Origin of the sequence: Duganella sp. BJB1802, from assembly GCF_013369445.1 — a bacterium.
Taxonomy (GTDB): Bacteria; Pseudomonadota; Gammaproteobacteria; order Burkholderiales; family Burkholderiaceae_D; genus Rugamonas; species Rugamonas vulcania_A.
The window spans coordinates 337,221-393,454 of record NZ_JABWEF010000001.1; the positions used below are offsets into that span (position 1 = coordinate 337,221).

At 66.4% G+C, this 56,234-nt stretch carries 53 protein-coding genes (2 of these 53 cut by a window edge); 32 read left to right on the forward strand and 21 right to left on the reverse strand.

The features are described 5' to 3' along the window. Window positions 1-70: the start of a DUF6445 family protein gene (locus HUX88_RS01570; RefSeq protein ID WP_117013859.1), read on the reverse strand. The gene continues 587 nt to the left of window position 1, outside the view; the window shows 70 of its 657 coding nt (coding positions 1-70); the start codon lies at window positions 68-70; the stop codon falls past the left edge of the window. A gap of 5 nt (window positions 71-75) precedes the next feature. After that, on the reverse strand, window positions 76-1,473 hold the full coding sequence (gene argH / locus HUX88_RS01575) for an argininosuccinate lyase (protein WP_117013858.1): 1,398 nt from the start codon (window positions 1,471-1,473) through the stop codon (window positions 76-78). A 97-nt stretch (window positions 1,474-1,570) separates the two neighbouring features. On the opposite strand from argH, the gene HUX88_RS01580 reads away from it, so the two are divergent. Beyond that, a complete protein-coding gene (locus HUX88_RS01580; RefSeq protein WP_176360592.1) occupies window positions 1,571-1,996 on the forward strand; it encodes a GNAT family N-acetyltransferase in 426 nt (141 codons plus the stop codon). Here the strand turns inward: HUX88_RS01580 and HUX88_RS01585 are convergent. The 4 genes from HUX88_RS01585 to HUX88_RS01600 all read right to left on the reverse strand — a co-directional run bounded on the left by HUX88_RS01585 (window position 1,993) and on the right by HUX88_RS01600 (window position 5,255). Beyond that, on the reverse strand, window positions 1,993-2,304 hold the full coding sequence (locus HUX88_RS01585; RefSeq protein WP_176360593.1) for a hypothetical protein: 312 nt from the start codon (window positions 2,302-2,304) through the stop codon (window positions 1,993-1,995). The genes HUX88_RS01580 and HUX88_RS01585 overlap by 4 nt on opposite strands. Further along, window positions 2,297-2,536 (reverse strand): colicin E3/pyocin S6 family cytotoxin, encoded by a 240-nt coding sequence (locus tag HUX88_RS33220; protein ID WP_176360594.1) that lies wholly within the window; start codon window positions 2,534-2,536, stop codon window positions 2,297-2,299. The genes HUX88_RS01585 and HUX88_RS33220 overlap by 8 nt, the downstream gene beginning before the upstream one ends. Before the next feature lie 183 nt (window positions 2,537-2,719). Continuing rightward, on the reverse strand, window positions 2,720-4,114 hold the full coding sequence (locus HUX88_RS01595) for a YfcC family protein (RefSeq protein ID WP_117013856.1): 1,395 nt from the start codon (window positions 4,112-4,114) through the stop codon (window positions 2,720-2,722). A 1-nt stretch (window position 4,115) separates the two neighbouring features. Then, window positions 4,116-5,255, reverse strand: coding sequence for a succinylglutamate desuccinylase/aspartoacylase family protein (locus HUX88_RS01600; RefSeq protein ID WP_117013855.1), 1,140 nt, complete (start codon window positions 5,253-5,255; stop codon window positions 4,116-4,118). Window positions 5,256-5,433: 178 nt separating this feature from the next. On the opposite strand from HUX88_RS01600, the gene HUX88_RS01605 reads away from it, so the two are divergent. The 6 genes from HUX88_RS01605 (at window position 5,434) to HUX88_RS01630 (ending at window position 16,192) form a co-directional block, all read left to right on the forward strand. Next, a complete protein-coding gene (locus tag HUX88_RS01605; protein ID WP_229219150.1) occupies window positions 5,434-8,172 on the forward strand; it encodes a TonB-dependent receptor in 2,739 nt (912 codons plus the stop codon). A 107-nt stretch (window positions 8,173-8,279) separates the two neighbouring features. Continuing rightward, a complete protein-coding gene (locus HUX88_RS01610; RefSeq protein ID WP_117013853.1) occupies window positions 8,280-9,593 on the forward strand; it encodes a cyanophycinase in 1,314 nt (437 codons plus the stop codon). A 77-nt stretch (window positions 9,594-9,670) separates the two neighbouring features. Continuing rightward, window positions 9,671-10,909 carry a cyanophycinase gene (locus HUX88_RS01615; RefSeq protein ID WP_176360596.1) on the forward strand — a complete coding sequence of 413 codons (1,239 nt, stop codon included), beginning with the start codon at window positions 9,671-9,673 and terminating at the stop codon, window positions 10,907-10,909. A 281-nt stretch (window positions 10,910-11,190) separates the two neighbouring features. Then, window positions 11,191-14,055, forward strand: a complete 2,865-nt coding sequence (locus HUX88_RS01620) for a TonB-dependent receptor (protein ID WP_176360597.1) — start codon at window positions 11,191-11,193, stop codon at window positions 14,053-14,055. 137 nt (window positions 14,056-14,192) lie between these two features. Next, a complete protein-coding gene (locus HUX88_RS01625; RefSeq protein ID WP_176360598.1) occupies window positions 14,193-15,626 on the forward strand; it encodes an IgA Peptidase M64 in 1,434 nt (477 codons plus the stop codon). Between the two features lie 95 nt (window positions 15,627-15,721). Next, the gene (locus HUX88_RS01630; RefSeq protein WP_117012113.1) at window positions 15,722-16,192 is read left to right on the forward strand and encodes a hypothetical protein; all 471 of its coding nucleotides are present in this window, start codon (window positions 15,722-15,724) and stop codon (window positions 16,190-16,192) included. A 72-nt stretch (window positions 16,193-16,264) separates the two neighbouring features. On the opposite strand, the gene parC is transcribed toward HUX88_RS01630, so the two are convergent. Together parC and HUX88_RS01640 are read right to left on the reverse strand one after the other, a co-directional pair. Next, on the reverse strand, window positions 16,265-18,805 hold the full coding sequence (gene parC, locus HUX88_RS01635) for a DNA topoisomerase IV subunit A (RefSeq protein ID WP_229219151.1): 2,541 nt from the start codon (window positions 18,803-18,805) through the stop codon (window positions 16,265-16,267). Between the two features lie 13 nt (window positions 18,806-18,818). Further along, window positions 18,819-20,816, reverse strand: a complete 1,998-nt coding sequence (locus tag HUX88_RS01640) for a DNA topoisomerase IV subunit B (protein WP_176360599.1) — start codon at window positions 20,814-20,816, stop codon at window positions 18,819-18,821. A gap of 214 nt (window positions 20,817-21,030) precedes the next feature. On the opposite strand from HUX88_RS01640, the gene HUX88_RS01645 reads away from it, so the two are divergent. From HUX88_RS01645 to HUX88_RS01655, 3 genes are read left to right on the forward strand one after another with little or no spacing between them, the layout of a single operon-like run. Next, the gene (locus HUX88_RS01645; protein ID WP_176360600.1) at window positions 21,031-21,342 is read left to right on the forward strand and encodes a hypothetical protein; all 312 of its coding nucleotides are present in this window, start codon (window positions 21,031-21,033) and stop codon (window positions 21,340-21,342) included. Further along, entirely contained in the window at window positions 21,339-21,719 is a 381-nt protein-coding gene (locus HUX88_RS01650) for a hypothetical protein (protein WP_176360601.1), read from the forward strand. Before HUX88_RS01645 ends, HUX88_RS01650 begins: the two co-directional genes overlap by 4 nt. A 32-nt stretch (window positions 21,720-21,751) precedes the next feature. Continuing rightward, a complete protein-coding gene (locus tag HUX88_RS01655; protein ID WP_176360602.1) occupies window positions 21,752-22,513 on the forward strand; it encodes a TorF family putative porin in 762 nt (253 codons plus the stop codon). A gap of 58 nt (window positions 22,514-22,571) precedes the next feature. Here the strand turns inward: HUX88_RS01655 and HUX88_RS01660 are convergent, their stop codons facing one another. The 3 genes from HUX88_RS01660 to HUX88_RS01670 all read right to left on the reverse strand — a co-directional run bounded on the left by HUX88_RS01660 (window position 22,572) and on the right by HUX88_RS01670 (window position 24,739). Beyond that, window positions 22,572-23,123: a hypothetical protein gene (locus tag HUX88_RS01660; RefSeq protein WP_176360603.1), complete on the reverse strand. Its 552-nt coding sequence runs from the start codon at window positions 23,121-23,123 to the stop codon at window positions 22,572-22,574. Further along, window positions 23,120-24,022: a 4-hydroxy-tetrahydrodipicolinate synthase gene (gene dapA / locus HUX88_RS01665; protein ID WP_176360604.1), complete on the reverse strand. Its 903-nt coding sequence runs from the start codon at window positions 24,020-24,022 to the stop codon at window positions 23,120-23,122. Before dapA ends, HUX88_RS01660 begins: the two co-directional genes overlap by 4 nt. 102 nt (window positions 24,023-24,124) lie before the next feature. Continuing rightward, entirely contained in the window at window positions 24,125-24,739 is a 615-nt protein-coding gene (locus HUX88_RS01670; protein ID WP_229219152.1) for a hypothetical protein, read from the reverse strand. A 339-nt stretch (window positions 24,740-25,078) separates the two neighbouring features. Between HUX88_RS01670 and kdpF the strand changes: the two genes are divergently transcribed. From kdpF to kdpE, 6 genes are read left to right on the forward strand one after another with little or no spacing between them, the layout of a single operon-like run. After that, window positions 25,079-25,168 (forward strand): K(+)-transporting ATPase subunit F, encoded by a 90-nt coding sequence (gene kdpF / locus HUX88_RS01675; protein ID WP_099418569.1) that lies wholly within the window; start codon window positions 25,079-25,081, stop codon window positions 25,166-25,168. Then, on the forward strand, window positions 25,168-26,985 hold the full coding sequence (gene kdpA, locus HUX88_RS01680; RefSeq protein ID WP_176360605.1) for a potassium-transporting ATPase subunit KdpA: 1,818 nt from the start codon (window positions 25,168-25,170) through the stop codon (window positions 26,983-26,985). The genes kdpF and kdpA overlap by 1 nt, the downstream gene beginning before the upstream one ends. A 9-nt stretch (window positions 26,986-26,994) precedes the next feature. Further along, the gene (gene kdpB / locus HUX88_RS01685) at window positions 26,995-29,127 is read left to right on the forward strand and encodes a potassium-transporting ATPase subunit KdpB (protein WP_373886738.1); all 2,133 of its coding nucleotides are present in this window, start codon (window positions 26,995-26,997) and stop codon (window positions 29,125-29,127) included. Between the two features lie 15 nt (window positions 29,128-29,142). Then, the gene (gene kdpC / locus HUX88_RS01690) at window positions 29,143-29,736 is read left to right on the forward strand and encodes a potassium-transporting ATPase subunit KdpC (protein ID WP_176360606.1); all 594 of its coding nucleotides are present in this window, start codon (window positions 29,143-29,145) and stop codon (window positions 29,734-29,736) included. A gap of 23 nt (window positions 29,737-29,759) precedes the next feature. Beyond that, window positions 29,760-32,519 carry a two-component system sensor histidine kinase KdpD gene (kdpD, locus tag HUX88_RS01695; protein ID WP_176360607.1) on the forward strand — a complete coding sequence of 920 codons (2,760 nt, stop codon included), beginning with the start codon at window positions 29,760-29,762 and terminating at the stop codon, window positions 32,517-32,519. After that, a complete protein-coding gene (gene kdpE, locus HUX88_RS01700; protein WP_117012103.1) occupies window positions 32,516-33,220 on the forward strand; it encodes a two-component system response regulator KdpE in 705 nt (234 codons plus the stop codon). Before kdpD ends, kdpE begins: the two co-directional genes overlap by 4 nt. Window positions 33,221-33,240: 20 nt before the next feature. On the opposite strand, the gene HUX88_RS01705 is transcribed toward kdpE, so the two are convergent. The 4 genes from HUX88_RS01705 to HUX88_RS01720 all read right to left on the reverse strand — a co-directional run bounded on the left by HUX88_RS01705 (window position 33,241) and on the right by HUX88_RS01720 (window position 36,960). Further along, a complete protein-coding gene (locus tag HUX88_RS01705) occupies window positions 33,241-34,164 on the reverse strand; it encodes a GNAT family N-acetyltransferase (RefSeq protein ID WP_176360608.1) in 924 nt (307 codons plus the stop codon). A gap of 156 nt (window positions 34,165-34,320) precedes the next feature. After that, window positions 34,321-35,490, reverse strand: a complete 1,170-nt coding sequence (locus HUX88_RS01710) for a VWA domain-containing protein (protein ID WP_176360609.1) — start codon at window positions 35,488-35,490, stop codon at window positions 34,321-34,323. Window position 35,491: 1 nt separating this feature from the next. Continuing rightward, on the reverse strand, window positions 35,492-36,106 hold the full coding sequence (locus tag HUX88_RS01715) for a GNAT family N-acetyltransferase (protein ID WP_176360790.1): 615 nt from the start codon (window positions 36,104-36,106) through the stop codon (window positions 35,492-35,494). Beyond that, window positions 36,106-36,960: a MoxR family ATPase gene (locus tag HUX88_RS01720; protein ID WP_176360610.1), complete on the reverse strand. Its 855-nt coding sequence runs from the start codon at window positions 36,958-36,960 to the stop codon at window positions 36,106-36,108. The genes HUX88_RS01715 and HUX88_RS01720 overlap by 1 nt, the downstream gene beginning before the upstream one ends. Before the next feature lie 209 nt (window positions 36,961-37,169). Between HUX88_RS01720 and HUX88_RS01725 the strand changes: the two genes are divergently transcribed. Continuing rightward, window positions 37,170-37,511, forward strand: coding sequence for a cytochrome c (locus HUX88_RS01725; RefSeq protein WP_117012098.1), 342 nt, complete (start codon window positions 37,170-37,172; stop codon window positions 37,509-37,511). Between the two features lie 11 nt (window positions 37,512-37,522). Then, complete coding sequence (locus tag HUX88_RS01730) at window positions 37,523-37,861, forward strand: cytochrome c (RefSeq protein WP_117012097.1); 339 nt, start codon at window positions 37,523-37,525, stop codon at window positions 37,859-37,861. Window positions 37,862-37,960: 99 nt separating this feature from the next. Here HUX88_RS01730 and HUX88_RS01735 read toward each other — a convergent pair whose 3' ends face one another. Further along, a complete protein-coding gene (locus HUX88_RS01735) occupies window positions 37,961-38,386 on the reverse strand; it encodes a DUF1841 family protein (protein ID WP_176360611.1) in 426 nt (141 codons plus the stop codon). Window positions 38,387-38,458: 72 nt separating this feature from the next. Here HUX88_RS01735 and HUX88_RS01740 point away from each other — a divergent pair, with 72 nt between their 5' ends. Next, window positions 38,459-39,040: a malonic semialdehyde reductase gene (locus HUX88_RS01740; RefSeq protein WP_176360612.1), complete on the forward strand. Its 582-nt coding sequence runs from the start codon at window positions 38,459-38,461 to the stop codon at window positions 39,038-39,040. A gap of 54 nt (window positions 39,041-39,094) precedes the next feature. Here HUX88_RS01740 and HUX88_RS01745 read toward each other — a convergent pair whose 3' ends face one another. Next, the gene (locus HUX88_RS01745; protein ID WP_176360613.1) at window positions 39,095-39,733 is read right to left on the reverse strand and encodes an RNA pyrophosphohydrolase; all 639 of its coding nucleotides are present in this window, start codon (window positions 39,731-39,733) and stop codon (window positions 39,095-39,097) included. Window positions 39,734-39,935: 202 nt separating this feature from the next. On the opposite strand from HUX88_RS01745, the gene HUX88_RS01750 reads away from it, so the two are divergent. Both HUX88_RS01750 and HUX88_RS01755 read left to right on the forward strand, forming a co-directional pair. Next, on the forward strand, window positions 39,936-41,672 hold the full coding sequence (locus HUX88_RS01750) for a proline--tRNA ligase (protein ID WP_176360614.1): 1,737 nt from the start codon (window positions 39,936-39,938) through the stop codon (window positions 41,670-41,672). Further along, window positions 41,669-42,271: a lytic transglycosylase domain-containing protein gene (locus HUX88_RS01755; RefSeq protein ID WP_373886739.1), complete on the forward strand. Its 603-nt coding sequence runs from the start codon at window positions 41,669-41,671 to the stop codon at window positions 42,269-42,271. Before HUX88_RS01750 ends, HUX88_RS01755 begins: the two co-directional genes overlap by 4 nt. A gap of 34 nt (window positions 42,272-42,305) precedes the next feature. Here the strand turns inward: HUX88_RS01755 and HUX88_RS01760 are convergent, their stop codons facing one another. From HUX88_RS01760 to ffh, 4 genes are all read right to left on the reverse strand, one after another. Continuing rightward, window positions 42,306-42,785: a PIN domain-containing protein gene (locus HUX88_RS01760; protein ID WP_176360615.1), complete on the reverse strand. Its 480-nt coding sequence runs from the start codon at window positions 42,783-42,785 to the stop codon at window positions 42,306-42,308. Next, window positions 42,773-42,982, reverse strand: coding sequence for a hypothetical protein (locus HUX88_RS01765; protein ID WP_176360616.1), 210 nt, complete (start codon window positions 42,980-42,982; stop codon window positions 42,773-42,775). The genes HUX88_RS01760 and HUX88_RS01765 overlap by 13 nt, the downstream gene beginning before the upstream one ends. 133 nt (window positions 42,983-43,115) lie before the next feature. After that, window positions 43,116-43,505, reverse strand: coding sequence for an SWIB/MDM2 domain-containing protein (locus tag HUX88_RS01770; protein ID WP_117012092.1), 390 nt, complete (start codon window positions 43,503-43,505; stop codon window positions 43,116-43,118). A 191-nt stretch (window positions 43,506-43,696) separates the two neighbouring features. Continuing rightward, window positions 43,697-45,064, reverse strand: coding sequence for a signal recognition particle protein (ffh, locus tag HUX88_RS01775; RefSeq protein WP_176360617.1), 1,368 nt, complete (start codon window positions 45,062-45,064; stop codon window positions 43,697-43,699). A 150-nt stretch (window positions 45,065-45,214) separates the two neighbouring features. On the opposite strand from ffh, the gene HUX88_RS01780 reads away from it, so the two are divergent. The 11 genes from HUX88_RS01780 to HUX88_RS01830 all read left to right on the forward strand — a co-directional run. Then, window positions 45,215-46,246: a YjgN family protein gene (locus HUX88_RS01780; RefSeq protein ID WP_176360618.1), complete on the forward strand. Its 1,032-nt coding sequence runs from the start codon at window positions 45,215-45,217 to the stop codon at window positions 46,244-46,246. Then, on the forward strand, window positions 46,243-47,262 hold the full coding sequence (locus HUX88_RS01785; RefSeq protein WP_117012089.1) for a M48 family metallopeptidase: 1,020 nt from the start codon (window positions 46,243-46,245) through the stop codon (window positions 47,260-47,262). The genes HUX88_RS01780 and HUX88_RS01785 overlap by 4 nt, the downstream gene beginning before the upstream one ends. An 86-nt stretch (window positions 47,263-47,348) precedes the next feature. Next, entirely contained in the window at window positions 47,349-48,326 is a 978-nt protein-coding gene (locus HUX88_RS01790; protein ID WP_117012088.1) for an ABC transporter substrate-binding protein, read from the forward strand. Then, window positions 48,327-49,148, forward strand: a complete 822-nt coding sequence (locus tag HUX88_RS01795) for an ABC transporter permease (RefSeq protein WP_117012087.1) — start codon at window positions 48,327-48,329, stop codon at window positions 49,146-49,148. Continuing rightward, window positions 49,148-49,945, forward strand: a complete 798-nt coding sequence (locus HUX88_RS01800) for an ABC transporter ATP-binding protein (protein WP_117012086.1) — start codon at window positions 49,148-49,150, stop codon at window positions 49,943-49,945. The genes HUX88_RS01795 and HUX88_RS01800 overlap by 1 nt, the downstream gene beginning before the upstream one ends. A gap of 22 nt (window positions 49,946-49,967) precedes the next feature. Then, entirely contained in the window at window positions 49,968-50,774 is an 807-nt protein-coding gene (locus HUX88_RS01805; protein WP_117012085.1) for an inner membrane protein YpjD, read from the forward strand. Next, complete coding sequence (locus HUX88_RS01810) at window positions 50,771-51,049, forward strand: PP0621 family protein (RefSeq protein ID WP_117012084.1); 279 nt, start codon at window positions 50,771-50,773, stop codon at window positions 51,047-51,049. The genes HUX88_RS01805 and HUX88_RS01810 overlap by 4 nt, the downstream gene beginning before the upstream one ends. Window positions 51,050-51,059: 10 nt before the next feature. Next, on the forward strand, window positions 51,060-52,742 hold the full coding sequence (locus HUX88_RS01815; protein ID WP_117012083.1) for a PAS domain-containing sensor histidine kinase: 1,683 nt from the start codon (window positions 51,060-51,062) through the stop codon (window positions 52,740-52,742). Between the two features lie 12 nt (window positions 52,743-52,754). After that, on the forward strand, window positions 52,755-54,260 hold the full coding sequence (locus tag HUX88_RS01820) for a sigma-54 dependent transcriptional regulator (protein WP_176360619.1): 1,506 nt from the start codon (window positions 52,755-52,757) through the stop codon (window positions 54,258-54,260). Continuing rightward, window positions 54,257-54,892 (forward strand): 1,6-anhydro-N-acetylmuramyl-L-alanine amidase AmpD, encoded by a 636-nt coding sequence (gene ampD, locus HUX88_RS01825; RefSeq protein WP_176360620.1) that lies wholly within the window; start codon window positions 54,257-54,259, stop codon window positions 54,890-54,892. Before HUX88_RS01820 ends, ampD begins: the two co-directional genes overlap by 4 nt. Before the next feature lie 268 nt (window positions 54,893-55,160). Further along, window positions 55,161-56,234: the 5' end (the start) of a ribonucleoside-diphosphate reductase subunit alpha gene (locus tag HUX88_RS01830; protein ID WP_176360621.1), read on the forward strand. It continues 1,881 nt past the right edge of the window; 1,074 of the gene's 2,955 nt are visible here — the first part of the coding sequence; it begins with the start codon at window positions 55,161-55,163; its stop codon lies off the right edge, out of view.

Here is a 56,234-nt window from a genome sequence, read left to right on the forward strand (position 1 = left end):
GGATGTCGTCGATGACCCAGTAGTCGCGTCCCGCTTGCGGTTTGCGGTAGGTGAGCGTCGGGCGCGCCATGGCCTTTATTTGGCCAGCTGTTCGCGCACGCGCGCGATGGCCTTGCGCACCTGGTTCGGCGCGGTGCCGCCCACGTGGTCGCGCGCGGCCACCGAGCCTTCCAGCGTCAGCACGGCGAACACGTCGTCGTCGATCAGCGTGGAGTAGGCGCGCAGCTGGTCCAGCGACATCTCCGACAGGTCGATCTTTAGGTCGTCGCAGGCGCGCACCGCGTGGGCCACGGCTTCGTGGGCGTCGCGGAACGGCAGGCCCTTCTTGACCAGGTAGTCGGCCAGGTCGGTCGCGGTGGCGTAGCCCTGCAGCGCGGCGGCGCGCATCGCTTCCGGCTTGACGCTGATGCCGCCGGCCATGTCGGCGAAGATGCGCAGCGTGTCGACCACGGTGTCGACGGTGTCGAACAACGGTTCCTTGTCTTCCTGGTTGTCCTTGTTGTAGGCCAGCGGCTGGCCCTTCATCAGGGTCAGCAGGCCCATCAGGTGGCCGTAGACGCGGCCGGTCTTGCCGCGCGCCAGTTCCGGCACGTCCGGGTTTTTCTTTTGCGGCATGATCGACGAGCCGGTGCAGAAACGGTCGGCGATGTCGATGAAGCCCACGCGTGGGCTCATCCAGATCACCAGTTCCTCCGACATGCGCGACACGTGGGTCATGATCAGCGAGGCGGCGGCGGTGAATTCGATGGCGAAGTCGCGGTCCGAGACGGCGTCCAGCGAATTGTGGCAGACGTCGTCGAAGCCCAGCGTCTGCGCCACGCGCAGGCGGTCGATCGGGAAGGTGGTGCCGGCCAGCGCGGCGGCGCCCAGCGGCAGGCGGTTGACGCGCTTGCGGCAGTCGGCCATGCGCTCGGCGTCGCGGCCGAACATCTCGACGTAGGCCAGCATGTGGTGGCCGAAGGTGATCGGCTGCGCCACCTGCATGTGGGTGAAGCCGGGCATGATGGTGTCGGCGTTCTTCTCGGCCAGGTCGGTCAGCGCACCGCGCAGCGCGGCCAGCAGCTCGAGCACGTCGTCGATGGCCGAGCGCACGTACAGGCGGATGTCGGTGGCCACCTGGTCGTTGCGGGAGCGGCCGGTGTGCAGGCGCTTGCCGGCGTCGCCCACCAGTTCGGTCAGGCGTTTTTCGATGTTCAGGTGGACGTCTTCCAGGTCCAGCAGCCATTCGAACTGGCCGGCTTCGATCTCGGCGGCGATTTGCGCCATGCCGCGTTCGATCTCGGCGCGGTCGGCGGCGCTGATGATGCCCTGCGCGGCCAGCATCTCGGCGTGGGCCAGCGAGCCCTGGATGTCGGCCTTGGCCAGGCGCTTGTCGAAGAAGACCGAGGCGGTGTAGCGCTTGACCAGGTCGGAGACGGGTTCGTTAAAACGGGCCGACCAGGCTTCGCTTTTTTTGGAAAGTTGTGCTGTCATAGTGGGGCAGGCGTGTGCGGTGATTGATGTCAGCAGCGATTATAAACCGCCAGCTGCTCAAAAATATGTCAACATTACCATTTTGCCCATCGAAATCATGACGACACTGCACATCAGCACCAACAAGGCGGATCTGGACGTGCCGCTGATTCATCAATTCATCAGCGAGCAGTCGACTTGGGCGATTGGCATGCCGCTGGCGGTGCTGGAGCGGGCGATCGAGCATTCGCTGTGCTTCGGCGCCTATCTGGACGGGCGGCAGGTCGGTTTCGCGCGCGTGGTGACCGACCGCGCCACCTTCGCCAACCTGGTCGACGTATTCGTGCTGCCGGAGGTGCGCGGGCGCGGCTACGGCAAGCAGCTGGTGGAGGCGGTGCTGGCGCATGCCGATTTGCAGAACCTGCGCCGCTTCACCCTGGCGACCGGCGACGCGCACGGCCTGTACGCGCAATTCGGCTTCACGCCGCCGCTGCGCCCGGCCTCGCTGATGGAACGCTACTTCCCGAATATCTACAGCAATTAAGTCAGGCGGACCTTCAGCCACTTCATCAAAGCCATTGCGCCCGAGGGGCTCGTGGATTTGGCTATCGTCGGGAACTGGTGGTCGAATTCCGCGAGCAGCTGGTCCATGCTTTGGTGTTTTGAACGGATGTTGAGAAGCGTCGGCAGGATGGCTGCGTTGGCGATCCAGAGCGCGTACTCGTTGCGCGTCATCCCGAGGTATTCGTGGAGCGGCTGCTTGCCGGGATTCTGATGCCAGAGTTCGATGAAGTCATCAATGTCCTCAGGCTTGGCTTCGCGCAAGAGGCATTTTTCAATAAAGTTAGACATCGATTTTCCTCCCCGCGACTGCGCCTTTGGTGAGTTGGCCGGTGACGGCGTCGATGCTGCCGAGATGGCGGCCGCGCCTATTGAACACTTCGATTTCTCCGTGCATCCAATCCCACGTATATAGTTTAGTCCTATCCTTGGATCGCCAGCGCTTTTCGCCATGGCGCGCGCCGAGATAGACGCACTGGTCGAGGTAGGATGGTTTTGGAATGGGTATCAACTGAACCCCCACAGCACCGCCGGAGTGGCAGCATGGGGCTCAAGTTAGCACGGGGCGTCGACTCGCCATTGATGTTGGTCTATCAGACGGAGCTAAAACAGCGGGGTCAAGTCTGACATTCGGACACGAGCTCAACTGTAGCGGCGCGCTACAGTTGAGCTCGTGTCCGAATGTCAGACTTGACCCCAAATTTCTTTATTGCCAGTTCATCAGGCAGGGCGGGACCAGCAGGGCGAGCGCCAGTGCGGCGTAGATCAGTTGCAGCGGTACCATCCACTTGGCCCAGGTGATCCATGGGATGCGCGCCAGGGCCAGCACGCCCACCGTGATGCCCGACGTCGGGATCATCGGCGTGGTGAATTCGCCGAACTGGAACGCCAATATCGCGGTCTGCCGCGTGACGCCCACCAGGTCGGCCAGCGGCGCCATGATCGGCATCGTCAGCGCGGCCTGGCCGCTGCCGGAGTGGATGAAGAAGTTGATCACGGTCTGGATGCCGAACATCTTCCACGCCGAGAAGATCGGGCTGGACGACTGCACCAGCGGCATCAGCGCATGCAGCATGGTGTCGATGATGTGGGCGTCCCGCGCCAGGATCATCGTGCCGCGCGCCAGCGCGATCACCAGCGCCGTCCCCACCAAATCGCGCGCGCCCTGGATGAAGCCTTCGACGATCTCGCCCGAGTCGAGCCCGCCCACCAGGCCGATGACAATGCCCATCGTCAGGAACAGCGCGGCGATCTCGTGGATGTACCAGTCGTACAGCACCACGCCGCCCACCATGACGACCAGCGCGCCGACGAAGATCGCCAGCACCAGCTTGTGCCGCCCGGTCATGCCGTGGAACTCGCCCAGGCCGTGCGGCTGTTCGCGCCGTTTGTCCTGGTCCAGCGCATAGGTCGGGCTGAGCTCCGGCGTCTTCTTGACGCGCGCGGCGTACCACATCAGGAATACGATGGTGACGGCGGTGGCGATCACCCATACGATCACCCGGTAGGCCCAGCCGGAAAACACCGGCACGCCGGCGATGCCCTGCGCGATGCCGACGTTGAACGGATTCAGGAACGCGGCCGAGAAGCCGACCTGCGAGCCGAGGAAGGGGATCGAGACGCCGGTGATGGTGTCATACCCCAGCGCCAGCGCCAGCGGCACGAAAATCAATATAAACGGTATGGCTTCTTCATTCATGCCGAAGGTGGCGCCGCCGATCGAGAACATGGTGACGAACACCGGGATCAGCGCCCGCTGGATGATCACCGAGCTGTCGTGCGCGCGCGCCAGCGATTTGATCATCGAGTCGACCGCCTCGGTCTTTTGCAGCACGGCGAAGGCGCCGCCGACGATCAGCACGAAGCCGATGATCAGCGCGGCGTCGACGAAGCCGTTGATCGGCGCCTTCATCAGCGCCGCCAGCCCCTGCGGCGCGCTGGCGATGTAGTGGAAGCTGTCCGGGTCGATCAGCTGCTTGCCGTTGACCAGGTGGGTGTCGTACTTGCCGCCCGGGACCAGCCAGGTGGCCCCGGCGATCAGCGCCAGGATGATGAACAGCAGGACGAAGGTGTGCGGCAGCTTGAATTTTTTGGTGGTCATCTTATTGGCTCAGCAGGTCGCCGGCCCGGTAGGCCTGGGCGCCGGCGATCTTGCCGACGTTCATGCCACGGATCACGTGGCGGTGCGCGCTGCGCGCGAAGAACACGCCGGCCACGCCGGCGCGGATCACCGTGGTGTCGCCGCCGACCGGGTCGATCAGGTCGGCGATGGCGTCGCCCGGCGCCACCCGCGCGCCCAGCTCGCGCGTGTAGACCAGGATGCCGGCGTGCGGCGCGTACAGCGGTTCGACCCCCTCCAGCGGCGTGGCCGCGCACAGCGGCGCCGGCAGCACGGCCGCCGCGGCCGCTGCGGCGGCGTCGGCCGCCAGCAGCACGCCGCTCAGCGTCAGGAACTGGATCAGGCCGGCCGCGTCCCGCTCGGCCAGCGCGTAGCTGACCTCCATCTCGCCGCGCAGCTCGACCGTGGTCGACAGGCAGGCGGCCGGGATCGGGTAGCGGCCCTCGAAGTGCTTATCCAGGTCCCACCACAGCCGGCTGCAGGCCTCGTCGAACGGTTCGCCGCCGGCCTGGTAGGCCAGCAGCAGCGCGTGCGCGCCCAGGATGGCCGCCAGCGGCGCGGCCGCCTCGGCCAGCGGCGTGCCGGCGTACATGTGCAGCACCGCCTCGTTGTCGCAGTGCAGGTCGAGCACGATGTCGGCGTCCACTGCCAGCGTCATCAGCGTTTTCTTGAGCGCGTCGGCGTCGGTGGCCGGCTGCCAGGCGGCGATCGAGGCGCGCGCGTGCTCGCGGATCAGCCGCACGTTGGCGTCGGCGTCCGGCCCCAGCAGGCCGTCCAGCGACTGTTTCAGGTCGTCGGCCACGTGCTTGTACGAGCGGTTGAAGTTGATGCCGGTGGTGAGGTCGAAGCGGCCGAAGGCGGCGCCGTGGATGGCCTGCGCCAGCCCGATCGGGTTGGCGGCCGGCACCAGGACCACTTCGCCGGCGATGCGCCCGGCCGCGTCCAGCGCGGCCAGCTCCTTGCGCAGGAATTGCGCCACCAGCATGCCGGGCACCTCGTCGGCGTGCAGCGAGGCCTGGATGTAGACCTTTTTGCCGGCGCCGGGGCGGCCGTAGTGAAAACTGGTCAGTTGGTAGGCGGCGCTGCTGTGCGGGCCGGTCAGGGGATGTTGTTGTACTTGCATGGCGGGGCGGGTTTTTTCGACAAAGATTGAGTATGTAGCACTATTTTCACAAAGTAAATCGCTGCGCGGCGAAACGGGCCCGGGTTTCTTGAGTTTTCCCTGCGACTTGCGTACAGTTAGTTTTATGAAATCATTTATATAACAATCAGAGAGAAAAACCATGGGTGATGTGCAAAGCATGCGAGTTTCGACGATGGCGCGATCGGTGCGCCTGGCCCTGAGCGCGGGCGCGGTGGCGGGTCTGCTGGGGCAGGCGGCGCTGGCGCAGGAGGCGCCAACCAATCCGACCGTGCTGCCGAGGGTGGAGATCACCGGTTCGGCGATCCGCCGCATCGAGTCCGAGACGGCGCTGCCGGTGCAGGTGATCACCCGCGAGGAGATAGAGAAGGCCGGCGTGACCACCGCCTCCGAGCTGATGGCGCGGGTGTCGGCCAACGTCGGCGGCCTGACCGACGGCGCCAGCATCACCGACGGCCACGACCAGCGCGGCTTCAACAGCGCCAACCTGCGCGGCATCGGCACTTCGTCCACGCTGGTGCTGCTCAACGGCCGCCGCATGGCCAACTTCGCCTCGCCCGGCGACGACACCGGCGTCGACCTGAACAACATCCCGGCCGCCGCCATCCAGCGCGTCGAGGTGCTGCTGGACGGCGCCTCGGCGCTGTACGGCACCGACGCCATCGGCGGCGTGATCAACTTCATCACCCGCAAGGACTTCCAGGGCGTGGAGCTGAACGCCTACGGCGCCAAGACCGACGAGGGCGGCGCCGGCAAGCGCACCGCCACCCTGACCGCCGGCACCGGCGACCTGGCCAGGGACGGCTACAATGTGTTCGCGGTGGTGGACCTGCAGCGCACCGACGCGCTGAGCACCTCGCAGCGCAAGTTCATCGACAAGCTGCAAATCCCCGAGCGCCTGCCGCACCTGCTGTCGGGCTTCACCTCGCCGGCCAACATCCGCCTGACCGGCGCCCAGCGCGACTACCTGAACGACAACGGCTTCACCCTCAACGGCAAGCCGCTGACCAACCGCACCATCAACCTGTCGGTGCCGAACTGCGCGCCGCCGGCCAATCTGTACCTGCCGGCCGGCATCGGCGGGGTCGACGCCTGCACCTACAACTACATGCGCGACACCGAGCTGTATCCGAAGTCGGACAAGGCCAACCTGCTCACGCGCGGCGTGCTGCAGCTCAACGCCGACAACCAGCTGTTCGCCGAGATCGCGCTGAGCCGCTCCAAGACCAACTACGTGGCCTCGACCGCGCGCGTGAGCGCGCCGATCAACTACAAGAAGATCCCGGCGCTGGCCAAGTACAACCTCGATTCGGACGAGGCCAGCGCGGACGACGACGTGGTCGGCGACGTCGAGCTGCGCATCCGCCTGAACGACGCCGGCCGCCGCACCAGCGAGCTCACCAGCGAAAGCCAGCGCTACGTGGTCGGCCTGACCGGCAGCGCGCGCGGCTTCGACTACGACATCGGCCTGAACCACAGCGTCAACACCATCAAGGACAAGGACACCCACGGCTACCTGCTGTACGACAAGCTGGTGCAGGGCATCTACGACGGCACCATCAACCCCTTCGGCCCGTCCAGCGCGGCCGGCGTGGCGCTGCTCGATTCGATCCAGGTCAACGACGACGTGCGCCACGCGCGCGGCGTGATGGACTCGCTGGACTTCAAGGTCTCGCACGCGGTCGGCACGCTGGCCGGCGGCGAGGCCGCGCTGGCCGTGGGCGGCGAGCTGCGCCACGAGCGCACCGACTTCACGCCGTCGGCGCTGCTGCTCAGTAACAACATCAACAACGACGACGCGCCCGAGGGCGGCCGTCCCACCAGCGACAAGCGCACGGTGCAGGCGGTGTACGGCGAGCTGCTGCTGCCGTTCAACAAGCAGTGGGAGGCGCAGCTGTCGGCGCGCTACGACCACTACCAGGTGGTCGGCGGCGCCGCCAGTCCCAAGATCGGCGTGAGCTACATGCCGGCCAAGACCATGCTGTTCCGCGCCTCGGCCGGACGCGGCTTCCGCGCGCCGTCGATGTCGGACCTGTACCGGCCGACCGTCTACAGCAGCACCGCGACGCTGCCCGACCCGGTGCTGTGCGCCACGGTCGACAACAGCCTGGCCGACTGCGCCGACAACTGGAACACGCGCCGCTATTCGAACGTCGACCTCAAGCCCGAGCACAGCCGCCAGTACTCGCTGGGCATGGTGATCGAGCCGTCCAAGCAGGCCAGCATGACGCTGGACTACTGGAACATCAAGCGCACCGACCTGATCAGCGAGATCGGCGACGACATCATCCTGGGCAACCTGGCCAAGTACGGCAGCCTGGTGCACCGCAAGGCCAACGGCAAGATCGACTACATCGACATGCGCAAGGAGAACCGCGGCGCGCAGCTGGCCTCGGGCCTGGACCTGACGCTGGACTACCGCGACGTCAAGACCTGGGCCGGCACCTTCGGCGGCCACCTGTCGGGCACCTACGTGCTCAACTCGAAGATCCAGAACGCCGTGGGCGACCCCTACCTGAGCAACCTGGGCCGCTTCGTCACCGACGGCGTGGTGCCGCGCTGGCGCCACACCGTCACCTTCGACTGGGAGCGCGGCCCGCTGTCGGCCAGCCTGTCGAACACCTATTCGCGCGGCTACGAGGACCAGAACTCGGCCATCAACACCGACGACGGCACGGTGGTGGCGGCCAACCACGTGAAGGCCTACTCGCTGTGGGACCTGTCGGGCGCCTGGCAGGTCAACAAGGCGTTCAAGCTGCGCGCCGGCGTGCAGAACCTGTTCGACACGGCGCCGCCGTACTCGAACCAGGCCTTCTACTTCATCTCGGGCTATGATCCGACCTACACCGATCCGCGCGGCCGCCGCTTCTACGCCAGCGCCAATTACGCCTTCAAGTAATGTAACGTAATGATGCTTTAAGGCGGAGCACGTAATAGATTGGTATCATCTGCATTATCGACGGCGCCGGGCGAGAGCCTGGCGCCGGTTTTCATCGGAAGGGCAACATGAAATTAACAGGTTTTACGCTGCGGCGTCTCGTCATGCTGTGGCTGCTGGTGGTCGGCGCCGCAGGCGTGTGCGCGGCGCAGGGCGGCGGCGCCACGCCTGGCGCCAAGGCGCCGGTCAAGTCCAGCAAGCCGGCCAAGGCGGTGCCGCCGCCCAAGCCGGTGCTGGCGCCGCCGGCGGGCAGCCTGGTCATCATCGGCGGCGGCCTGCGCGCCGACAACGCCGAAGTCTGGCAGCGCATCGTGCAGCTGGCCGGCGGCAAGGGCGCGCGCATCGGCGTGTTCGGCTCGGCCTCGATCAATCCCGAGAAGTCGGCGCAGAACACGGTCAACAAGTTGAACCAGTACGGCGCCCAGGCCTTCTTCATCCCGCTCGGCGTGACGCTGCCCAATAGCGACTACCGCAAGGCGGCCGAGGATCCCGAGGTGGTGGCGGCCATCCATTCGGCCACCGGCATCTACTTCACCGGCGGCGACCAGGCCCGCATCACCAAGGCGCTGGTGCGCCCGGACGGCAAGCACACGGCGGCGCTGGACGCGGTGTGGGACGTGTACCGCGACGGCGGCGTGGTGGCCGGCTCCAGCGCCGGCGCGGCCATCATGAGCACCACCATGTTCTACGACGCCAAGCCGACCTTGGACATGCTCAAGCAGGGCGTCAACGACGGCCACGAGATCGCGGCCGGCCTGGGCTTCATCGGCGACGACGTGTTCGTCGACCAGCACCTGCTGGTGCGCGGCCGCTTCGCGCGCATGATCCCGGTGATGCTCAAGAAGGGCTACCAGATCGGCCTGGGCATCGACGAGAACAGCGCGATGGTGGTCAACGCCAAGCGCGACGTCGAGATCATCGGCTACAGCGGCGCGCTGCTGCTGGACCTGTCGGCCGCGATCACCGACCGCGGCGTGAAGGGCTTCAACATCAGCAACGCCACCATCAGTTATCTGGACCGGGGCGACAAGTTCAACCTGGTCACGCGCGAGTTCACGCCGTCGCCGGACAAGGCCGACAACAAGCTCGATCCCAACCAGCCCGACACGCGCGAACCGGTCTACACCAACGACATCCTGGGCAACAACGCGGTGCTGGACCTGATGGTCAACCTGATCGACAACGCCCAGCAGGAAGCCATCGGCATCGCCTTCGGCAATCCGCGCGACGCCTATCCGGACCTGGGCTTCGAGTTCCGCTTCAGTAAAACCATCAACAGCGTCGGCTACAGCTCGACCGAGGTGGAGGCGTATTCGGTGCTCAAGCTGCGCATGGACATCCGGCCGATCCAGCTGCAGCAGCCGCTGTACCGCTATCGCTGACGGCGGCGCGAAATCGGGTATATTGGATGGGATGGTGCCTTCGGGCGCCATCCCATTTTTTCATGGCGGGGGCGGTTATGCGGATGTCAATCTTGAAGCATTGCCTGAGGGCGGCGCTGATGTTCGCCATGCCGCCGGGCGATGCGCTGGCGGCCACGGAGGCCGCGCCGCCGGCGCCCAGGGGTTCATTGGTCATCATCGGCGGCAACCTGCGGCCGGACAACGCCGACGTCTGGCGCCGCATCGTGCAACTGGCCGGCGGACCGGGCGCGCGGGTGGCGGTGCTGCCGTCGGCCGCCGCCGATCCGGGGCCGGTGGGCGAGGCCATCGTCGGCTACCTCAATCAATACGGGGCGGACGCCTTCCTGGTGCCGCTGGCGGTCCGGCTGGCCGGGCGCGATTTCCGCCAGGCGGCCGACGATCCCGAGCTGGCGGCGGCGGTGCGCGCGGCCGGTGGCGTGTTCTTCGTCGGCGGCGACCAGGCCCGCATCACGCAGGCGCTGGTGCGCGAGGACGGCAGCCGCAGCGCGGTGCTGGACGCGGTGTGGGAGCTGTACCGCGGCGGCGGCGTGGTGGCCGGCAGCAGCGCCGGCGCGGCCATCATGAGCAGCACCATGTTCTACGCGCCGAACACGGTGTTCGCCACGCTGCGCGGCGGCGTCACCGAGGGCAGGGAGATCGCGCCGGGGCTGGGCTTCATCGGCGACGACGTGTTCGTCGACCAGCACCTGCTGGTGCGCGGCCGCTTCGCGCGCATGATCCCGGCCATGCTCAAGAAAGGCTACAAGTTCGGGCTGGGCATCGACGAGAACACGGCGATGGTGGTCGACAGCAGGCGCCGGGTGGAGATCGTCGGCCACAAGGGCGCGCTGCTGATCGACCTGACCCGCGCCACCACCGATCCGGCCAGCGCCGGCTTCAACGTCTCCAATGCGGTGATCAGCTACCTGGACCGGGGCGACCGGTACGACCTGGGCACGCACACGTTCACGCCGTCGCAGGCCAAGGCGGGCGGCAAGCTCAAGGCGCACGCGGCGATGCTGCGCGAGCCGGTGTTCTCGGCCGACATCCTGGGCAGGAACGCGGTGGTCGAGCTGATGGAGAACCTGATGAACAACCGCCGCAGCGAGGCGATCGGCATCGCCACCAGCGGCCGCAATACGACGCTGCCGGAGCTGGGCTTCCAGTTCACCTTCTCCAAGACGCGCGACAGCGTGGGCTACGCGTCGGCGGCGCCGCAGAGCTATTCGATCCTGAACATGCGGCTCGACATCCGTCCGCTCGACATCGGCCAGTCGCTGGTGCAAAAAAACTGAATGCTTCAGGCGTTGCCCTGTAAAGCGTTCCCTGCATCGATCGGCCCTTTCCATCCTTGTCGTTGAATTCCGACGGAATTGCGCCGGGATGAAAAATCCATCGTGGCCACGCCGCTCGCGAACCGCCTGCCCGCGCGCAGCTGATCGTCCCTCCCCAAGACCCGCATGATATTGAAACGGGTATTAAAAACCCAGAAAAATTGATTGGCTTGATTATTGCCGCGTCTCTAAGATGATTTTAGAGAAGCAAATTTATCCATAACTAGAAATACAGGAGACGTATGAAAACGCAAGTATCTGCACGTCCATTCGCCTTGAAGCTGACCGTGACTGCGCTGATGGGCGCCGGCCTGCTCAGCAGCGCCTCGGTGTGGGCGCAAGAGGCCGCCGCAAAGACAGAACCGACCGACGCCGCGACCGTGGTGGTCACAGGCGTCAAGGCATCGCTGATCAAGAGCCTGGCGATCAAGCGCACCAGCGACCAGGTGGTGGAATCGATTGTCGCCGAAGACATCGGCAAGCTGCCCGACAACAATGTCGTCGAAGCGCTGCAGCGCGTGACGGGCATCCAGGTCACCGACCGCGCCGGCGGCGAGGTCGGCACCTTGTCCATCCGTGGCCTGCCCGACGTCCAGACAACCTGGAACGGCCGCACCATTTTCACCGCGTCCGGCACCCAGGTCGCGCTCCAGGACATTCCGTCGACCCTGGTTCGCCAGATCGACGTCTACAAGACGCGCGACGCCAGCCAGCTGGAAACCGGCATTGCCGGCCAGGTCGACGTGAAGTCGCTGCGGCCGTTCGATTTCAAGGGCCAGAAGATTTCGCTGTCGGCCCGTGAAACCTATCTCGAACCCGCGAACAAGGCCAACCCGCAGCTCAGCGCCATGTTCAGCAACCGCTGGCAAACCGGCATCGGCGAAGTCGGCGCGCTGGTCAACCTGTCGGAAGTCAAGACGAAATATCGCAACGAAAGCGTGACGCCGGGCGCGATGGTGCCGTTCACCAGTCCGAACGCCGCCGAGGTTCCCGCGGGCTACACGCCGCTGCAGCGCATCTTCGACAACAACATCTGGACGCCCGGCACCCATACCGGCTTGCCGACCGCGGCCGGTTCGACGCTGGATTTCAACGGCAAGGCTTATCCGTACTACCTGGCGCGCGACGCCGTTTTTCAGAGCGACCTCAAGGGCGACCGCGAGCGTCCCGCCGCCAACATCGCCCTGCAGTGGAAACCGAACAGCGATTCGGTCTACACCTTCGAATCGATGTACAACGGTTATCGCGACAAGACCTTCAACCAGTTGCTGTTCAGCTTTGTCGACTGGTGGGGTGACCTCGGCAGCAACCCCGCCAGCTCGATCACGACCTTCCCGGGGACGAACATCATCAAGAGCCGCAACGTCAACAACGTCTACGGCTTCAACAGCGGCGACTACACCACGTCGGCGACCGACTCCTACGTGTATGCCCTGAACGGCAAGTGGGACATCAGCGACAAGCTGAAGCTGGAAGGCGACCTGTCGTACCAGACCAGCACCTTCCACTCGGAATTCACCGCCACCCGGATCGATCGCGTCGCGCCGTCCATCTCGGTCGACTTCAATGGCGGCGGCAACAACACGGCCTTCCGCTTCAACAACAACGCCGACCTGACCGACCCGAGCAAGTGGAATGTCGCGCAGTTCTACGACACCGCCAACCGCAACAAGGGCAGCGCCGCGACCGCCAGCCTGGGCGGCGTCTACGATGCCGACTGGGGTGCGCTGCAGTCGATCCAGTTCGGCGCGCGCTTCGACGACCGCAAGGCGTCGGAGGCCAACCGGACGCAATCGGCCTTCCTGGGCCGCAACCTGGCCTCGCTGGGCGCGGCGTATTCCTCCACCAACGCGAACTTCGGCACGTCCATCTCGGACGTTCCGCGCTCCTGGGTGGAGCCCAACGCCTACTACATCCGCGACCATATCGACGAGTGGCGCAAGATGTACAACGCGGCCGATGCGAACTTCCTGACGACCGACAAGCTGAGCCTGCAGAAGACCTTCGACGTCGATGAAAAGACGAAGAACCTGTTCGTGATGGGGAACACCCAGAACGAGCTGTTCGGCCATCGCCTGCGCGGCAATTTCGGCGCGCGCTATGTCAAGGTCGATACCGACATGAACTTCTACAAGGTCGACGCCACCACCAAGGCGGTCACGCCGTCCGGCGCCAGCAAGTCGACCAGCAAGGTCCTGCCCAGCATGACCCTGATTTACGACCCGGCCAAGGACGTCGTGGTGCGCTTCAACTACGGCGAAACCCTGCGCCGCCCGACTTTCGGCGACCTGAATCCCGTCCTGCAACTGGGCGACGACGTGTCCAAGGTGGGTTATGGCTCGGGCAGCGGCGGCAATCCCGACCTGAAGCCGACCCACTCCAAGAACCTCGACCTGACGGGCGAGTGGTACTTCCAGAAGGACAGCGCGCTGTACGGCACGCTGTTCAAGCGCAAGATCGACGGCCTGGTGGTGAGCTTGCGTCACAAGGTGCACGTCGATCCGGCGAACGACCCGTTCCGCAACTCGACCTCGGGCGGCGACCATACGAACGGCTACGACTACGTCATCAACTCGCCGGTCAACGCCTCCAACGGCGACATCAAAGGCGGCGAGCTCGGCTTGATCTACTTCCCGAAAGGGCTGCCGAGCCTGCTGGACGGCCTGGGCATCCAGGGCAGCTACACGCGGCTGACCTCGTCGCAGAACGTCCCCGACGCCAATGATGCCGGCGTCATCGTCTCGCAGCTCGAGACGCCGTTCTTCGGCGTGTCGCACAGCTCGTACAACGCCACGCTGGCCTACGAAAAGGGTCCGGTCAGCGCGCGCCTGTCCTATGTGTGGCGCTCCGGCTTCCTGGCCAGGAACGAAGCGGCCTTGTTCGCCAATCCGATCGGCATCTGGCGTCAGCCGGAAAAGAGCGTGGACATGCAGATCTCCTACAAGATCAACGACCGGATGTCGGTCGATATCAGCGGCGTCAACCTGACCAACGAAATGCAGCAGCAGTACTACCACTTCGGCAGCGCGGGGACGCCGCAGTTGACCAATTTCGGTACGCTGCAGATCGGACGTTCGGTCTCGGCCGCCTTGCGCTGGCAGATGTAAGCCGCGACGGTCGGGAAGACCCCGCCGGCCAGGCAGGGCGTTGTCCGGTTCACACCGGCAGCGCCCTTTTTCATTTACCGGCCCGAATTGAGCGGGATTACAATGGCGGTCACCGTACACCGAACCACAGGAGTTCCATGAACCGCTTCGTCTCTTACGCGCTGGCCGCTATCGCCGCCATCGCCGCCGTCCCCGCGCTGGCCGCGCAACCGGCCACCATCCGTCTCGACTACATCCACAGCGGCAACGCGCTCAACGAAAGCTACGCGATGGAGCGCGTGGTGATCGAGCCGCTGCCGTGGCCGGGCGACATGCGCCGCACCATCGACGACACCAACCGAGGCAACAACATGGTCGAAGTGGTGGACGCCAAGACCGGCGAGCTGCTGTACTCGCGCGGCTACTCCACCGTGTTCGCCGAATGGCGCAGCACCGACGAGGCGGCGCACGCCAATCGCGGCTTCCAGGAGTCGGTGCGCTTCCCCAAGCCGGACCGCCCGGTGCGCGTGCGTATCCTGAAGCGCGACGACCGCAACGCCTTCTCGGTGGTGTGGACCGCCGAGGTCGACACCGATGCGATGGACGTGGTGCGCAAGCAGGTGCCGCCGGCGTCGATGGCGGCCGCGCCCAAGCCGATCGCCATCCGCGTCAACGGCCCGTCGCCTGAGAAGGTCGACCTGCTGATCCTGGGCGACGGCTACACCAGGGCCGACATGCCCAAGTTCGAGGCGACCGCGCGCAAGCTGGCCGACCACCTGTTCGCCACCTCGCCGTTCAAGGAGCGCGCCAGGGACTTCAACGTGTGGGCGCTGGCGCTGCCGACCGAAGAATCGGGCGTGTCGCGGCCGTCGACCGGCGTGCACCACGCGTCGCCGCTGGGCACGCGCTACGACATCTTCGGCAGCGAGCGTTACGTGCTCACCACCGACAACCGCGCGCTGCGCGAGCTGGCGCAGTACGCGCCGTACGAGTTCATCGAGATCCTGGTGAACAACGAGACCTACGGCGGCGGCGGCATCTTCGGCCAGTTCAGCACCGCGGCGGCGGGCAACGACTGGGCCAACTACCTGTTCGTGCACGAATTCGGCCACCACTTCGCCGGCCTGGCCGACGAGTACTACACCTCGCCGGTGGCCTACCAGTCGAACGGCACGCGCCAGGAGCCGTGGGAGCCGAATGCGACCGCGCTGCGCGATCCCGCGCAGCTGAAATGGAAGAAGTTCGTCAAGGACGGCACGCCGCTGCCGACGCCGTGGCAGAAGGAGGCGTATGAGACGGCGTCGCGCGCCTACCAGAAGGAACGCGCCGCGCTGCGCGCCGCCAACCGGCCGGAGGCCGAGATGAGCGCCTTGTTCCGCAAGGACCTGGAGTCGACCAACGCGCTGTTCTCGAAGGACCCGAACTTCCACACGGTGGGCGCGTTCGAGGGCGCGAACTACGAGGCCAGCGGCTATTACCGTCCGCAGATGCAGTGCATCATGTTCGACCGCAGCGGACAGTTCTGCGCGGTGTGCGCGGACGCCATCACCACCATCATCGATTTGTACTCGCGTCCGGGGGCGGGCAAGTAATTCCCGTTAAGTACGATACCGTACAGAGTGCTTCCTCTCATCGGCCTATTCTGGATCTCAGCAACGCATCCCGATGAACTTTGAGAGGAAACACCATGAACAAAATTATCGCCACCCTGATCGCCGGCCTGTTCGCAACCGCCGCCTTTGCCCAGAACACGCCTGCCGTGGTCAAGGCTGAAACCGAAGCCGGCAAGGATGTGGCCAAGGCGCAGCAGAAGGAACTGAAGGTCGACGCCAAGGCCGACAAGAAGGCCGACAAGGCCGTCGCCAAGGCCAACAAGGCGCATGACGAGGCGGCCGCCCATGTCGACGTGGAGAAGGCCAAGGCCAATGAGAAGGTAGCCAAGGCCGATCCGGAAGACAAGGCCAAGGCGGAAGCCAAGGGCGACAAGGCGGTCGCCAAGGCCGAGGAAAAAGCCGGCAAGAAGGCCGTGAAGGCCGACGCCAAGGCGATCAAGGAAACCGTTGACGCCACCGCCGACAAGGCCATCGCCGCCAACAAGACCGACGCCGTCAAAGCCAAATCGGCGGCCGAAGTCAAGGAAGCCGCCGCCAAGCATTAAGCTAAGCACCAAGCTGCAGGCAGCATGAAAAAAGCCCGCCGGCGTGAAGCCGGCGGGCTTTTCGTACCGATCTTAGACGATGGGCGTCAGCGCGGTGGGTTTGATCCTGGTCGCCAGCGCCTTGCCCTTGCGGGCGCGCTTGCCGAAGTGGACCGCCAGCGCGGAGGCCGACAGGCGCTCCTCCTGCGCCTTGCCGCCACGGCCGATGCCGGCCACGATCACGCCTTTCTGGCTGATCGGCTTGGCCGCGATCAGGGTCTCCTTGTCGTCGAGCTCCATCAGGATCACGCCGCGCCCGCCGTTGGTCAGCACCTTCATCTCGTCCATGCCGAACACCAGCACCCGCGCGTTGGCCGACAACACGGCCACCGCGCTGGCGCTGTCGGCGATCACCGCCGGCGGCAGCGGCACGTCGCCGTCCTCCAGCGTGATGAAGGCCTTGCCGCCCTTGATGCGGCTGACCATGTCGCCGGCCTTGGCGACGAAGCCGAAGCCCGCGCTGGTGGCCAGCATCAGCTGCGTCGCGCCGCTGCCGGCGAAGTAGTGCAGGATGCGCGCGCCGGAGGCCAGGTCGATCAGCGTGGTGACCGGCACGCCGTCGCCGCGCGCGTTCGGCAGCGCCGCCACCGGCACCGAATACACCTTGCCGTTGCTGCCGAAGGCCAGCAGGTTGTCCACCGTGCGGCATTCGAAGGCGCCGTACAGCGTGTCGCCGGCCTTGAAGGTGAACTGCGCGGCGTCGTGGCCGATGCCGGTGCGCGCGCGTATCCAGCCTTTTTCCGAGATGATGACGGTGACCGGTTCGTCCACCACCTTCTGTTCCACCACGGCCTTTTGCGCTTCCTCGATCAGGGTGCGGCGCGCGTCGCCGTAGGTCTTGGCGTCGGCCTCGATTTCCTTGATGATGGCGCGCTTCATCGACGATGGATTGTCGAGCAGGTCCTGCAGCAGGCCTTTTTCCTTGCGCAGCTCGGCCAGCTCTTGCTGGATCTTGATCGCTTCCAGGCGGGCCAGCTGGCGCAGGCGGATTTCCAGGATGTCCTCGGCCTGGATCTCCGACAGGCGGAAGCGCTCCATCAGCGCCGCCTTCGGTTCGTCCGAGTTGCGGATGATGTGGATCACTTCATCGATGTTGAGCAGGATGGTCTCGCGGCCCTCCAGGATGTGGATGCGCGCGTCGACCTTGCCCAGCTTGTACTGCGTGCGGCGGGTGACGGTGGCGAAACGGAATTCGATCCACTCCTGCAGGATGTCGGTCAGGCCCTTCTGGCGCGGACGGCCATCGCCGCCGATCATCACCAGGTTAATCGAGGCCGACGATTCGAGCGAGGTGTGCGCCAGCAGCAGCAGCATGAATTCGGTCTGGTCCTGGTTCTTGGACTTCGGCTCGAACACCAGGCGCACCGGCGCGGCGCGGCCCGATTCGTCGCGGATGGTGTCGAGCGAGTTGAGGATCAGCGACTTGAGCGCGATCTGCTCCGGCGACAGCGCCTTCTTGCCCATCTTGATCTTGGGGTTGGTCAGCTCCTCGATCTCTTCGAGCACCTTCTGCGACGAGGTGCCCGGCGGCAGTTCGGTGACCACCGCCTGCCACTGGCCGCGCGCCAGTTCCTCGATCTTCCAGCGCGCGCGCACCTTCATGCTGCCACGGCCGCTCGCGTACATGTCGCTGATCTGCGACGGCGGGGTGATGATCTGGCCGCCGCCGGGGAAGTCCGGGCCGGGGATCATGGCCATCAGTTCGGCGTGGCCGATCTTCGGGTTGCGGATCATGGCGACGGCGGCCTGCGCCACCTCGCCCAGGTTGTGCGACGGGATTTCCGTCGCCAGGCCGACCGCGATGCCGGAGGCGCCGTTGAGCAGCACCATCGGCAGGCGCGCCGGCAGCAGGCACGGTTCCTCGGTCGAGCCGTCGTAGTTGGCCTGGAATTCCACGGTGCCCAGGTTGATCTCGTCGAGCAGCACCTTGGCGATCGGCGTCAACCGGGCTTCGGTGTAGCGCATGGCCGCCGCGCCGTCGCCGTCGCGCGAGCCGAAGTTGCCCTGGCCGTCGACCAGCGGGTAGCGCAGCGAGAAGTCCTGCGCCATGCGGACCATGGCGTCGTACACCGACTGGTCGCCGTGCGGGTGCAGCTTGCCCAGCACGTCGCCGACCACGGTGGCGGACTTGCGCGGCTTGGCGGTGCTGTTCAGGCCCATTTCGTTCATCGCGTACAGGATGCGGCGCTGCACCGGCTTCTGGCCGTCGCACACGTCCGGCAGCGCGCGGCCCTTGACCACCGAGATGGCGTAGTCGAGGTAGGCGCGTTCGGCGAAGGTGGACAGGGTCAGCGTGTCGCCGCCGTCGCCGTCGTCGCCGCCGCCCAGCGGGCCGTCGTTGCCGCCGTTGCCGCCGCCGTTGCCGTCGTTGCCGCCGTTGTCGCCGCCGTTGCCGTCGTTGCCGCCGTTGTCGCCGCCGTCCGGCTGCATGGCGGTTGGGGCGTCGGGCGCGGCCGCGCCGCCGGCCGCTTGCGCGGGCGCAGGCGAGGGCGCAGGTGTCGCAGGTGTCGCAGGTTGAGCCGCCGCCGCCGATTCCGGCGCCGGTTCGTCAAAGAGATTTGCTTGATGAGTCATAGTCGGTCAGTAATTAGATATCTGCTTCGGCTTCGTTGCCGTGTTCTTCGATCCAGGCGCGGCGCGCGGCCGCTTCGCCCTTGCCCATCAGCATATTGAAGCGCGCGGCCGATTCGCCGTGGCCATAGCCGCCCAGCGACACCGGCAGCAGGCGCCGCGTGTCCGGGTTCATCGTGGTTTCCCACAGCTGCTCGGCGTTCATCTCGCCCAGGCCCTTGAAGCGCGAGATCGACCACGCGCCTTCCTTCAGGCCGTCCTTGCGCAGCTTGTCCTCGATCGCCACCAGCTCGCCGGCGTCGAGCGCGTACAGCTTCTGGATCGGCTTCTTGCCGCGCGCCGGCGCGTCCACCCGGTACAGCGGCGGGCGGGCGATGCAGATGTTGCCGTTGGCGATGAGGCCGGGGAAGTGCTTGAAGAACAGCGTCAGCAGCAGCACCTGGATGTGCGAGCCGTCCACGTCCGCGTCGGACAGGATGCAGATCTTGCCGTAGCGCAGGCCGGACAGGTCGGGCGCGCTGTCGACGCCGTGCGGGTCGACGCCGATCGCCACCGAGATGTCGTGGATCTCGTTGTTGGCGAACAGGCGGTCCTTGTCGGTCTCCCACGAGTTGAGCACCTTGCCGCGCAGCGGCAGGATGGCCTGGAATTCCTTGTCGCGGCCCATCTTGGCCGAGCCGCCGGCCGAGTCGCCCTCGACCAGGAACAGCTCGGTGCGGCTGGCGTCCGACGATTCGCAGTCGGTCAGCTTGCCCGGCAGGACGGCCACGCCGGACGACTTCTTCTTCTCGACCTTTTGCAGCGAGCGCAGGCGCGACTGCGCCTGCTTGATGACCAGCTCGGCCAGCTTCTTGCCGTAGTCGACGTGGTGGTTCAGCCACAGCTCGAGCGCCGGCTTGGAGAAGGTCGACACCAGGCGCACCGCGTCGCGCGAGTTCAGGCGCTCCTTGATCTGGCCCTGGAACTGCGGGTCGAGCACCTTGGCCGACAGCACGAAGGAGACGCGCGCGAACACGTCCTCGGGCAGCAGCTTGACGCCCTTGGGCAGCAGCGAGTGCATCTCGACGAAGTTTTTCACCGCGCCGTACAGGCCGTCGCGCAGGCCCGATTCGTGGGTGCCGCCGTTGGGGGTGGGGATCAGGTTGACGTAGGACTCGCGCACCACGGCGCCCTGTTCGGTCCAGGCCACCACCCAGGCCGCGCCCTCGCCCTCGGCGAAGCCCTCGGCGTCCGGCGTGGCGAACTGCGCGCCCTCGAACAGCGGGATCAAGGTCTCGCCGTCGGTGGCCTGGGCCAGCGCCTCGGTCAGGTAGCCGCGCAGGCCGTCGTTGTACTGCCAGGTCTGCGATTCGCCGGTCTTGGCGTTGGTCAGCGTGACGGTCACGCCCGGCAGCAGCACGGCCTTGGAGCGCAGCAGGCGCTGCAGCTCGGTCTGCGAGATGGCGGGGGAGTCGAAATACTTGGCGTCCGGCCAGGCGGTGACGCGGGTGCCGGACTTCTTGCCGTCGCGCGGGGCCACCACGGACGACAGCGGCTCGACCACGTCGCCGTGCTCGAAGGCCAGCTTGTGCAGGCCGGTGCCGTCGGGCTCCTTGCGCCAGACGGTGATCTCCAGCCGCTTGGACAGCGCGTTGGTGACCGACACGCCGACCCCGTGCAGGCCGCCCGAGAAGGCGTAGGCGCCGCCCGAGCCCTTGTCGAACTTGCCGCCGGCGTGCAGCCGGGTGAAGACGATTTCCACGGTCGGCACGCCCTCCTCGGGGTGCAGGCCGACCGGGATGCCGCGGCCGTCGTCCTCGACGGTGATGCTGCCGTCGGCGTTCTGCGTGACGATGATGTTTTTGCAATGTCCGCCCAGCGCCTCGTCCGAGGCATTGTCGATCACCTCCTGGATGATGTGCAGCGGATTCTCGGTGCGGGTGTACATGCCCGGGCGTTGCTTGACGGGTTCGAGGCCCTTGAGGACCCGGATGGATGCTTCGCTGTAGTCGGAAACTGGTTTTTTAGTGGCCATACGTGATCAAGCTGATAATTTCGATACTGGGTTTATGTACAGTTTTATGCGGACGTTTGCGTATTCTATCCTCAACCGGGCTGAATCGCGGCAAAAAAACCGCGCGGGGCAATTTATACACGATGTTTACAGGGCCGGCCCGCCTTTTTAGACCGTTTTTACGGGGCCGCCGATAAGCTGTCCGGTATCGCAACGTTCACCACAGGGGTACGCCATGCACGCTTTCTTCCACACCCGGGCCGCCCAGGACCAGCACCGAGCCCGGCCGCCGCGCCCGCGCGCCTGCCTGATGCAGCTCACCGTCGACAGCGGTGCGGTCACCGCGCTGCGGGCGCTGGTGATGCGTACCTGCGGCGACGCCATGGAGTTCATGCGGGTTGAGGCCTGCGACCACGGCGCCCGCGCCAGGGTGTGGCTGTGCGTGTCGCGCGCGCTGGCGGCGCAGGTGATGGAGGCGGTGATGCGGGCCTTGCCGGGCGCCGAGTTCGGCCGCCTGACGCCGCTGGCGGCGCGGGGCGCGCTGTGATTGTCGCCGCTGCCGGGGCGCGTGGCGGCGACGGCGGGGCCGTGGTCCTGGTCGATGCCGAGGGCCGCGACAGCGCCGAGAGCCACGCCGCGCTGGCCGCCGCGCGGCTGGCGGTGGTGCCCGTGACGCCGGAACAGGCCGACCTGTCGACCCGCTACCAGCTGATCGCCCGCTTGAACGCCGCGCGCATGTTCAACCCCGGCCTGCATGTGTTGTTTGTGCAGGTGGGCGGCGCCGGCGAGCCCACGGACGCCGAGCGCGCCGTGGTGCGCGCCTATGTGGCGCAGGTGATGTCGGCCACGCTGGCCGGCACCGTCATCCACGGCCAGCCGCCGTCCGATATGGACGCCCTGTGCCGCGAAGTTTTTACCGTTTGATTTGACTTAACCACTGAAAGAAGGACCTCAACATGAAAAAAATAATACTCGCCGCAGCCATCGCCGCTGCTTTCGCCGGCACGCAGGCTCGCGCCGAGGATGCCGCGCCGGCCGCCAAGCCGGATAACGAAACCAGTTTCAACGCCGCCGTGGTCAGCGACTACCGCTATCGCGGCATCTCGCAGACGCGCCTGAAGCCGGCGCTGCAGGGCGGCTTCGACTACACCAACAACCCGACCGGCTTCTACGCCGGCACCTGGCTGTCGACCATCAAGTGGACCAAGGACGCCGGCGGCAGCGGCGACATCGAGTGGGACATCTACGCCGGCAAGCGCGGCCAGGTCACGGCCGACGTGTCCTACGACGTGGGCGTGCTGACCTATGTCTATCCGTCGAACGGCCTGTCGCACGTCGCCGGCTTCGCCAACGCCAACACCACCGAGGTGTACGGCCAGCTCGGTTACGGCCCGGCCTACATCAAGTATTCGCACTCGGTGACCAACCTGTTTGGCTTTGTCGACAGCAAGAACAGCGGCTATGTGGACCTGGGCGCCAACATCGAGGCGGGCGAGGGCTACACCATCAACCTGCACGCCGGCCACCAGAACGTCAAGCACAACGGCGCATCGAGCTATAGCGACTGGAAGATCGGCGCCACCAAGGACTTCGGCGTGGTGACCGGCGCGCTGGCGGTGATCGGCACCAACGCCGACAAGACCGCCTACGCCTCGCCGGCCAACGGCAAGTTCCTGGGCAAGACCGCGTTGCAGCTGACCATCAGCAAAGTGTTCTGACCGGGTTCGGATCCGGTTGTCGAGGGGGCGGCGCTGTGCGCGCGCCCCTTTTTTTCGTCTAGCGGCAGGAGCGGCCGCCGCGGAATACTTCGCTGTACAGGTGGCGCACTTCGGGCGCGCACAGCACGTAGGCCGTTTTGCGCGAGTCCAGTTCCAGTTCGCTGTGGTGGGAGTGGTAGGTGCCGCGCTGGTCGAGTTCCAGCGTGTCGGCCAGACGCGCGCCGGGGATCTGCGCGACGAACACCAGCAGGCATCCGGTCTGGTGGGGCGTGAGCGGCTCGCTGCCGTGCGCCACGGTCACCAGCACGCGGGCGCCGGGATTGCGCTCCTGCGCGTGGCGAAGGCGGGCCAGGAAGTCGGCGTGGCGGCCTTGCTCGATGTCGGCCGGGCGCACCAGCGCCACGATGACGGCGGCGCGGGCCAGCGCGGCGTCGGCGTTGCGGTGGGAGGCGTCGATCACCAGGTCGTCGTACAGATGGGGATCGTAGGCACCGGGGTTGGGGCTGACCAGCAGCACCCGGCTGCCGGCCGCCACGCGCAGCATCGCCAGGTCTTCGGCCAGGTCGGAGACGGTGGCGTTGCCGTCCATGCCAGTGAGGGCGACGATCATATGGCCTCCGCCGGGGTGTGGAGGGGGATCGCGTCCAGCACTTCCAGCATGGTGGCGATGCGCGCCTTGCAGGCGTTGGTGGCCGGCGTCATGGGCAGGCGCAGCTCCTCGCGCAGCACGCCCTGCATCGCCAGCGCGGCCTTGAGCGGCGCGGGATTGGGCTCCGAGAACATCAGCTGGATCAACGATTGCATGCCGGCGAACAGCGCGCGCGCCTCGGGCAGGCGTTGCGCTTCGACCAGCTCGTACAGCCGCACGAACAGGTCGACGCGGATGTGGGCCGAGGCCGAGATGGCGCCGTGGGCGCCGCCGCACAGCGCGGCCAGCAGCAGCGCGTCGTCGCCGCACAGCACCGACAGCGGCGTGTGTTCGACCAGGTCGGTGATCTGGCGCAGCCTGCCGCCGGCTTCCTTGATGGCGGCGAACTGCGGCCGCTCGGCCAGCCGGGTGGCGGTGGCCAGCTCCAGGTTGACGCCGGTGCGCGCCGGCACGTTGTACAGCACGATGGGGCGTCCGGTCGAGGCGGCGATGGTCTCGAAGTGGCGCAGCAGGCCTTCCTGCGAGGGGCGCACGTAGGCCGGCGTCGATACCAGATAGCCTGCCAGGTCCATGTCGTCGAATTGCAGCACGCGGCTGGCGGCGGCGTAGGTGTCGCTGCCGCCTATGCCCATCAGCACCGGGCAGCGCTTGTGCGCCGTCTCCAGCACGGCGGCCAGCGCGGCGCCTTGTTCGGCCAGGTCCAGCTGCGGCGCTTCGCCGGTGGTGCCGCACACCACCAGGCCGTGCACGCCCTGGTCTATCAGGTCGGCGGCCAGGTTTTGCAAACGAGGTAAATCGATTTCACCGTGATGCATGGGGGTGACCAGCGGCACCCAGATGCCGTGTAGGGAGGTAAGCATATTTTCTTTACGTAGTTGCGACAGAAAAAGCGTATTCCTGCCCACGTAAAAATGTTCTAAATAGTCGGGCCCCGTCTGTAAATAAAGCGTAAATGCAGGTCTTCATTCGAAGGCGACGTCCTCCAGCCGGAAACGGTATTTGCGGCGCTCGGGCAGCGTCCAGCCCTGGCCGGGCATGGCGTCGCGGGGCGGGGTGGCTTGCGCCGGCGGGTAGTGCGCAGGCTCGGCGCGGGCCGGGATCGCGGGCGCGGAGGCCACGGCGGGCGCTTCGGGCGGGGTGCGGGCGGCTTGGTCGGCGGCGGCCTGTTCGCGCCGCAGCCGGCTGGCGGATTTGTAGAATTTGTCGCCGGGACGGCGGAGGTACAAGTCGTTCCAGGCGTTGCGCACGCTGTCGGCGTGCAGCGACGCGAGCTGGTTGGGCGACAGCTTGCGCCCCTGGTACACGATGGCGTCGCCTTCCACGATGGCGTAATACTGCTCGCCGTAGGTGTTGCAGCGTATCTGTGTGCCTTCCGGCAGAAACAGCGACTTCCATTGGTAGCCTTGGACGTCGCCACCCGCCGCGGCCGGCGCGCGTTGCTGTTGCGCGGCCAGCCAGAATTCCACCGCCTTCAAAATGATCGCCGACGGGTCTTGCGATTCGCCGTTCAAGCCGGCCTGTTCGATCAGGGCGAGCAGGGTATGGGTGGGGACTTTCACGCTGATTGCACTGTTCATGACTGCTTTCTCCACTGATTTTGACTGATACCCACTGATTTAGACCTGCGGCCTGAAATAAGGTTCAATCAGCGGGATTCAGTCGAAAAAGCAGTGGGTTTCAGTGCAAGGACTTCAAAACACCACCCCATACCCATACTCCCGCCGGATTTTTACGCTTTGTTTACACCCCCTCCGCAAGTCTTTACACAATCTTTAGACCCTTGTCGCTAACCTTTCGGGTATCAAAACAAGACCTGTGAGGGGTGTGATGGATATCGTATTTATCGGTGCGTTGGTGGTCTTCTTCGGCGTGATCGTGGCGTTCGCCGCCGGTTGCGACAAATTGGGAGGCAAGCAATGAACACCTTTTATCTGATTGGGGCCCTGGCTTCGGCCGGCCTGCTGGTCTACCTGGTGGTGGCCTTGTTGAAAGCGGAGGATCTGTGATGACTACGCAATCCATCATCCTGCTGGTGGTGTTCCTGGCCGCGCTGCTGGCGCTGTCCTACCCGCTGGGCATTCTGCTGGCGCGCGTCGGCGACGGCGGCGCCGTCCCGGGCTTCGGCTGGCTGGGCAAGATCGAGTCCCTGTTGTACCGCGCCGCCGGCATCGCCGGCAAGGACGGCAAGGTCGAAGGCCAGAACTGGAAGGCCTACGCCATCGCGCTGATGCTGTTCAACGGCCTGGGCGCGCTGGCGACCTACGGGCTGCAGCGCGTGCAGCTGTACCTGCCGCTCAATCCCCAGGGGCTGGGCAACGTCAGCCCGGATTCCTCGTTCAACACCGCCGTCAGCTTCGTCGCCAACACCAACTGGCAGGGCTACGGCGGCGAGACGACCATGAGCTACCTGACCCAGATGCTGGTGCTGGCCGGCCAGAACTTCTTCTCGGCCGCCACCGGCATCGCCGTGGCCTACGCGCTGATCCGCGGCTTCTCGTCGCGCTCGGCCAAATCGATCGGCAATTTCTGGGTCGACGTCACCCGCTCCACGCTGTATGTGCTGCTGCCGCTGTCGTTCATCTTCGCCGTGTTCCTGGTGGGGCAGGGCGCGATCCAGAACTTCTCGGCCTACAAGGACGTGGCCCTGATGGATCCGGTCACCTACACCCAGCCGAAGGTGGGCGCGGACGGCCAGCCGCTGAAGGACGCCAAGGGCGAGCCGGTCACCGAAACGCTGACCACCTCGACCCAGAGCATCGCCATGGGTCCGGTCGCGTCGCAGGAAGCGATCAAGATGCTGGGCACCAACGGCGGCGGCTTCTTCAACGCCAACTCGGCCCACCCCTACGAGAACCCGACCGCGCTGACCAACTTCGCGCAGATGCTGTCGATCTTCCTGATCCCGGCCGGCCTGTGCTTCGCCTTCGGCCGCATGGTCGGCGACCAGCGCCAGGGCTGGGCCGTGCTGGCCGCCATGACCTTGCTGTTCGTCGCGTGCACCGTGACGGTGATGGGCGCCGAGCAGCAGGCCCACCCCGCGCTGCAGGCGATGGGCGTCGACCAGTCGATGAACGCGCTGCAACCGGGCGGCAACATGGAGGGCAAGGAGGCGCGCTTCGGCATCAGCGCCACCACGCTGTTCGCGGCGGTGACCACGGCGGCCTCGTGCGGCGCGGTCAACGCCTGGCACGATTCCTTCATGCCGATCGGCGGCATGATTCCGATGCTGCTGATGCAGTTCGGCGAGGTGATCTTCGGCGGCGTCGGCTCCGGCCTGTACGGCATGCTGATCTTCGCCATCATGGCGGTGTTCATCGCCGGCCTGATGATAGGCCGTACGCCCGAATACCTGGGCAAGAAGATCCAGTCGTATGAAATGAAGATGACCTCGATCGCCATCCTGGTCACGCCGACGCTGGTGCTGGCCGGCACCGCCATCGCCGTCATGTGCGACGCCGGCAAGGCCGGCATCCTCAACCCCGGCGCGCACGGCTTCTCGGAGATCCTGTACGCGTTCAGCTCGGCCGCCAACAACAACGGCAGCGCCTTCGGCGGCCTGTCGGCCAACACGCCGTTCTACAACACCATGCTGGCCATCGCCATGTGGTTCGGCCGCTTCGGCGTGATCGTGCCTATCCTGGCGATCGCCGGTTCGCTGGCCGGCAAGCAGCGCCTGGAAGTGAACTCCGGCACGCTGCCGACCCACGGCCCGATCTTCGTCGGCCTGCTGGTGGGCGTGGTCGCCCTGGTCGGCGTGCTCAATTACGTTCCGGCGCTGGCGCTCGGCCCCGTGGTCGAACACCTGCAGCTGTTTGCCAAATAAGGAATCACCATGTCACAAGCTACTCAAAAAGAGATGACGCTGTTCACCAATCCGCCCGCCAAGAAGCTCAAGCTGTTCGATTCCGAGCTGCTGGTGCCGGCCATCGTCGACTCGTTCCGCAAGCTGAGCCCGCGCGTCCAGGTGCGCAGCCCGGTCATGTTCGTGGTCTACGTCGGCAGCATCATCACCACGCTGCTGTACTTCCAGGCGCTGTACGGCCAGGGCGAGGCGGCGCCCGGCTTCATCCTGGCCACCAGCGTCTGGCTGTGGTTCACGGTGTTGTTCGCCAACTTCGCCGAGGCGCTGGCCGAGGGCCGCAGCAAGGCGCAGGCGGCCTCGCTGCGCAGCCTGAAGCAGTCGGTCACGGCCAAGAAGCTGGCCTCGCCCAAGCACGGCACCACCTGGCTGCCGCAGCCGGCCGCCGACCTGCGCAAGGGCCACTTCGTGCTGGTCGAGGCGGGCGACGTGATCCCCATCGACGGCGAGGTGATCGAGGGCGTGGCCTCGGTCGACGAGAGCGCCATCACCGGCGAATCGGCGCCGGTGATCCGCGAGTCGGGCGGCGATTTTTCCAGCGTCACGGGCGGCACCCGCGTGCTGTCGGACTGGCTGGTGGTCAAGGTCACCGCCAATCCGGGCGAGACCTTCCTCGACCGCATGATCTCGATGGTGGAGGGCGCCAAGCGCCAGAAGACGCCCAACGAGATCGCCCTGACCATCCTGCTGGTGGCGCTGACCATCGTGTTCCTGGTGGTGACCGTGACGCTGCTGCCGTTCTCGCTGTTCTCGGTGGAGGCGGCCAAATCGGGCACGCCGATCAGCATCACCGTGCTGATCGCGCTGCTGGTGTGCCTGATCCCGACCACCATCGGCGGCCTGCTGTCGGCCATCGGCGTGGCCGGCATGAGCCGCATGATGCAGGCCAACGTGATCGCCACATCGGGCCGCGCGGTGGAGGCGGCCGGCGACGTCGACGTGCTGCTGCTGGATAAGACCGGCACCATCACGCTGGGCAACCGCCAGGCCTCGGCCTTCATGCCGGCGCCGGGCGTGAGCGAGCAGCAGCTGGCCGACGTGGCGCAACTGGCCTCGCTGGCCGACGACACGCCGGAAGGGCGCAGCATCGTGGTGCTGGCCAAGCAGAAGTTCAACATCCGCGAACGCGAGATGGCGGCGCTGAACGCGGTGTTCGTGCCGTTCACCGCGCAGACCCGCATGAGCGGCGTCGACCTGGGCGAGGGCGCCGAATCGGGCGCCGCGCCGCGCGCCGTGCGCAAGGGCGCGGCCGACACGGTGCGCCAGTACGTCGAGGCCATGGGCCGGCCGTATCCGGCCGAGGTGGCGCGCGCGGTGGACGACGTGGCGCGCCGCGGCAGCACGCCGCTGGTGGTGGTCGATGCCGGCCGCGTGATGGGCGTGGTCGAGCTGAAGGACATCGTCAAGGGCGGCATCAAGGAGCGCTTCGCCGAGCTGCGCCGCATGGGCATCAAGACCGTGATGATCACCGGCGACAACAAGCTGACCGCCGCCGCCATCGCCGCCGAGGCGGGCGTGGACGACTTCCTGGCCGAGGCCACGCCGGAGGACAAGCTCAAGCTGATCCGCAGCTACCAGGCCGAGGGCCGGCTGGTGGCCATGACCGGCGACGGCACCAACGACGCGCCGGCGCTGGCCCAGGCCGACGTCGCGGTGGCGATGAACTCGGGCACGCAGGCGGCCAAGGAGGCCGGCAACATGGTCGACCTGGATTCGAACCCGACCAAGCTGCTGGAGATCGTCGAAATCGGCAAGCAGATGCTGATGACGCGCGGCTCGCTGACCACGTTCTCGATCGCCAACGACGTGGCCAAGTATTTCGCCATCATCCCGGCGGCCTTCGTGGGCACCTTCCCGGCGCTCAAGGCGCTCGACGTGATGCGGCTGAGCAGCCCGAACTCGGCCATCATGTCGGCCGTGATCTTCAACGCGCTGATCATCGTGTTCCTGATCCCGCTAGCCCTGAAGGGCGTGCGCTACCGCGCCATCGGCGCCGCCGCGCTGCTGCGCCGTAACATCTGGGTGTACGGCGTGGGCGGGCTGGTGCTGCCGTTCGCCGGCATCAAACTGATCGACGTGGTGCTGACCATGTTCCATCTCGTCTAACGCAGGAGAGTAATCATGACATCCCAAATTCGTCCCGCCCTGGTGCTGTTCGGCGCCCTGACCGCGATCTGCGGCGTGCTGTATCCGCTGGCCGTGACCGGCGTCGGCAGCGCCATCTTTCCGGCGCAGGCCGCCGGCAGCATGATCGAAGTGAACGGCAAGGCGATCGGCTCCTCGCTGATCGGCCAGTCGTTCTCGTCGCCCAAGTATTTCTGGGGCCGTCCGTCGGCCACCGGCCCGATGCCCAACAACGCCGCCAACTCCGGCGGCAGCAACCTCGGCCCGCTGAACCCGGCGCAGAACGACGCCGTCAAGGGCCGCATCGACGCCCTCAGGGCGGCCGAGCCGCAAGGCCGGCCCAACCCGCTGGCCATCCCGGTCGACCTGGTCACGGCCTCGGCCAGCGGCGTCGATCCCGAGCTCAGCGTGGCCGGCGCCCAGTACCAGGTGGCGCGCATCGCCGCCGTGCGCCAGCTGCCGCCGGCCCGCGTGCAGGCGCTGATCGACGCCCAGCGCCAGTCGCAGGTGCTGGGCTTCTTCGGCGAGCCGCGCGTCAATGTGCTGGCGCTCAATCTGGCGCTGGACGCGGAAAGTGCGCATACTCGCTAAATCAGCATTTTTAGCGATCCTTCATGTTCCCCAACGATAAAGAACGCCCCGACCCGGACGCCTTGCTGGCCCAGGTGCAAGCCCAGGACCGCAAGGCGGCGCGCGGCAAGCTGCGCATCTACTTCGGCGCCTCGGCCGGCGTGGGCAAGACCTACGCCATGCTGGCCGCGGCCCGCAAGCTGCAGGCCGACGGCCAGCCGGTGCTGGTCGGCGTGATCGAGACCCATGGCCGCAGCGACACCGCGGCCATGCTGGAGGGACTGGACGTGCTGCCGCTCAAGCAGGTGGCCTATCGCGGCAAGCAGATCGCCGAGTTCGACATCGACGGTGCGCTGCAACGCCGGCCGCCGCTGATCCTGATGGACGAGCTGGCGCACTCGAACGCGCCCGGCTCGCGCCACCCCAAGCGCTGGCAGGACGTCGAGGAGCTGCTCGACGCCGGCATCGACGTGCTCACCACGGTCAACGTGCAGCACCTGGAAAGCCTGAACGACGTGGTCGGCGGCATCACCGGCATCCGCGTCGGCGAAACCGTGCCCGACACCGTGTTCGATGAGGCCGACGAGGTGGTGCTGGTCGACATCCCGGCCGACGAGCTGCTGGCCCGCCTCAAGGGCGGCAAGGTCTACAAGGAACAGCAGGCCGAGCGCGCTTCCAGGAATTTTTTCCGCAAGGGTAACCTGATCGCCTTGCGCGAGCTGGCGCTGCGCCGCACCGCCGACCGCATCGAGGACGATGTGCGCGCCTACCGCGTCGAGCAGTCGATCGCCGACATCTGGAAGACCGGCGCCGCGCTGCTGGCCTGCGTCGGCCCGCGTCCGGGCGGCGAGCACACGGTGCGCAGCACGGCGCGCCTGGCCAGCCAGCTGGGAACGGGCTGGCACGCGATCTATGTCGAGACCCCGTCGCTGCAACGGCTGCCGGCCGCGCAGCGCGAACACATCCTCAAGATCCTGAAACTGGCCGAAGACCTGGGCGCGACCACCGCCGTGGTGTCCGGACACGACATCGCGCTGGCGACGGTGGACTATGCGCGCAGCCACAACCTGTCGAAGATCGTGCTGGGCCGCGCCCATCCGACCTGGCCGTGGCGCAAGCCCCACATCAAGCGCCTGGCGCGCTACGCGCCCGACATCGACCTGGTGGAGATCGGCGCGCCCCGCAACGAGGCGGCGCCGGTCGCGCGCGGCGCCAGCGCCGCCGATGGCGGTCCGGACGGCGAGCCGGACACGGAACTGACGCGCAAGCGCGTGCTCGGCTACGTCACCGCCAGCGGCGCCAGCGTCGCCACCGCCTTGCTGGCCACACCCTTGCTGGCCTACCTCGACCTGGCCAACATCGCCATGCTGTTCCTGCTGGTGGTGGTGCTGGTGGCGGTGCGCTTCGGCCGCGGGCCGTCGGTGCTGGCCACCTGCGTCAGCGTGGCCTGCTTCGACTTCTTCTTCGTGCCGCCGCGCTTCACCTTCGCGGTGTCGGACTTCCAGTACCTGATCACCTTTGTCGTGATGCTGGCGGTGGGCCTGATCACCGGCCACCTGACGGCCGACCTGCGCTTCCAGGCGCGCGTGGCCTCGCACCGCGAGAAGCGCTCGCGCGCGCTGTACGAGTTCGCCCGCGAGCTGTCGGGCGCGCTGCAGACCGAGCAGATCTTCGAGACCACCCAGAGCTGCATCCAGCGCGCCTTCCACGCCCGCGCCACGCTGCTGGTGCCGGACGACGCCGGCCGCCTGCTGCCGCCGCCGGCCGCGACCACGCCGCGCGAGGCCGACGCCGGCGCCCGCAACCACCGCGCGGTGCTCGACGTCGGCATCGCCCAATGGGCCTACGACCGCGCCGAGAGCGCCGGCCTGGGCACCGACACCCTGCCGGCCAGCCGCATCTTCTACCTGCCGCTGGTGGCGCCGATGCGCACCCGCGGCGTGCTGGCGATCGAGCCCGAGCACCGGCGCTGGATGCTGATCCCGGAGCAGCGCCAGCAGCTCGACACCTTCGCCGCGCTGGCCGCGATCGCGCTGGAGCGGGTGCACTACATCGAGGTGGCGCAGAACGCGCTGGTCAACATGGAGTCGGAACGGTTGCGCAACTCGCTGCTGGCGGCGCTGTCGCACGACCTGCGCACACCGTTGACCTCGCTGGTGGGCCTGTCCGAATCGCTGGCCGGCTCCAAGCCGGCGCTGGCCCCGGCCCAGCTGGAGACGGCGACCCTGCTGCACGACGAGGCGTTGCGCATGAGCGCGCTGGTGGCCAACCTGCTCGACATGGCGCGCATCCAGAGCGGCGAGGTCAAGTTCAACCTGCAGTGGCAGGCGCTGGAGGAGGTGGTCGGCAGCGCGCTGCGCGCCAGCGCCTCGCTGCTGCACGGCCACACGGTGAGCACCCATCTGCCGGCCGCGCTGCCCTTGCTCAGCTTTGACGCCGTGCTGATCGAACGGGTGTTGTGCAACCTGCTGGAGAACGCCGCCAAGTACACGCCGCCCGGCTCGCGCATCGAGATCGCGGCCGCGCTGCGCGGCGCCTGGATCGACGTCATGGTCTATGATGACGGTCCCGGCCTGCCGCACGGGCGCGAGGAAGCCGTGTTCGAGAAATTCACCCGCGGCGAGCGCGAGTCGGCCAAGCCGGGCGTGGGGCTGGGGCTGGCGATCTGCCGCGCCATCGTCGACGCGCACGGCGGCCGCATCCATGCCGCGCCGTCGCCGCTGGGCGGGGCGGCCTTCGTCATGACGCTGCCGCTGGGCACCCCGCCGGCCATGCCGGAACCGGAAACCGAAGGAATCTTATGAGCACTCCCGACACCGCCCCCACCGCCTTGCTGGTGGAGGACGAACCGCAGATCCGCCGCTTCGTGCGCGCCGCGCTGGAGGAGGAGGGCTGGCAGGTGCACGAGGCGGGCACCTTGCAGCGCGGCCTGATCGACGCCGGCACCCGCAAGCCCGACCTGGTGGTGCTCGACCTCGGGCTGCCGGACGGCGACGGCGTCGACTTCATGACCGACCTGCGCAAGTGGTCCGGCGTGCCGGTGATCGTGCTGTCGGCGCGCGTCAACGAGGCCGACAAGATCCGCGCGCTGGACGCCGGCGCCGACGATTACCTGACCAAGCCGTTCGGCGTGGGCGAGCTGCTGGCGCGGGTGCGCGCCACCTTGCGCCGCCAGCGCCAGCCGGCCGCCGACCACGCCGGCCTGGTGCGCTTCGGCGACGTCGCGGTCGACCTGCAGAACCGCCGCGTCACGCGCGGCGGCGAGCATGTGCACCTGACGCCGACCGAGTACCGGCTGCTGGCGGTCCTGGTCGGCAACGCCGGTCGCGTGATGAGCAATCCGCAGCTGCTGCGCGCCGTGTGGGGGCCGTCGCAGTCGGAGAACGGCCACTACCTGCGCATCTACATGGGCCACCTGCGCCACAAGCTGGAGGCCGACCCCACCCAGCCGCGCTACCTGCTGACCGAGACGGCGGTGGGCTACCGGCTGCAGCTGCCGGCCTAGGTCGGACCGCCCCGGACGCGCTAGTCGCGCGCCAGGATCAGGTAGCCCTGGTCGCTGCGGGTCAGCGGCGCGAAGCCGCGCCGCGTCAGCATGCGCAGCATGGCCGAGCCGTCGCGGCAGGCCGCCACCAGGCGGCGGTGCTTGTAGTGGGTGCAGAAGAAGTCCACCATCATGCCGCCCACGCCGTGGCCGCGGTGGCGGTCCTCGACCACCATGGCGTGCAGCTCGCGCTGCATGCCCTTCTGCGCGTCGACCCCCAGTATCATCATGTAGGCGACCACGCGGGCGTCGATCTCGCACACCCAGAACTCGATCGGCACGGTGGCGGTGCCGCCGCTCCACAGGTCGCGCAGCGCGGCGCCGTCGACGATGCCGGCGCTGAAGGAGGCGGCCAGCGCGGCCTGGCGCACGCCGTCGGTGACGGACTGGTCGAAGCCGCCGCTCTCGCCGCCCGAGGTGGTCAGGCCGATGATGGCGGCCACGTCCTCGGGCACGGCGCGGCGGATGGCCGAGTCGAGCCGGCGGCGGTGGCGCTCGCGGCGCGCGGCGTCGCGCACCTTGCGCGCGTGGCGCAGCAGCGCGTCGCGCCGGCCGCGCAGGTACAGCACCAGCAGCGCGACCAGGCCGTACAGCGCGGCGCTCTGCGCCAGCTCGTACAGCAGCAGGGCGGGGCCGTCGTGCTGGCCGCGGGTGGTGGCGTAGTCGTACACGCGGGCCGCGCTGGAGAGCGCGACGAACAGCAGCGCGCCGCGCCGTCCCAGCAGCCAGGCCGCCAGCGCGGTGGGCGCCACCAGGAAGGGAGAATAGGAGATGGTGGCGCCGGTGTCGAGGTCGAGCAGGACGATCAGCGCCGCCAGCAGCAGCAGCAAGGTCCACACCAGGCGGACGCTGGCGTGGCGCGCCAGGCTGCGCAGGCGCAGCCGGATTTTTCTTGTTCGAAGCATAAACACCTGCGGTCTGGGTAGGCGGGTTCGGGGCCCACAGCATAAAGAAAAGACAGGCTATACGTCGTACGTTACGATAACAAGCGGATATTTGTTTAAAATTGTAGCGAGTGCTCTTTACATTGTTTTACGCGGGCAACACTTGTGTTCGCCCGTTTATTTGCTCAGCGTACGCATGGCGCGCTCCAGGCCGTCCATGGTCAGCGGGAACATGCGCCCGTTCATCAGCTGGCCGATGATGGCCACCGATTGCCGGTACTGCCACACGCCCTCCGGCTCGGGGTTGAGCCAGGCGAACTTGGGGAAGGCGGCGGTGAAGCGCGCCAGCCACGCGCTGCCGGCCTCCTCGTTGTTGTACTCGACCGAGCCGCCCGGCTGCAGCACCTCGTAGGGGCTCATGGTGGCGTCGCCCACGAAGATCAGCTTGGTGTCGGGCGGGTATTTGCGCAGGATGTCCCAGGCCGGGAAGCGCTCGGCGTGGCGGCGCCGGTTGTTCTTCCACAGGTGGTCGTACACGCAGTTGTGGAAGTAGAAGAACTCCATGTTCTTGAACTCGGACTTGGCGGCCGAGAACAGCTCCTCGGTGCGCTCGATGTGGTCGTCCATGGTGCCGCCGACGTCGAACAGCATCAGCACCTTGATGTTGTTTTTGCGCTCGGGCCGCATCTTGATGTCGAGGAAGCCGGCGTTGTTGGCGGTGGCGCGGATGGTGGCGTCGAGCGCCAGCTCGTCCTCGGCGCCCTGGCGCGCGAACTTGCGCAGGCGCCGCAGCGCCACCTTGATGTTGCGGGTGCCGATCTCGCGCCCGCCGTCGTAGTCCTTGTAGGCGCGCGCCTCCCACACCTTGACCGCGGTGCGGTTGCCGCCCTTGCCGCCGATGCGCACGCCCTCGGGGTTGGTGCCGCCGTGGCCGAACGGCGAGGTGCCGCCGGTGCCGATCCACTTGCTGCCGCCCTCGTGGCGCTCCTTCTGCTCCTTGAGCAGCTCGGCCAGGCGGTCCATCAGCTTGTCGTAGCCGAATTTTTCCAGCTGGGCCTTCTGCTCCTCGCTCAGCTCGCGCCGCATGCGCTGCACCAGCCAGTCCAGCGGGATGGCGCCGTTGGTGTCGAAGGCGGCGTTGACGCCCTTGAAGTACAGCGCGAAGGCGCGGTCGAACTTGTCGAAGTGGGCCTCGTCCTTGACCAGCGTCAGGCGCGCCAGGTAGTAGAACTCGTCCATCGAGGCGCCGATGACGTTTTTCTGCATCGCCTCGAGCAGGGTCAGGAACTCCTTGATCGTGACCGGGATCCTGGCGTCCTTGAGGGTGAAGAAGAAGTCGATCAGCATGTCAGCGGGTTCCGTGCCGGGCCAGCTGGTAGCGCAGCTGGGCCTTGATCTCCGGCCATTCGCCGGCCGCGATGCTGTACATGACGGTGTCGCGCACGGTGCCGTCGCGGCGCAGGCCGTGGTGGCGCAGCACGCCGTCCTTCTTCGCGCCCAGGCGCTCGATGGCGGCCTGCGAGGCGAAGTTGAAGTTGTCGGTGCGCAGGCCCACCAGCGCCGCGCCCAGCGTCTCGAAGGCGTGCGTCATCAACAGCAGCTTGCAGGTGGTGTTGACGTGGCTGCGCTGGCGGCTCTTGGCGTACCAGGTGTAGCCGATCTCGAGCCGGGCGATGGCCGGCACGATGTCGTGGTAGCTGGTGGTGCCGATGACCGCGCCGCTGTCGGCGTCGACCACGGCGAAGGCCAGCCGGCCGGGGCGCATCTCGAGCGCGGTGGCGATGTAGGCGTCGACCTGGTCCGGCTCGGGCACCGAGGTCACGCGCAGGGTCCACAGCGCGCCGTCGTGGGCGGCCGCGCGCAGGCCGTCCGCGTGCTGCGGGCCGAGCGGCTCGAGGCGCACGCCGTGCAGTTCCAGCGTGACGGGGGCGACCGGGGCGGCGGGGCGGGCGAGCTGGTGCATCATCGGTTGGCCCGGTTCATCGCCACCAGGCGCTCGAACAGGTGCACGTCCTGCTCGTTCTTGAGCAGGGCGCCGTGCAGCGGCGGCACGATGGCCTTGGCGTCCTGGCTGCGCAGCGCCTCGGGCGGGATGTCCTCGGCCAGCAGCAGCTTGAGCCAGTCGAGGAATTCCGAGGTGGACGGCTTCTTCTTCAGGCCCGGCACGTCGCGCACCTGGTAGAAGGTCTGCAGCGCCTGCGCCAGCAGTTCCTGCTTGAGGTGCGGATAGTGCACCGCGACGATTTGCTCCATCGTGTCGCGGTCGGGGAATTTGATGTAGTGGAAGAAGCAGCGGCGCAGGAAGGCGTCCGGCAGCTCCTTCTCGTTGTTGGAGGTGATGATGACCAGCGGGCGGTGCCTGGCCTGCACCATCTCGCGCGTCTCGTACACATAGAACTCCATGCGGTCCAGTTCGCGCAGCAGGTCGTTGGGGAACTCGATGTCGGCCTTGTCGATCTCGTCGATGAGCAGCACCACCGGCTCGGGCGCGGTGAAGGCCTGCCACAGCACGCCCTTGACGATGTAGTTGTGGATGTCGCGCACGCGCTCGTCGCCGAGCTGGGAGTCGCGCAAACGCGACACGGCGTCGTATTCATACAACCCCTGCTGGGCCTTGGTGGTGGACTTGATGTGCCACTGCATCAGCGGCATGTCGAGCGCGGCGGCGACCTGCTCGGCCAGCATGGTCTTGCCGGTGCCCGGCTCGCCCTTGATCAGGAGCGGGCGCTGCAGCGTCAAGGCCGCATTCACGGCCAGTTTCAGGTCATGGGTCGCGACGTACTGGTCGGAGCCTTCGAAGCGTTGTGGGGCGTGCATGCGTGTCGGTCTCAAAAAGAAGGGAGTGGCGACAGTATAGGGGAGTTCGCTAGAGGAGGTGCTCGGGTGGGCCGGGCCGGACGGTGTGTTGTGGCGGCAATGATTCTCTGTGGCGCGGCAGAAAGTCTTGAGTTAGAATCGAAGATTAATAGTGCAAAAGTCAAGTTTTGCATCCGCGGTAGTATCCGATTACTTACCTTGCAAATACCATGAAAAAAATCACCGCACTTCTCGTGCTCGCAGGCCTAGCTCAAATCGCCACGGCGGCGGACCTCGTGGGCAACGCCCAGAACGCCAAAGCGAAGATTGAAATGTGTATTGGATGTCACGGGATCCCCGGCTACAAGGCCACCTTCCCCGAAGTGTTCCAGGTGCCGATGATCGGCGGCCAGTCGGCCAAGTATATCGAGAGCGCGCTCAAGGCGTACCAGAAGGGCGACCGCAAGCATCCGTCGATGAAGGGGATCGCCACCAGCCTGTCGGACCAGGACATCGCCGACGTCGCCGCGTTTTATTCGCAGCAGACCGCCACCGCCACCGCCGCGAAATGAGGAGCGAGCCCATGAAAAAACTGATCACCGCCGTGCTGTGCTGCGCCTCCTTCTCCGCCATCGCCGGCGGCAACATCGACGCCGGCAAGGCGCTGGCCGACAAGTACAGCTGCTTCGCCTGCCACGGCAAGGACTTCAACAGCCCGATCGACCCGGCCTATCCGAAGCTGGCGGGGCAGCACAAGGATTATCTGGAGCACGCCCTGACCGCCTACAAGCGCGGCGACGGCGCCAACGGCCGCAACAACGCGATCATGACCGGCCAGGTCAAGCCGCTGAGCAACCAGGACATCAAGGACCTGGCGGCCTACCTGCACAGCCTGCCGGGCACGCTGGCCGTCCACCGCTAAAACCATTGGGGTCAAGTCTGACATTCGGACACGAGCTCTGCGGTAAGCGCGCGCTTACGGCAGAGCTCGTGTCCGAATGTCAGACTTGACCCCAGCTTTTTACAGGCGGCGCTTGATCGCTTCGATGTAGGCGTCGCCGTCCGGGGGCGTGCCGTTGCGCTGGGCGGTCCAGATCATCTCGCCCAGGCATTCCATGATTTCATGCTGCGCCGCGTGCGCGTCGTCGAGCTTGAGCGTGAGCGCGGTGGCGGCGTCGCGGATGCCGCGCGGCTGGTCGATCGAGATCTGCTCGTCGATCGACAGGTGCATAGCCAAATGCAAAAACGGATTGGCCTGGGCGCCGCCCACCGAGTAGTCGCGCGTGAGCGCGTGCTCGACGTCGGCCAGCAGGTCGTGGTATTCGGGATGGTGGCGCACCCAGTCGCCGGCCATGGTTTCTAGCGGCGTCAGGATCTCGTTGGCGCGCTGCTTGCGGTACACCTCGCAGAAGAAGCGGCGCACGTCGTTGGAAGATGGATTAAACATGGCGCCATTGTACCCGCTCGATACAATGCGTACCGCCACCACGGCAATTTCTTAACCTTGAAGGATCACCCCATGCTCGACCAGACCGCCCTCGACACCCTGTTTTATAACGCCCGCACCCACAACGGCTGGCAGGACCGCGCCGTCGGCGACGCCCAGCTGGAGCAGCTGTACGACCTGATGAAATGGGCGCCGACCTCGGCCAACGGTTCGCCGGCGCGGCTGGTGTTCGTGCGCTCGCCGCAGGCCAAGGCGCGGCTGCTGCCGGCGCTGTCGGCCGGCAACGCCGACAAGACCATGGCCGCGCCGGTCACCGTCATCGTCGGCATGGACATGGAGTTCTACGAGAAGCTGCCGCAGCTGTCGCCGGCGGTCGACGCCCGCTCCTGGTTCGCCGGCAACGACGCGGCGATCCAGTCCACCGCCTTCCGCAACTCGTCGTTGCAGGGCGGCTACCTGATCCTGGCGGCGCGCGCGATCGGCCTCGACTGCGGACCGATGTCCGGCTTCGACAACGCCAAGGTGGACGCCGCCTTCTTTGCCGGCACCCCGGTCAAGTCCAACTTCCTGTGCAACCTCGGCTATGGCGACATCGCCAAGCTGCGTCCGCGCGCGCCGCGCCTGGCGTTCGGCGAGGCCTGCCGCATCGAGTGAGGCGGCGCGCCGCGCCCATGAAAAAACGGGACAGTCAGACTGTCCCGTTGTGCTTTACCCGATCTTCTTTTGCGGCTCGGCGGGCGCCGCCGCGGTGTCGCACGCTGCGGCCGGCGCCGCCGTATCGCAGGGCGCGGCCGGCGCCTCGGCCGCGGGGCGCGGCGGATGCGGCTGGCGCAGGTAGCGCGAGCCGTGGTGGCGCCGCTCGTGGCCGTTGGCCGGCCAGGTCAGGAAGCGCGACAGCTCCTGCAGCGCGCGCTGGTAGACCTCGCGCTTGAATTCGATCACCACGTCCAGCGGCACCCAGTAGTCGTGCCAGCGCCAGGCGTCGAACTCGGGATGGTCGGTCAGGCGCAGGTTGACGTCGTTGTCGCGCGCGCACATGCGCAACAGGAACCAAATCTGCTTCTGGCCGCGATAGTGGCCGCGGATCTCCCGCTTGATGAAGTGGTCGGGCACCTCGTAGCGCAACCAGTCGCGCGTGCGGCCGACGATCTTGACATGCTCCGCCCGTAATCCGATTTCCTCTTCCAGCTCCCGGTACATCGCCTGTTCCGGCGTTTCCCCATATTTGATGCCGCCTTGCGGAAATTGCCATGAGTGCTCGCGCACCCGCTTGCCCCACCACACCTCGTTCTGGGCGTTCAGCAGGATGATGCCGACGTTGGGCCGAAACCCTTCACGATCGAGCATATTGCACCTCAAACTTTCTGCGACCGAGCTCCCTGCTTATATTTTTGCCCACAAAACCGCGCTACGGCTGGGTTTTCGGGGTACGAAAACGGCCGGAGAGGCATCAATTGAACGCATTTGTATAAAGTATGGACGCATCAGCCAGCTAATCCTTTAAAATTAGGTTGATTATAACTCTCTCTTTTTAAAAAGAATTCACCGTATGCGCGCCTCACGATTTTTTATTTCCACGCTTAAAGAAGCTCCGTCCGACGCCGAGATCGTCAGCCACCAGTTAATGATGCGCGCCGGGATGATCAAACGCCTCGGTTCGGGCATCTACACCTACATGCCGATGGGCCTGCGGATCATCCGCAAGGTCGAGGCCATCATCCGCGAGGAGATGAACAAGGCCGCCGCCATTGAGCTGCTGATGCCTCTGGTGCAGCCGGCCGAGCTGTGGCAGGAGACCGGACGCTGGGACAAGATGGGCCCCGAGCTGATGCGCGTGAAGGACCGCCACGGCCGCGATTTCGCGATCCAGCCGACGTCCGAGGAAGTCATCACCGATGTGGTGCGGTCGGAAATTAAATCCTACCGGCAGCTTCCGTTGAATTTTTACCACATTCAGACCAAGTTCCGCGACGAGCGCCGTCCCCGTTTCGGCCTGATGCGCGGCCGCGAGTTCACCATGAAGGACGCCTACTCGTTCGACCGCGACCTGGCCGGCATGCAGGCCTCGTACAAGGTCATGTTCGACGCCTATGTGGCGATCTTCACGCGCTTCGGCCTGAAGTTCCGCGCGGTGGCGGCCGACAACGGCGCCATCGGCGGCACCGGCTCGCATGAATTCCACGTCATCGCCAGCACCGGCGAGGACGCCATCGTCTACTGCGAAAGCTCGGACTACGCGGCCAACATGGAGGCGGCCGAGGCGCTGCCGCTGGCCGCCAGCCGTCCGGCCGCCGCGCAGGCGCTGACCAAGACGTCGACGCCGGACGCCACCAAGTGCGAGGCGGTGGCCGAGCTGCTCAAGCTGGACCTGGCGCAGACCGTCAAGACCATCGCGCTGACGGTGGAGACCGAGACCGACGGCAAACTGGCTAAACAGTATTTCATGTTGCTGCTGCGCGGCGACCACGAGCTCAACGAAGTCAAGGTCGGCAAGGTGCCGGGCCTGGCGGCGCACCGCTTCTCGACCGAGGCCGAGATCCTGGAGGTGTACGGCTGCGTGCCGGGCTACCTGGGGCCGATCGGCACCAAGGCTCCGGTCACCGTGGTGGCCGACCGCACGGTCGCCAACATGGCGGACTTCGTGTGCGGCGCCAACGACGCCGGCTACCACTACACCGGCGCCAACTGGGGCCGCGACATGGCCGAGCCTACCCTGGTGGCCGACCTGCGCAACGTGGTGGCGGGCGACGCCTCGCCGGACGGCAAGGGCGTGCTGGCGATCGAGCGCGGCATCGAGGTGGGCCACGTGTTCCAGCTCGGCACCGCGTACTCGGAATCGATGAAGGCCACCTTCCTCGACGAGAACGGCAAGCCGGCGCCGCTGCAGATGGGCTGCTACGGCATCGGCGTGACCCGCATCCTGGGCGCGGCGATCGAGCAGAACTTCGACGACAAGGGCATCATCTGGCCGACGTCGCTGGCGCCGTTCGAGCTGGTGCTGTGCCCGATGGGCATGGACCGCAGCGAGGCGGTCAAGGAAGCGACCGAGAAACTGTACGCCGACGCGCAGGCGGCCGGCATCGACGTCATCCTCGACGACCGCGGCCTGCGTCCGGGCGGCATGTTCGCCGACTGGGAGCTGATCGGCGTGCCGCACCGCGTGGTGATCGGCGATCGCGGCCTGAAGGAAGGCAACCTGGAATACCAGGGCCGCCGCGACACCGAAGCGACCGCCGTGCCGGTGGCCGACATCGTCAGCTTCATCAAAGGCAAAATGGCGGCGTGATCGTGAAGCGCACGCTGGCCGGATGTGCGGTGGCGCTGGCGCTGGCCGGCGCCGCCCACGCCGGCAACCAGAAAGAGGAAGCGCTGGCCGATTCGGTTCGGCTGGCGCTGGCCAACGCCATCAAGGACGCGACCCCGCCGCAGCCGACCTTCCGCAGCGAGGCCGAGCGCCAGCGCTACCAGGGCTGGCTGGCGCAGGCGTCGGCGCGACTGCAGCGCAAGCTGCCCGACGCCCAGACCCGCAACGAGTTCCTGGCCACCGTGTGGTACGAGGCGCGGCGCGCCGGGCTGGAGCCGGGCATGGTGCTGGGGCTGATCCAGGTGGAATCGGCCTACCGCAAGTACGCGGTGTCGATGGTGGGCGCGCGCGGCTACATGCAGGTGATGCCGTTCTGGACCAATGTGATCGGCGACAGCAACCGCAGCGCCCTGTTCAACATGCAGACCAACCTGCGCTATGGTTGCGCCATCCTGCGCATGTACATCGACATGGAGGCGGGCAACCTGTACCTGGCGCTGGGCCGCTACAACGGCAGCCGCGGCCGTCCCGAATACCCGAACGCCGTGCTCTCGGCCTGGAACAACTGGAAAGTGCAATAGAAACTGAAAAAACCGGGGACAGATCCGGCCAGTGCTATTTCTTGCGCATTGAGGGTTGCTTGCCTCCACGCCGTGAGGTGGGCGTCTCTCCCGGCGGGTCCACATTCACGACCCTGACGGTCGATACAGTTTTTAGTTCATAAGGGATGCGAACATTCACGCCTTTGAAGTCCTTCGTGTTGCGCGTGATGATCGTGAGGTTCTTGATATCGGCGGTGGCTTGGATTATCGCGTCGGGCAGCGCAATTTTTGGTCCGATCCGGCGCCGCTCCGACATGATGGTCGCGGCGGCCCGCATGATGGCAGCGTCGATCTCTATGATCTCCAATCCGAAATCCGCCATGAATTCGTCGAACCTGGAAATATCGTCGACGTCGGCGCCGCCGTATAGTTCCATCCATGTGATTCCGCTAATCGCAGGATGGTCCCAATGGGCTAACTCGGTCAGTGCTTCCGCGTAGCCTTTGCTCCAGTCGATCAGGATGTTTGTATCGAAAAGGACTAAGCCTGCCATTCAGATCTCAATTGTCGCTGGTACTCCAAGCCATCCGCTGGAATGTCTGGACGGTGCGACCAGATGCCAGCCACCTTCTTGAGTGCGGCCATTCGGCGCGCGCGGCGCGCCTCGATGGTATCTTCAACAATCGGCTTGTCCGGCGCTGTCGGGTTCAGAACGTGATGGTCATCAAGTGAGTGTTTCAGGGTCGCCATAGCGTCACTCCCTTTGTCTGGATGTCGATCCCAGTGTAGCGCATCGCCGGCCCGGTGTCGCGGTGCCATAAAAAAATGCCGTCGTCGCGTGAGCGAGGACGGCATCCCGGCGCGGCTGTACTGGCCGCTGCGCTTATTTCAGGTGGTCGGAAATGAGCTTGGTCATTTCGAACATGGACACTTGGGCTTTGCCGCCGAATACAGCTTTCAGCTTGTCGTCGGCATTGATCATGCGGCGGTTGGCCGGATCCTGCAGGTCGAGCTTTTTGATGTAATCCCAGACTTTTTTCGTGACTTCGGTGCGAGGCAGCGGGGCGGCGCCAACCACGGCGGCCAGGGTGGCCGATGGCGTCATCGCTTTCATGAAGGCGGCGTTCGGTTTGCGCGGTGCGGCCGGGGCGGCTGCTTTTTTCACTGCTGGCTTGGCTGCTGCTTTTGCGGGTGCTGCCTTTTTAGCGGCTGCCGGTTTCGCGGCGGCTTTCTTGGCTGGTGCTGCTGCTGGGGTTTTTTTGGCTGTTGCCATCTTCGAGCCTCCTTAACGAACACATGGAAAATTGCGCAATTGATCGCACCGGCTAATATTGGTGGTGATTTACCGAGTATGCAAGTGTTTTTCGCGTTTTTTCCCGGAAACACCACGTAAACACGGGCTTTCTCGGGGCGGCGCACCGTGGCGGCGCGCTTTTCCCTGTGCCGGCGGGGCCGCGACCCGACTTAGCGCATGCCCGGCATCATGCCCTTCATCGAGCGCATCATCTTCATCATGCCGCCGCCCGAGAGCTTTTTCATCATGGTCTGCATCTGCTCGAACTGGGTCAGCATGCGGTTGACCTCCTGCACCTGGACGCCGGCGCCGGCGGCGATGCGGCGCTTGCGGGTGGCCTTGATCAGCTCGGGCTTGGCGCGCTCCTGCGGCGTCATCGAGTCGATGATGCCGACCATGCGCCGTACCTGCTTGTCGGCCTGGTCCATGTTGGCGCCGCCGGCGGCCTGCTGGAACTGCGCCGGCAGCTTGTCCACCAGGCTGGCCATGCCGCCCATCTTCTTCATCTGGCCCAGCTGCGCCTTGAAGTCGTTCATGTCGAACTTGCCGCCCGACTTGACCTTGGCCGCCAGCTCGGCCGCGGCCTTGGTGTCGACGCCCTTGCGCGCCTCTTCCACCAGCGCCATGATGTCGCCCATGCCCAGCACGCGGTTGGCCATGCGCACCGGGTCGAACGCCTCCAGGCCGTCGAGCTTTTCCGACACGCCGGCAAACTTGATCGGCTTGCCGGTGATGTGGCGCACCGACAGCGCGGCGCCGCCGCGCGAGTCGCCGTCGAGCTTGGTGAGCACGATGCCGGTCAGCGGCAGCGCGTCGTTGAAGGCCTTGGCGGTGTTGATGGCGTCCTGGCCCAGCATGGCGTCGACCACGAACAGGGTCTCGATCGGCTTGACCGCCGCGTGCACGGCGGCGATCTCCTGCATCATCTGCTCGTCGATGCCGAGGCGGCCGGCGGTGTCGATGATCAGCACGTCGTGGTAGTGCTTCTTGGCCCAGTCCAGCGCGGCCAGCGCGATCTCGACCGGCTTGTCCTGCGCGGTGGACGGGAAGAAGTCGGCGCCGACCTGGGCGGTCACCGATTGCAGCTGGGCGATCGCGGCGGGACGGTAGACGTCGGCCGAGACGGTCAGCACCTTCTTTTTCTTTTCTTCCTTGAGGTACTTGGCCAGCTTGCCGACGGTGGTGGTCTTGCCGACACCCTGCAGGCCGGCCATCAGGATGATCGCCGGCGGCTGCTGGGCAAAGCTCAGCTGCGCGGCCTCGGGGCCGAGGTCGGCGCCCATGATGGCGGCCAGCTCGCGCTGCACCACGCCGACCAGGGCCTGGCCCGGCGTGAGCGAGGAGATCACTTCCTCGCCCAGGGCCTTTTCCTTGACCTTGGCGATGAATTCGCGCACGGCCGGCAGGGCGACGTCGGCCTCGAGCAGCGCCAGGCGCACTTCGCGCAGCATCTCGGCGGTGTTGGCCTCGGTCAGGCGGGCCTCGCCGCGCATGGTTTTAACGACCTTGGCAAGGCGTTGGGTAAGATTGTCTAGCATGATGAACCCGGAATGAACAGTGGCCGCCATTTTACCCCATCGGACGGTGGGCGCCGACAGCCCCGTGGACATTGTTAAAAATGCAGTTTCCTATTGACAATGTTATTTTTCATAGGCATCGTTGATGCTTTGTTAATATCGGGAACATCCATGGAACAAGTGCAAGGGGAACAGGCGCAACGCCTGCGTTTTCACGCCACCGGCGGCGAGTATTTCCGCATCTGGATAGTCAACCTGTTGCTGACCATCGTCACGCTGGGCATCTATTCGGCCTGGGCCAAAGTGCGGCGCAACCAGTACTTCTATTCCAGCACCGAGCTGGCCGGCAGCAGCTTCGAATACCACGGCAATCCGGTCGCCATCCTCAAGGGCCGCATCGTGGCCACCGTGATCTTCGGCGTCTACATGGCGGCCTCCGCCTGGGCGCCGCTGGCGGCGGTGGCGGTGGCGCTGGGCATGGGCGCCGCGTCGCCGTGGTTCATGTGGAAGAGCCTGCAATTCCGCCTGCATAACACCAGCTACCGCGGCATCCGCTTCCGCTTCGCCGGCGATGTGCGCGACGCCTACACCAACTACCTGGTGCGCCCGCTGCTGAACGGCGTGGCCCTCGGCCTGGCCACGCCGTTCATCCACCAGCGCGCCAAGGCCTGGCAGCACAACGAGAGCCGTTACGGCAAGGCGCGGTTCTCCTTCGACGCCAGCGTCGCCGATTTTTATAAACTGTATGGCGGCTTGCTGCTGATCGGCGGCGGCGGCATCGTGGCGCTGTTCTGGTTCATGATGAAGCGCACGCCGGCACCGGCCAGCAGCGCCGAGGCGGCCGGCGAAAGCGGCTTGTTCCTGCTGCTGTTCTACGCCTGGTTTTTCGTGGTCTACCCGCTGTTCATGAACATGCTGCAAAAGCTGATCTGGAACCACACCAGCCTGGAGCAGCATCGCTTCCAGTCCGACATGCGCTGGAGCCGGCTGGTGTTCATCACCGTCACCAATTACCTGGCCGTGATCTGCACGCTGGGCCTGTTCCTGCCGTTCGCGCACGTGCGGGCGATGCGCTACCGCCTGGAGTCGATGTCGCTGTTGGTGGACGGCAGCCCGGACGACATCACCGCCGTGGCGGAGGACGAAGTCGGCGCGGCCGGCGAAGGCATGGCCGAGTTCATGGACTTCGACCTTTCGCTATGAGCGGCGCGCAGCACCCCGCCGCCGCGGTCGCCGCGCGCTATTTCGACGGCCGCACGTCGCGCCTGCACCGCGTGACGCTGACGGTGGAGAACGGCATCGCCCAACTGGAGGGGGACGCCCGGCGCGCGGCGCCGCTGGCGGAGCTGCGCGTGTCCGAACGCAGCCGCCACGCGGCGCGCAAGGTGACCTTCGCCGACGGCGCCTACCTGGAAATCGACGACCGGGCCGGCTTCGAACTGCTGCTGCGCGCAACCGGCCACCGCGACAGCCTGGTGGTGCGCTTGCAGCACAGCTGGCGCGGCGTGCTGGCGGCCGCCGCGGCCACCGTGGCGCTGCTGGCGCTGGGCTATCTTTATCTGCTGCCGGCGGCCGCCGGCTGGATCGCCGACGCCCTGCCGCTGTCGGTCGAGCGCCAGTTGGGGCAGGGCGTGCTGGCCGCGCTGGATCACCGGATGTTCGCGCCGTCCACGCTGCCGCCGGCCCGCCAGCAAGCCTTGCGGCGACGCTTCGCCGCGCTGGCGCCGCCGCCTTCCGAGGCCGGTCCGGCGCGGGACTGGCAGCTGGTGTTCCGCAGCAGCCGCGTCGGCCCGAACGCGTTCGCGCTGCCGTCCGGCGACATCGTGATGACCGACCAGATGGTCGTGCTGCTGCAGGACGACGACGCCGTCATGGGCGTGCTGGCGCATGAGCTGGGCCATTTGCAGCGGCGCCATATGACGCGCCGCATCATCCAGAGTTCCGCCGTGGCGTCGGTGACCTCGCTGGTGTTCGGCGACATCTCCGCCGTCCTGAGCACGCTGCCGGCGCTGGCGCTGGACATGAAATACTCGCGCGACGCCGAACAGGAGGCCGACGACTACGCGGCCGTCATGTTGCGCCACAACGGCATCCCGCTGGAGCATCTGGCGGCGGTATTTGCCAAACTGGAAAAACTCGATGGCGGCGGCTTGCCGGCGTATTTCTCCAGCCACCCGCCGAGCGCCGAGCGCATGGCCCGGCTGCGCGGGGCGCGGTGATGCGACGATAGGCGATAGGCAAGTCATCCGTGGCTTGGTATGATCTGCACACATTACAGTGCCATCACACACGACAGGAGAGACGGATGAAATTGAACGCCATCGGCAAGACCTTGACCATCGCCGCCATGCTGGCCGCCGCCGGCGCGACGTCCGCGCAGGAGGTGGTCCGCCTGGGCAACCTGAAGTTCGCCCACTACGGCGCGGTTTCCTACATCAAGGAGATCGCCCCCAAGTGCGGCATCAAGGTCGAGGAGCGGGTGTTCGCCAAGGGCCTGGACGTGATGCAGGGGATTATCGCCGGCGAGCTCGACGTCGGCACCACGGCGTCGGAGGCGGCCATCTCCGGCCGCGCCAGCGGCGCGCCGATCTACGTGGTGGCCGGCTTCGCCAAGGGCGGCGCGCGCCTGGTGGGCCGCGCCGACCTCAAGATGAAAAGCGTCAAGGACCTCAAGGGCAGGAAGGTCGGCGTCACGCGCGGCGGCATCCAGGAGGTGCTGCTGCTGGCCGAGCTGCAGCAGGCCGGCCTCTCCGCGTCCGACCAGCCGGGCAAGGACGTGCAGCTGATCTACCTGGCCTACGCCGATTTGAACCAGGCGCTGCTGGGCAAGAACATCGACGCCATGATGAACTCCGAGCCGCAGTCGTCGCAGTCGATCAACAAGGGCTACGGCAACGAGATCATCAAGCCCTACGACACCCCGATCGGCGAACCGGTCCGCACGATGGTGATGACCGAGAAGTTCTACAAGGAGAAGCGCCCGCTGGCCGAGAAGTTCATGCGCTGCTTCGTCGAGGCCACCAAGACCTTCATCGACCAGCCGGCCGTGGCCGAGAAGTATGTGCGCGAGACCGTGTTCAAGGGCCAGATCACCAAGGAAGACTTCAACGACGCCATCGGCAATTCGCCGTACTCCTACGACATCACGCCCGAGCACATCCAGGTCACCACCGACGTCATGTTCAAGACCGGCGTCGGCCGCATGAGCAAGCCGCCCGCCGCCAGGGAATGGGTCAAGACCGACCTGCTGGACGCCGCCAAGAAAAGCCTGGGCGTCAAGTAAATGGCCAAGTTCAACGCGAGGGAGGCGGGCGTCGGCCTGATCGTGCCGGCGCTGGTGATCGGCGTGTGGCAGCTGGTGTCGATGAAGGGCTGGGTCAATCCGCAGATGCTGCCGTCGCCGCTGGCGGTGCTGGAACGCTGGATCGCCTATCTGCTGCCGGTCCAGCCGTACAGCCCGGAGCAGGGCAGCTGGCTGCTGTGGGCCGTGTCGGGCGAGCTGATCGTCGACGCCCTCGGCAGCCTGTACCGCGTGCTGGTCGGCTTCGCCATCGGCGCCGCGCTGGCGCTGCCGCTGGGCCTGGTGATGGGCGCCAGCCAGACCGTGTACGCCTGGCTCAATCCGCTGATGCAGCTGCTGCGGCCGATTCCGCCGATCGCCTACATCCCGCTGTCCATCCTGTGGTTCGGCCTGGGCAATCCGCCGGCCATCTTTTTGATCGTGCTGGGCGCCTTCTTCCCGGTGCTGATGAACACCATCGCCGGCGTGCGCCAGGTCGACAGCATCTACCTGCGCGCCGCGCGCAACCTCGGCGCCAGCGGCGCCACGCTGTTCGTGCGCGTGATCCTGCCGGCCGCCGTGCCGTATATCTTGTCGGGCGTGCGGATCGGCATCGGCACCGCCTTCATCGTGGTGATCGTGTCCGAGATGATCGCCGTGAACAACGGCCTGGGCTTCCGCATCCTGGAGGCGCGCGAGTACTTCTGGTCGGACAAGATCATGGCCGGCATGATCACCATCGGCCTGATCGGCCTGATCATCGACACCGCCGTCAATAAACTGAACAACCATCTGCTGCGCTGGCACCGCGGCCTGGAGAACTGATGAACCCTCACCACATCGTCGTTGCCAACGTCAGCAAGGTGTTCCAGACCGCCGAGCGCCAGCTGGTGGCGCTCAAGGACATCGACCTGGAGATCCCGCAGGGCCAGTTCGTCTGCCTGCTGGGGCCCTCGGGCTGCGGCAAGTCCACGCTGCTCAACGCCATCGCCGGCTTCGCGCCGCCGAGTTCCGGCCGCATCCTGGCCGACGGCAAGGAGGTGCGCGCGCCCGGCCCCGAGCGCGGCATGGTGTTCCAGGAGTACGCGCTGTTCCCGTGGATGACGGTGGAGAAGAACATCGCCTTCGGCCTGGAGATCAAGGGCATGCCGCAGGCGCAGATCGCGGCCAAGGTCGACCAGCTGCTGGCCATGCTGTCGCTGGGCGACTTCAAGCACCGCTTCCCGAAGGACCTGTCGGGCGGCATGCGCCAGCGGGTGGCGATCGCCCGCGTGCTGGCGCTCGATTCGCCGATCATGCTGATGGACGAGCCCTTCGGCGCGCTGGACGCGCTGACCCGCCGCAACCTGCAGGACGAGCTGCTGCGCCTCTGGGCCGAGCTGAAGAAGACCATCATCTTCGTCACCCACAGCATCGAGGAGGCGATCTACCTGGCCGACCGCATCGTGGTGATGACCTACCGTCCCGGCACCGTCAAGCGCGACCTGATGGTCGAACTGCCGCGCCTGCGCGATCCGGCCTCCGCCGAGTTCAACGCCCTCAAGCGCGAACTGGGCCAACTGGTGATGGAGGAGCAGCAGCGCCATCACAACGACGAGCTGCGCATGGCAGCCGTCGACTGAGCGATGGTGTAAACTGCCGGACATGCAGACTATCCTACTTTTGGCAGCCATCGCGCTGTACCTGTTGTGCGCGGCGCTGCCGTCGCGCCGTGCCGGGCTCATTTCCGCCGTGACCGCCGCCGCCTGGCTGCTGCACGGCGCCGGCCTGTGGTCCGAGGTGGCCGGCGGCGCCGGCGCCATCCGCATCGGTTTCGCCGCCATGCTGTCGTCGGCGCTGTGGGTGTCGGTCGGTGCCTACTGGATCGAGAACCAGAACTTCAGCCTGGACGGCATGCGCCGCCTGGTCATGCCGAACGCCGCGCTGGCGGCCGCCCTGCAGGCCGGCTTCCCCGGCAGCGTGATCCCGCTGGAGGGCAAGTCGCCGCTGTTCGGCTGGCACATCGCCATCGCCACGCTGGCGTACAGCACGCTGACGGTGGCCGCCTTCCACGCGGTGCTGATGGCGCTGCAGGAAAAGCGCCTGCACGCGGGCACCGAGCGCAAGGGCTTCCTGGCCGCCGCGCTGGACCAGCTGCCGGCGCTGCTGACCATGGAGAAGCTGCTGTTCCGCATGATCGGCATCGGCTTCACCTTGTTGAGCCTGACGGTGCTGTCGGGGATCGTGTTCTCGGAACAGCTGTTCGGCCAGGCGCTCAAATGGGACCACAAGTCGGTGTTCACCATGATGTCGTGGGTGCTGTTCGCGGCGCTGCTGGCGGGCCGCCGCTTCCGCGGCTGGCGCGGCAAGACCGCGCTGAGCTTCACGCTGGCCGGATTCGCCACCTTGTTGCTGGCCTATGTCGGCAGCCGTTTTGTGTTTGAAGTGGTTTTGCATAAGGGTTGGGCATGAGCCGTATAATTTTTTGGCTGGCGTTGGTGTTCCTGGTGATCTTCGCCGTCCGCAGCAAGATCCGCGAGGCGCAGAAGCGCCATCGGCAGCAGTTCCGCGAGCCGCAGCAGCCGGCCGGCCGCGCCGCCGGCCAGGCCGAGGCCAGGGCTGTGGCCGAAGCCGAGACCATGCTGCAATGCGCCCACTGCGGCATCTTCTATCCGGCATCGGAAACCGTGCAGGCGCGCGGCCGCGACTACTGCAGCGCGGCCCACGCCACGCTGCCGGGCGTCTAGGCCGCCGCGCATGATCGCGCGCCTTCAAGCCTTGTCGGCCGGATCGCGCGCCACCTTCTGGCGTTCGCTGCAGACGCTCAACGCCACCCGCGTGGTGATCGCGCTGGTGCTGCTGGTCTACCTGAGCTTCGACAACCACGGCCTGCGCGCCTCCGGCCCCTATCTATACCTGCAGATCTGCCTGGTCTATTTGGGCCTGGCGATCCTGTTCGCGCTGACGGCGGTCTACTGGCAGCGCCGCTTCCTGCTGCAGCTGCTGTCGCAGGTCGCCTGCGACCTGGCCGTCATCTCGCTGCTGTTCCTGGCCGGCGGCGGCTTGCGCAGCGGGCTGGCCATCCTCTACCTGTTCCCGCTGGCCGGCGTGGCCATCCTGGCGCCGCTGATGCTGTCGCTGTTCTGTGCCGCGCTGGTGGCGCTGTTCATGCTGGCCGAATCGACCTGGCAGGTGTTCATGATGGAGGGCGAGCAGCCCTACCTGCAGGCGGGCCTGTACGGCGCGGCCTTCTTCGCCGCCGTGCTGGTGGTCAACCGCATGGCGGCCCGGCTGATCGGCCAGGAGGAGCTGGCGATCCAGCGCGGCGTCGAGATCACCGTGCAGCAGGCGGTCAACCGGCTGGTGATGGCCAACGTCGGCGACGGCATTTTGGTGGTCGATCCGGATGGCCAGGTCTTCGCCGGCAATCCGGCGGCGCAGCAGATGCTGGGCATGGTCGGGCCGGAGATGAGGTTCCGGCTGTCGGCCGCCGCCGCGCTGGCGCCGCTGGCGCAGGCCTACGCCGAGTGGCGCGCCGATCCCGCGCGCAGCACCGCCTACGTCACCATCAAGCCGTATGGCGAGGCGGCGCTGCGCGACGTGACCGCCGCCTGGAGCGCGCGGCGCGACCTGGCCGCGCATCTGAAGGTGCGCTTCGCGGCGGTCGACACGGCCGGCCTGGACACCGAGCGCAGCGTGATCTTTTTGCAGGACGTGACCGGCATCGAGAACCAGGCGCAGCAACTGAAGCTGGCGTCGATGGGGCGGCTCACGGCCAGCATCGCGCACGAAGTGCGCAATCCGCTGTCGGCCATCGGCCACGCCACCGCGCTGCTGGGCGAGGACCTCGACAGCACCGTGCATCTGCGGCTGCTGAAGATCGTCGGCGACAACGTGGCGCGGGTCAACCGCATGGTCGAGGACATCCTGCAGCTGTCGCGCAAGGTGCAGCCGCACAGCGAGCCGCTGGCGCTGGACCTCTTCCTGGCCGAGCTGAAAACCGAATTCGTCGACACCCACGGCCTGCCGCACGACCTGCTGGCGGTGTCGGCGCCGGCCGGCACGCTGGTGCGCTTCGACGCGCTGCACCTGCGCGAGGTGGTGCTCAACCTGCTCAACAACGCGGTGCGCTACGCCAGCGGCGCGCCGGCCTCGGTGCGGATGGAGCTGGTGAGCGAGAAGGCGCGGCCGATGGAGCTGCATGTGCAGGACGACGGCCCCGGCATCTCGCCCGAGGTGCGCGCCCATCTGTTTGAGCCGTTTTACACCACATCGAGCAAGGGGACCGGCCTGGGACTATATCTGGCGCGCGAATTGTGTTTGAATAACGAAGCGCGGTTGGACTACGAATATCGTTTTGATATCAAAGACAGCCCCGATGGGACTCCGCGCTCGCGCGGGCGCTTCGTAATCACCTTCGCCCATCCGGCGCAGACGTAGAAAGGCTGTTTGATGACTGCTAGAGGTTCCCAACGCGCCCCCCGCGTGCTGGTCGTCGACGACGAGGCCGACCTGCGCGAGCTGCTGGAACTGACCCTGCTGAAAATGGGCCTGGACGTCGACAGCGCCGCCACGCTGGCGCAGGCGCGCGGCCTGCTGGCCAACGCCGAACGCGAATACCAGCTGGTGCTGACCGACATGCGCCTGCCCGACGGCCTGGGGCTGGAGCTGGTGCGCGAGGTCAGCGCCGCATATAAGAACACGCCGATCGCGGTGGTGACGGCCTTCGGCAGCGCCGACAACGCCGTCATCGCGCTCAAGGCCGGGGCCTTCGACTACATCTCCAAGCCGGTGGCGCTGGACCAGCTGCGCGTGATGGTGCAGTCGGCGCTGCGGTTGAACGCCGAGCCGCCGGCCGGCGAGGCGCCATGCGCCGCGCCGCTGGACAGTCGTTTGAAAGGCGAGTCGGCCGTGATCCAGGCGCTGCGCGCGCAGATCGCGCGGCTGGCGCGCTCGATGGCGCCGATCGCCATCAACGGCGAATCGGGCAGCGGCAAGGAGCTGGCCGCGCGCGAGATCCACGCCCAGAGTTCGCGCGCGGGCAAGCCCTTCATCGCCGTCAACTGCGGCGCGATTCCCGAGGCGCTGATGGAGGCCGAGTTCTTCGGCTACCGCAAGGGCGCCTTCACCGGCGCGGCCGATGAGCGCGACGGCTTCTTCCAGGCGGCCAACGGCGGCACGCTGATGCTCGACGAGGTGGCCGACCTGCCGCTGGCGATGCAGGTCAAGCTGCTGCGGGCGATCCAGGAGCGGCGCGTGCGCAAGATCGGCGCCACCGCCGAGGAGCCGGTCGACGTACGCATCATCAGCGCCACCCACAAGAACCTGGAGCAGTGCGTGGAGCAGGGCAGCTTCCGGCAGGACCTGTTCTACCGCCTGAACGTGATCGAACTGAGTCTGCCCCCGCTGCGCGAACGACTCGACGACCTGCCCGTGCTGACCGCCGCCATCCTCGAGCGGCTGGGCACCTTCGAGCACAAGGTGCGGCTGGGCGAGGGCGTGCTGGAGACCTTGCGCGGCTACTCCTTTCCCGGCAATGTGCGCGAGCTGGAAAACATCCTGGAGCGCGCGCTGGCCTTCGCCAACGACGGCGTGATCGAAGTGGCCGACCTGGCGCTGAAGGGCGCGCGCAACGCCGAGGCGCCGGCGCCGTTGACGGCGCCGCCATTCGCCGACGGCGCCGCGCCGGCTGTGCCGCCATCGCCGCTGCCGGCGGCATCGGCGGCGGCAACCGCCCCGACGCCGGCCGACCCGGCGCCGCCCGCCGCGCTGCCGCACCTGGACGCGCTGCCCAGCAGCCTGCCCGACTACCTGAACCAGATCGAGCGCGACATCATCCTGCGCGCGCTGGCGCAGACGCAGTTCAACCGCACCCAGGCCGCCCAGCTGCTGGGCATCAGCTTCCGCCAGCTGCGCTACCAGATGCAGAAGCTGAACATCCAGGAGCCGGAGGCGTGAGCCGCGCGGAAGTGGGGGCGGACGGCTGGTGGCGGCCGGCGGTCCGCTACGACAGCCCGCACGCCGACTGCCGCCCCGACCCGGCCGACATCACGCTGCTGGTCATCCACAACATCTCGCTGCCGGGCGGCTGTTACGGCGGTCCGCACGTGTCCGACCTGTTCACCGCCCGCTTGGACTATAATACTGACCCCTCGTTCGCGGACCTGCGGGGGCTGAAGGTGTCGAGCCACTTCTTCATCCGCCGCGACGGCCGCGTGATGCAGTATGTTTCTGCCAACGAGCGGGCCTGGCACGCGGGGCTGTCGTCGTTCCGCGGCAGGGAGAAGTGCAACGACTATTCGATCGGCGTCGAGCTGGAAGGCACCGACGGCAGCGGCTTCGAGCCGGCCCAGTACCAGGCGCTGGCCGAGCTGACTTTGGCGCTGCAAATGCGCTATCCGCTGACCGACGTGCAGGGTCACGAGCACATCGCGCCGGGCCGCAAGACCGATCCGGGGCCGTTGTTTGATTGGGAATTTTATCGGAAAACCTGGCAGTCGCTGCTTAATCGAAAGGCACTGGACGAGCCCGCGTTAGTGGGCGCTAGCGCCGAATTGCGCTTCGCAAAAGGCCTCCCGCAAAGTCAATAGAAAAATTGCCGTAAACGGCAAAATTTCCACTTGTCTTACCATTATCCGACCACTACAATCAGTGTATCGATTCACACCAATCACTAGATATAGTAGTTCCCATGACACTGGTTCTTAAACTATTTACAAGCCGCCAAGGCCAGTTCAACACCCATTTTATTGCAGTTTAACCAGCCAGGCAGGTTTGGCTGGCCGCTTCATTTTGGCCTTTTTTTATACAACATTACGTCGCGCAGCTTTGACTGCACGCTGTTATCGGGGAGCTTAAATGCAATCTACTCAAGACATCACCATCAATCCAGCGCTGGTACCAGCAGCCGCTGCGAGCACCGCCAGCAGCCCGGTCACGGCCGCCAGCGACCTCGGTGACTACCGCATCATCCGCCGTAACGGCGCGGTCGTCGCGTTTGAACCGTCGAAAATCGCGATCGCCATGACCAAGGCCTTCCTGGCCGTCAACGGTGGTCAGGGCGCGGCTTCGGCGCGCGTGCGTGAATTGGTAGAACAGCTGACCTCCAGCGTGGTCACCGCATTGGTGCGCCGCCAGCCATCGGGCGGCACCTTCCACATCGAGGACGTGCAGGACCAGGTTGAACTGGCGCTGATGCGCTCCGGCGAACACGATGTCGCCCGCGCCTACGTGCTGTACCGCGCCAAGCACATGGAAGAGCGCCGCGCCGCCAAGGAAGCCCAGGGCGCCGCCGCGACCATCGACGCGCCGCAGATCCACGTGGTTGAAAACGGCGAGCGCAAGCTGCTGGACATGAACCGCGTCACCGGCTTGATCAACGCCGCCTGCATCGGCCTGGAAAAGCACGTCGACGCCGACGCCATCGTGGCCGAGACGCTGAAGAACCTGTACGACGGCGTGCCGGTCGAAGAGCTGCACAAGTCCGCCATCCTGGCCGCCCGCGCGCTGATGGAAAAAGACCCGGCCTACTCGCAGGTGACCGCCCGCATCCTGCTGCACACGATCCGCAAGGAAGTCTTCGGCAAGGAAGTGGCGCAGGGCGCCGCGGCGGCCGAATACGTGACCTACTTCCCGCAATACATCGCCAAGGGCATCGCCAACGAACTGCTGGACACCAAGCTGGCCGAGTTCGACCTGGCCCGCCTGTCCAAGGCGCTGGTCGCCGACCGCGACCTGCAGTTCGGCTACATCGGCCTGCAAACCCTGTACGACCGCTACTTCCTGCACGTGCGCGACGTCCGCATCGAGATGCCGCAGGCGTTCTACATGCGCGTCGCCATGGGCCTGGCCCTGAACGAATCGGACCGCGAAGCGCGTGCCATCGAGTTCTACAACCTGCTGTCGACCTTCGACTTCATGAGCTCCACGCCG

Coding starts and splice junctions, on each gene's coding strand:
- argH (WP_117013858.1), bottom strand. CDS start 1,473: ATGACAGCACAACTTTCCAAAAAAAGCGAAGCCTGGTCGGCCCGTTTT.
- HUX88_RS01580 (WP_176360592.1), top strand. CDS start 1,571: ATGACGACACTGCACATCAGCACCAACAAGGCGGATCTGGACGTGCCG.
- HUX88_RS01585 (WP_176360593.1), bottom strand. CDS start 2,304: ATGTCTAACTTTATTGAAAAATGCCTCTTGCGCGAAGCCAAGCCTGAG.
- HUX88_RS01595 (WP_117013856.1), bottom strand. CDS start 4,114: ATGACCACCAAAAAATTCAAGCTGCCGCACACCTTCGTCCTGCTGTTC.
- HUX88_RS01600 (WP_117013855.1), bottom strand. CDS start 5,255: ATGCAAGTACAACAACATCCCCTGACCGGCCCGCACAGCAGCGCCGCC.
- HUX88_RS01605 (WP_229219150.1), top strand. CDS start 5,434: ATGCGAGTTTCGACGATGGCGCGATCGGTGCGCCTGGCCCTGAGCGCG.
- HUX88_RS01610 (WP_117013853.1), top strand. CDS start 8,280: ATGAAATTAACAGGTTTTACGCTGCGGCGTCTCGTCATGCTGTGGCTG.
- HUX88_RS01615 (WP_176360596.1), top strand. CDS start 9,671: ATGCGGATGTCAATCTTGAAGCATTGCCTGAGGGCGGCGCTGATGTTC.
- HUX88_RS01620 (WP_176360597.1), top strand. CDS start 11,191: ATGAAAACGCAAGTATCTGCACGTCCATTCGCCTTGAAGCTGACCGTG.
- HUX88_RS01625 (WP_176360598.1), top strand. CDS start 14,193: ATGAACCGCTTCGTCTCTTACGCGCTGGCCGCTATCGCCGCCATCGCC.
- HUX88_RS01630 (WP_117012113.1), top strand. CDS start 15,722: ATGAACAAAATTATCGCCACCCTGATCGCCGGCCTGTTCGCAACCGCC.
- parC (WP_229219151.1), bottom strand. CDS start 18,805: ATGACTCATCAAGCAAATCTCTTTGACGAACCGGCGCCGGAATCGGCG.
- HUX88_RS01640 (WP_176360599.1), bottom strand. CDS start 20,816: ATGGCCACTAAAAAACCAGTTTCCGACTACAGCGAAGCATCCATCCGG.
- HUX88_RS01645 (WP_176360600.1), top strand. CDS start 21,031: ATGCACGCTTTCTTCCACACCCGGGCCGCCCAGGACCAGCACCGAGCC.
- HUX88_RS01655 (WP_176360602.1), top strand. CDS start 21,752: ATGAAAAAAATAATACTCGCCGCAGCCATCGCCGCTGCTTTCGCCGGC.
- HUX88_RS01660 (WP_176360603.1), bottom strand. CDS start 23,123: ATGATCGTCGCCCTCACTGGCATGGACGGCAACGCCACCGTCTCCGAC.
- dapA (WP_176360604.1), bottom strand. CDS start 24,022: ATGCTTACCTCCCTACACGGCATCTGGGTGCCGCTGGTCACCCCCATG.
- HUX88_RS01670 (WP_229219152.1), bottom strand. CDS start 24,739: ATGAACAGTGCAATCAGCGTGAAAGTCCCCACCCATACCCTGCTCGCC.
- kdpF (WP_099418569.1), top strand. CDS start 25,079: ATGAACACCTTTTATCTGATTGGGGCCCTGGCTTCGGCCGGCCTGCTG.
- kdpA (WP_176360605.1), top strand. CDS start 25,168: ATGACTACGCAATCCATCATCCTGCTGGTGGTGTTCCTGGCCGCGCTG.
- kdpB (WP_373886738.1), top strand. CDS start 26,995: ATGTCACAAGCTACTCAAAAAGAGATGACGCTGTTCACCAATCCGCCC.
- kdpC (WP_176360606.1), top strand. CDS start 29,143: ATGACATCCCAAATTCGTCCCGCCCTGGTGCTGTTCGGCGCCCTGACC.
- kdpD (WP_176360607.1), top strand. CDS start 29,760: ATGTTCCCCAACGATAAAGAACGCCCCGACCCGGACGCCTTGCTGGCC.
- kdpE (WP_117012103.1), top strand. CDS start 32,516: ATGAGCACTCCCGACACCGCCCCCACCGCCTTGCTGGTGGAGGACGAA.
- HUX88_RS01705 (WP_176360608.1), bottom strand. CDS start 34,164: ATGCTTCGAACAAGAAAAATCCGGCTGCGCCTGCGCAGCCTGGCGCGC.
- HUX88_RS01710 (WP_176360609.1), bottom strand. CDS start 35,490: ATGCTGATCGACTTCTTCTTCACCCTCAAGGACGCCAGGATCCCGGTC.
- HUX88_RS01715 (WP_176360790.1), bottom strand. CDS start 36,106: ATGCACCAGCTCGCCCGCCCCGCCGCCCCGGTCGCCCCCGTCACGCTG.
- HUX88_RS01720 (WP_176360610.1), bottom strand. CDS start 36,960: ATGCACGCCCCACAACGCTTCGAAGGCTCCGACCAGTACGTCGCGACC.
- HUX88_RS01725 (WP_117012098.1), top strand. CDS start 37,170: ATGAAAAAAATCACCGCACTTCTCGTGCTCGCAGGCCTAGCTCAAATC.
- HUX88_RS01730 (WP_117012097.1), top strand. CDS start 37,523: ATGAAAAAACTGATCACCGCCGTGCTGTGCTGCGCCTCCTTCTCCGCC.
- HUX88_RS01735 (WP_176360611.1), bottom strand. CDS start 38,386: ATGTTTAATCCATCTTCCAACGACGTGCGCCGCTTCTTCTGCGAGGTG.
- HUX88_RS01740 (WP_176360612.1), top strand. CDS start 38,459: ATGCTCGACCAGACCGCCCTCGACACCCTGTTTTATAACGCCCGCACC.
- HUX88_RS01745 (WP_176360613.1), bottom strand. CDS start 39,733: ATGCTCGATCGTGAAGGGTTTCGGCCCAACGTCGGCATCATCCTGCTG.
- HUX88_RS01750 (WP_176360614.1), top strand. CDS start 39,936: ATGCGCGCCTCACGATTTTTTATTTCCACGCTTAAAGAAGCTCCGTCC.
- HUX88_RS01760 (WP_176360615.1), bottom strand. CDS start 42,785: ATGGCAGGCTTAGTCCTTTTCGATACAAACATCCTGATCGACTGGAGC.
- HUX88_RS01765 (WP_176360616.1), bottom strand. CDS start 42,982: ATGGCGACCCTGAAACACTCACTTGATGACCATCACGTTCTGAACCCG.
- HUX88_RS01770 (WP_117012092.1), bottom strand. CDS start 43,505: ATGGCAACAGCCAAAAAAACCCCAGCAGCAGCACCAGCCAAGAAAGCC.
- ffh (WP_176360617.1), bottom strand. CDS start 45,064: ATGCTAGACAATCTTACCCAACGCCTTGCCAAGGTCGTTAAAACCATG.
- HUX88_RS01780 (WP_176360618.1), top strand. CDS start 45,215: ATGGAACAAGTGCAAGGGGAACAGGCGCAACGCCTGCGTTTTCACGCC.
- HUX88_RS01785 (WP_117012089.1), top strand. CDS start 46,243: ATGAGCGGCGCGCAGCACCCCGCCGCCGCGGTCGCCGCGCGCTATTTC.
- HUX88_RS01790 (WP_117012088.1), top strand. CDS start 47,349: ATGAAATTGAACGCCATCGGCAAGACCTTGACCATCGCCGCCATGCTG.
- HUX88_RS01795 (WP_117012087.1), top strand. CDS start 48,327: ATGGCCAAGTTCAACGCGAGGGAGGCGGGCGTCGGCCTGATCGTGCCG.
- HUX88_RS01800 (WP_117012086.1), top strand. CDS start 49,148: ATGAACCCTCACCACATCGTCGTTGCCAACGTCAGCAAGGTGTTCCAG.
- HUX88_RS01805 (WP_117012085.1), top strand. CDS start 49,968: ATGCAGACTATCCTACTTTTGGCAGCCATCGCGCTGTACCTGTTGTGC.
- HUX88_RS01810 (WP_117012084.1), top strand. CDS start 50,771: ATGAGCCGTATAATTTTTTGGCTGGCGTTGGTGTTCCTGGTGATCTTC.
- HUX88_RS01815 (WP_117012083.1), top strand. CDS start 51,060: ATGATCGCGCGCCTTCAAGCCTTGTCGGCCGGATCGCGCGCCACCTTC.
- HUX88_RS01820 (WP_176360619.1), top strand. CDS start 52,755: ATGACTGCTAGAGGTTCCCAACGCGCCCCCCGCGTGCTGGTCGTCGAC.